The sequence below is a fragment of the Leucothrix arctica genome (assembly GCF_003172895.1).
Taxonomy (GTDB): Bacteria; Pseudomonadota; Gammaproteobacteria; order Thiotrichales; family Thiotrichaceae; genus Leucothrix; species Leucothrix arctica.
The window spans coordinates 1-56,913 of record NZ_QGKL01000033.1; the positions used below are offsets into that span (position 1 = coordinate 1).

The 56,913-nt window shown below is 44.4% G+C and carries 53 protein-coding genes and 1 riboswitch; of the genes, 30 read left to right on the forward strand and 23 right to left on the reverse strand.

Going from position 1 to position 56,913, the window contains the following annotated elements:
• Positions 1-608: 608 nt before the first annotated feature.
• A complete protein-coding gene (locus tag DKT75_RS12055; RefSeq protein WP_109823691.1) occupies positions 609-941 on the reverse strand; it encodes a DUF4144 family protein in 333 nt (110 codons plus the stop codon).
• Between the two features lie 89 nt (positions 942-1,030).
• Positions 1,031-1,225: a CPXCG motif-containing cysteine-rich protein gene (locus DKT75_RS12060; protein WP_109823692.1), complete on the reverse strand. Its 195-nt coding sequence runs from the start codon at positions 1,223-1,225 to the stop codon at positions 1,031-1,033.
• Positions 1,226-1,522: 297 nt separating this feature from the next.
• Here DKT75_RS12060 and DKT75_RS12065 point away from each other — a divergent pair, with 297 nt between their 5' ends.
• The 3 genes from DKT75_RS12065 (at position 1,523) to DKT75_RS12075 (ending at position 2,547) form a co-directional block, all read left to right on the forward strand.
• The gene (locus tag DKT75_RS12065; protein WP_109823693.1) at positions 1,523-1,930 is read left to right on the forward strand and encodes a hypothetical protein; all 408 of its coding nucleotides are present in this window, start codon (positions 1,523-1,525) and stop codon (positions 1,928-1,930) included.
• A gap of 100 nt (positions 1,931-2,030) precedes the next feature.
• Complete coding sequence (locus DKT75_RS12070) at positions 2,031-2,309, forward strand: hypothetical protein (protein WP_109823694.1); 279 nt, start codon at positions 2,031-2,033, stop codon at positions 2,307-2,309.
• Positions 2,310-2,316: 7 nt separating this feature from the next.
• On the forward strand, positions 2,317-2,547 hold the full coding sequence (locus DKT75_RS12075) for a hypothetical protein (RefSeq protein ID WP_109823695.1): 231 nt from the start codon (positions 2,317-2,319) through the stop codon (positions 2,545-2,547).
• Positions 2,548-2,559: 12 nt separating this feature from the next.
• Here the strand turns inward: DKT75_RS12075 and DKT75_RS12080 are convergent, their stop codons facing one another.
• From DKT75_RS12080 to DKT75_RS12120, 9 genes are all read right to left on the reverse strand, one after another.
• Complete coding sequence (locus DKT75_RS12080; RefSeq protein ID WP_109823696.1) at positions 2,560-3,741, reverse strand: MFS transporter; 1,182 nt, start codon at positions 3,739-3,741, stop codon at positions 2,560-2,562.
• Positions 3,742-3,826: 85 nt separating this feature from the next.
• Positions 3,827-4,996 (reverse strand): MFS transporter, encoded by a 1,170-nt coding sequence (locus DKT75_RS12085; RefSeq protein WP_109823697.1) that lies wholly within the window; start codon positions 4,994-4,996, stop codon positions 3,827-3,829.
• A gap of 2 nt (positions 4,997-4,998) precedes the next feature.
• Positions 4,999-5,484: a GNAT family N-acetyltransferase gene (locus tag DKT75_RS12090; protein ID WP_211665404.1), complete on the reverse strand. Its 486-nt coding sequence runs from the start codon at positions 5,482-5,484 to the stop codon at positions 4,999-5,001.
• 16 nt (positions 5,485-5,500) lie between these two features.
• Positions 5,501-6,907 carry an MFS transporter gene (locus DKT75_RS12095; protein ID WP_109823698.1) on the reverse strand — a complete coding sequence of 469 codons (1,407 nt, stop codon included), beginning with the start codon at positions 6,905-6,907 and terminating at the stop codon, positions 5,501-5,503.
• A complete protein-coding gene (locus tag DKT75_RS12100) occupies positions 6,900-7,553 on the reverse strand; it encodes an energy-coupling factor ABC transporter ATP-binding protein (protein WP_109823699.1) in 654 nt (217 codons plus the stop codon). The genes DKT75_RS12095 and DKT75_RS12100 overlap by 8 nt, the downstream gene beginning before the upstream one ends.
• Entirely contained in the window at positions 7,550-8,338 is a 789-nt protein-coding gene (cbiQ, locus tag DKT75_RS12105) for a cobalt ECF transporter T component CbiQ (RefSeq protein WP_109823700.1), read from the reverse strand. The genes DKT75_RS12100 and cbiQ overlap by 4 nt, the downstream gene beginning before the upstream one ends.
• A complete protein-coding gene (locus tag DKT75_RS12110; RefSeq protein ID WP_109823701.1) occupies positions 8,338-8,940 on the reverse strand; it encodes a cobalt ABC transporter permease in 603 nt (200 codons plus the stop codon). The genes cbiQ and DKT75_RS12110 overlap by 1 nt, the downstream gene beginning before the upstream one ends.
• Positions 8,940-9,551 (reverse strand): cobalt transporter CbiM, encoded by a 612-nt coding sequence (gene cbiM, locus DKT75_RS12115; RefSeq protein ID WP_109823702.1) that lies wholly within the window; start codon positions 9,549-9,551, stop codon positions 8,940-8,942. Before cbiM ends, DKT75_RS12110 begins: the two co-directional genes overlap by 1 nt.
• Before the next feature lie 3 nt (positions 9,552-9,554).
• On the reverse strand, positions 9,555-10,364 hold the full coding sequence (locus DKT75_RS12120) for a DUF4198 domain-containing protein (RefSeq protein ID WP_109823703.1): 810 nt from the start codon (positions 10,362-10,364) through the stop codon (positions 9,555-9,557).
• A gap of 111 nt (positions 10,365-10,475) precedes the next feature.
• Positions 10,476-10,650: riboswitch (cobalamin riboswitch) on the reverse strand.
• A 149-nt stretch (positions 10,651-10,799) separates the two neighbouring features.
• Here DKT75_RS12120 and DKT75_RS12125 point away from each other — a divergent pair.
• The 8 genes from DKT75_RS12125 to DKT75_RS12155 all read left to right on the forward strand — a co-directional run bounded on the left by DKT75_RS12125 (position 10,800) and on the right by DKT75_RS12155 (position 19,375).
• Positions 10,800-12,797 (forward strand): lipoprotein TP_1001-related protein, encoded by a 1,998-nt coding sequence (locus DKT75_RS12125; protein ID WP_109823704.1) that lies wholly within the window; start codon positions 10,800-10,802, stop codon positions 12,795-12,797.
• A gap of 88 nt (positions 12,798-12,885) precedes the next feature.
• Positions 12,886-14,691 carry an AAA family ATPase gene (locus tag DKT75_RS12130; protein WP_211665406.1) on the forward strand — a complete coding sequence of 602 codons (1,806 nt, stop codon included), beginning with the start codon at positions 12,886-12,888 and terminating at the stop codon, positions 14,689-14,691.
• Positions 14,692-14,693: 2 nt separating this feature from the next.
• Complete coding sequence (locus tag DKT75_RS22380) at positions 14,694-14,828, forward strand: hypothetical protein (RefSeq protein WP_281271423.1); 135 nt, start codon at positions 14,694-14,696, stop codon at positions 14,826-14,828.
• 58 nt (positions 14,829-14,886) lie between these two features.
• Complete coding sequence (gene cobO, locus DKT75_RS12135) at positions 14,887-15,492, forward strand: cob(I)yrinic acid a,c-diamide adenosyltransferase (RefSeq protein WP_109823706.1); 606 nt, start codon at positions 14,887-14,889, stop codon at positions 15,490-15,492.
• A gap of 1 nt (position 15,493) precedes the next feature.
• Positions 15,494-16,792, forward strand: coding sequence for a cobyrinic acid a,c-diamide synthase CobB (locus tag DKT75_RS12140; RefSeq protein WP_109823707.1), 1,299 nt, complete (start codon positions 15,494-15,496; stop codon positions 16,790-16,792).
• 80 nt (positions 16,793-16,872) lie between these two features.
• Positions 16,873-17,325: a YtoQ family protein gene (locus tag DKT75_RS12145; protein ID WP_245923194.1), complete on the forward strand. Its 453-nt coding sequence runs from the start codon at positions 16,873-16,875 to the stop codon at positions 17,323-17,325.
• A 110-nt stretch (positions 17,326-17,435) separates the two neighbouring features.
• Positions 17,436-18,629: a cobalt-precorrin-5B (C(1))-methyltransferase gene (locus tag DKT75_RS12150; RefSeq protein ID WP_109823708.1), complete on the forward strand. Its 1,194-nt coding sequence runs from the start codon at positions 17,436-17,438 to the stop codon at positions 18,627-18,629.
• Complete coding sequence (locus tag DKT75_RS12155; RefSeq protein ID WP_109823709.1) at positions 18,626-19,375, forward strand: precorrin-6A/cobalt-precorrin-6A reductase; 750 nt, start codon at positions 18,626-18,628, stop codon at positions 19,373-19,375. Before DKT75_RS12150 ends, DKT75_RS12155 begins: the two co-directional genes overlap by 4 nt.
• 178 nt (positions 19,376-19,553) lie before the next feature.
• On the opposite strand, the gene DKT75_RS12160 is transcribed toward DKT75_RS12155, so the two are convergent.
• Positions 19,554-22,139, reverse strand: coding sequence for an EAL domain-containing protein (locus DKT75_RS12160; RefSeq protein WP_109823710.1), 2,586 nt, complete (start codon positions 22,137-22,139; stop codon positions 19,554-19,556).
• Positions 22,140-22,710: 571 nt separating this feature from the next.
• On the opposite strand from DKT75_RS12160, the gene DKT75_RS12165 reads away from it, so the two are divergent.
• The 8 genes from DKT75_RS12165 to DKT75_RS12200 all read left to right on the forward strand — a co-directional run bounded on the left by DKT75_RS12165 (position 22,711) and on the right by DKT75_RS12200 (position 31,277).
• The gene (locus DKT75_RS12165) at positions 22,711-23,595 is read left to right on the forward strand and encodes a hypothetical protein (RefSeq protein WP_146201364.1); all 885 of its coding nucleotides are present in this window, start codon (positions 22,711-22,713) and stop codon (positions 23,593-23,595) included.
• Positions 23,596-23,624: 29 nt separating this feature from the next.
• Complete coding sequence (locus DKT75_RS12170) at positions 23,625-24,878, forward strand: thiolase family protein (protein WP_109823712.1); 1,254 nt, start codon at positions 23,625-23,627, stop codon at positions 24,876-24,878.
• Positions 24,875-26,851 (forward strand): 3-hydroxyacyl-CoA dehydrogenase NAD-binding domain-containing protein, encoded by a 1,977-nt coding sequence (locus DKT75_RS12175; RefSeq protein ID WP_109823713.1) that lies wholly within the window; start codon positions 24,875-24,877, stop codon positions 26,849-26,851. The genes DKT75_RS12170 and DKT75_RS12175 overlap by 4 nt, the downstream gene beginning before the upstream one ends.
• A 66-nt stretch (positions 26,852-26,917) precedes the next feature.
• Complete coding sequence (locus DKT75_RS12180; RefSeq protein WP_109823714.1) at positions 26,918-27,559, forward strand: precorrin-8X methylmutase; 642 nt, start codon at positions 26,918-26,920, stop codon at positions 27,557-27,559.
• 3 nt (positions 27,560-27,562) lie between these two features.
• Complete coding sequence (cbiE, locus tag DKT75_RS12185; protein WP_109823715.1) at positions 27,563-28,870, forward strand: precorrin-6y C5,15-methyltransferase (decarboxylating) subunit CbiE; 1,308 nt, start codon at positions 27,563-27,565, stop codon at positions 28,868-28,870.
• Between the two features lie 10 nt (positions 28,871-28,880).
• The gene (cobI, locus tag DKT75_RS12190) at positions 28,881-29,609 is read left to right on the forward strand and encodes a precorrin-2 C(20)-methyltransferase (protein WP_109823716.1); all 729 of its coding nucleotides are present in this window, start codon (positions 28,881-28,883) and stop codon (positions 29,607-29,609) included.
• A gap of 4 nt (positions 29,610-29,613) precedes the next feature.
• Positions 29,614-30,372, forward strand: coding sequence for a cobalamin biosynthesis protein (locus tag DKT75_RS12195; protein ID WP_109823717.1), 759 nt, complete (start codon positions 29,614-29,616; stop codon positions 30,370-30,372).
• 203 nt (positions 30,373-30,575) lie between these two features.
• A complete protein-coding gene (locus DKT75_RS12200; RefSeq protein WP_109823718.1) occupies positions 30,576-31,277 on the forward strand; it encodes a hypothetical protein in 702 nt (233 codons plus the stop codon).
• Positions 31,278-31,329: 52 nt separating this feature from the next.
• Here DKT75_RS12200 and DKT75_RS12205 read toward each other — a convergent pair whose 3' ends face one another.
• Positions 31,330-32,106 (reverse strand): AraC family transcriptional regulator, encoded by a 777-nt coding sequence (locus DKT75_RS12205; protein ID WP_109823719.1) that lies wholly within the window; start codon positions 32,104-32,106, stop codon positions 31,330-31,332.
• Between the two features lie 243 nt (positions 32,107-32,349).
• On the opposite strand from DKT75_RS12205, the gene DKT75_RS12210 reads away from it, so the two are divergent.
• The 3 genes from DKT75_RS12210 to DKT75_RS12220 all read left to right on the forward strand — a co-directional run bounded on the left by DKT75_RS12210 (position 32,350) and on the right by DKT75_RS12220 (position 36,775).
• The gene (locus DKT75_RS12210) at positions 32,350-34,443 is read left to right on the forward strand and encodes a hypothetical protein (RefSeq protein ID WP_109823720.1); all 2,094 of its coding nucleotides are present in this window, start codon (positions 32,350-32,352) and stop codon (positions 34,441-34,443) included.
• A gap of 73 nt (positions 34,444-34,516) precedes the next feature.
• Positions 34,517-35,581: a DUF5723 family protein gene (locus DKT75_RS12215; protein WP_146201366.1), complete on the forward strand. Its 1,065-nt coding sequence runs from the start codon at positions 34,517-34,519 to the stop codon at positions 35,579-35,581.
• Positions 35,582-35,698: 117 nt separating this feature from the next.
• Entirely contained in the window at positions 35,699-36,775 is a 1,077-nt protein-coding gene (locus DKT75_RS12220; protein WP_109823722.1) for a 3-deoxy-7-phosphoheptulonate synthase, read from the forward strand.
• Positions 36,776-36,950: 175 nt separating this feature from the next.
• On the opposite strand, the gene DKT75_RS12225 is transcribed toward DKT75_RS12220, so the two are convergent.
• Both DKT75_RS12225 and DKT75_RS12230 read right to left on the reverse strand, forming a co-directional pair.
• The gene (locus DKT75_RS12225; RefSeq protein WP_109823723.1) at positions 36,951-37,307 is read right to left on the reverse strand and encodes a DUF3316 domain-containing protein; all 357 of its coding nucleotides are present in this window, start codon (positions 37,305-37,307) and stop codon (positions 36,951-36,953) included.
• A 195-nt stretch (positions 37,308-37,502) separates the two neighbouring features.
• The gene (locus DKT75_RS12230) at positions 37,503-38,774 is read right to left on the reverse strand and encodes an O-acetylhomoserine aminocarboxypropyltransferase/cysteine synthase family protein (protein ID WP_109823724.1); all 1,272 of its coding nucleotides are present in this window, start codon (positions 38,772-38,774) and stop codon (positions 37,503-37,505) included.
• A 187-nt stretch (positions 38,775-38,961) separates the two neighbouring features.
• On the opposite strand from DKT75_RS12230, the gene cobJ reads away from it, so the two are divergent.
• From cobJ to cobW, 3 genes are all read left to right on the forward strand, one after another.
• Positions 38,962-39,738, forward strand: a complete 777-nt coding sequence (gene cobJ, locus DKT75_RS12235; RefSeq protein ID WP_109823725.1) for a precorrin-3B C(17)-methyltransferase — start codon at positions 38,962-38,964, stop codon at positions 39,736-39,738.
• 173 nt (positions 39,739-39,911) lie between these two features.
• Entirely contained in the window at positions 39,912-40,742 is an 831-nt protein-coding gene (gene cobM, locus DKT75_RS12240; protein ID WP_109823726.1) for a precorrin-4 C(11)-methyltransferase, read from the forward strand.
• A 79-nt stretch (positions 40,743-40,821) separates the two neighbouring features.
• Complete coding sequence (cobW, locus tag DKT75_RS12245) at positions 40,822-41,901, forward strand: cobalamin biosynthesis protein CobW (protein ID WP_109823727.1); 1,080 nt, start codon at positions 40,822-40,824, stop codon at positions 41,899-41,901.
• Positions 41,902-42,049: 148 nt separating this feature from the next.
• Here cobW and DKT75_RS12250 read toward each other — a convergent pair whose 3' ends face one another.
• A complete protein-coding gene (locus DKT75_RS12250; RefSeq protein ID WP_109823728.1) occupies positions 42,050-42,391 on the reverse strand; it encodes a Fis family transcriptional regulator in 342 nt (113 codons plus the stop codon).
• 27 nt (positions 42,392-42,418) lie between these two features.
• Positions 42,419-43,042: a hypothetical protein gene (locus tag DKT75_RS12255; RefSeq protein ID WP_109823729.1), complete on the reverse strand. Its 624-nt coding sequence runs from the start codon at positions 43,040-43,042 to the stop codon at positions 42,419-42,421.
• A 183-nt stretch (positions 43,043-43,225) separates the two neighbouring features.
• Here DKT75_RS12255 and DKT75_RS12260 point away from each other — a divergent pair, with 183 nt between their 5' ends.
• On the forward strand, positions 43,226-43,567 hold the full coding sequence (locus DKT75_RS12260) for a 4a-hydroxytetrahydrobiopterin dehydratase (RefSeq protein ID WP_109823730.1): 342 nt from the start codon (positions 43,226-43,228) through the stop codon (positions 43,565-43,567).
• Between the two features lie 178 nt (positions 43,568-43,745).
• Here the strand turns inward: DKT75_RS12260 and DKT75_RS12265 are convergent, their stop codons facing one another.
• The 5 genes from DKT75_RS12265 to DKT75_RS12285 all read right to left on the reverse strand — a co-directional run bounded on the left by DKT75_RS12265 (position 43,746) and on the right by DKT75_RS12285 (position 48,614).
• Positions 43,746-44,261, reverse strand: a complete 516-nt coding sequence (locus DKT75_RS12265; protein ID WP_158278857.1) for an SPOR domain-containing protein — start codon at positions 44,259-44,261, stop codon at positions 43,746-43,748.
• A gap of 215 nt (positions 44,262-44,476) precedes the next feature.
• Positions 44,477-44,914 carry a T6SS immunity protein Tdi1 domain-containing protein gene (locus DKT75_RS12270; RefSeq protein WP_109823732.1) on the reverse strand — a complete coding sequence of 146 codons (438 nt, stop codon included), beginning with the start codon at positions 44,912-44,914 and terminating at the stop codon, positions 44,477-44,479.
• Between the two features lie 50 nt (positions 44,915-44,964).
• A complete protein-coding gene (locus DKT75_RS12275; RefSeq protein WP_109823733.1) occupies positions 44,965-45,531 on the reverse strand; it encodes a gamma-glutamylcyclotransferase in 567 nt (188 codons plus the stop codon).
• Between the two features lie 8 nt (positions 45,532-45,539).
• Positions 45,540-46,553: a nucleoid-associated protein gene (locus DKT75_RS12280; protein WP_109823734.1), complete on the reverse strand. Its 1,014-nt coding sequence runs from the start codon at positions 46,551-46,553 to the stop codon at positions 45,540-45,542.
• A 243-nt stretch (positions 46,554-46,796) separates the two neighbouring features.
• The gene (locus DKT75_RS12285; RefSeq protein WP_109823735.1) at positions 46,797-48,614 is read right to left on the reverse strand and encodes an Ig-like domain-containing protein; all 1,818 of its coding nucleotides are present in this window, start codon (positions 48,612-48,614) and stop codon (positions 46,797-46,799) included.
• Between the two features lie 269 nt (positions 48,615-48,883).
• Between DKT75_RS12285 and cobN the strand changes: the two genes are divergently transcribed.
• From cobN to DKT75_RS12305, 4 genes are all read left to right on the forward strand, one after another.
• A complete protein-coding gene (cobN, locus tag DKT75_RS12290) occupies positions 48,884-52,768 on the forward strand; it encodes a cobaltochelatase subunit CobN (protein ID WP_109823736.1) in 3,885 nt (1,294 codons plus the stop codon).
• A 137-nt stretch (positions 52,769-52,905) separates the two neighbouring features.
• Positions 52,906-55,482 carry an HD domain-containing protein gene (locus tag DKT75_RS12295; RefSeq protein WP_109823737.1) on the forward strand — a complete coding sequence of 859 codons (2,577 nt, stop codon included), beginning with the start codon at positions 52,906-52,908 and terminating at the stop codon, positions 55,480-55,482.
• 1 nt (position 55,483) lies between these two features.
• Positions 55,484-55,987, forward strand: a complete 504-nt coding sequence (locus DKT75_RS12300; protein WP_109823738.1) for an SLATT domain-containing protein — start codon at positions 55,484-55,486, stop codon at positions 55,985-55,987.
• A 246-nt stretch (positions 55,988-56,233) separates the two neighbouring features.
• Positions 56,234-56,554 carry a cobaltochelatase subunit CobN gene (locus DKT75_RS12305; protein WP_109823739.1) on the forward strand — a complete coding sequence of 107 codons (321 nt, stop codon included), beginning with the start codon at positions 56,234-56,236 and terminating at the stop codon, positions 56,552-56,554.
• A gap of 79 nt (positions 56,555-56,633) precedes the next feature.
• Here DKT75_RS12305 and DKT75_RS12310 read toward each other — a convergent pair.
• Positions 56,634-56,913: IS30 family transposase (locus DKT75_RS12310; protein ID WP_109823740.1), on the reverse strand; the 280-nt coding region annotated here is incomplete at its 5' end.

The following is a 56,913-nucleotide window of genomic DNA, read 5'->3' on the forward strand; positions in this document are numbered from 1 at the left end:
ATGTAGCGCCTGCGATCTCTACCGCAGGAAGGAGGCGAATTATATATAAGCCTCAGATCTTGTCAACGTTTTTTTGAACTTTAATTCGATTAAACACTCAACCGAACCGAACAACAAAACACCGACCTAATACTCATGATCAATCGAGGAAAAACCAAGACCTTTCAACTACTTAAGATGCAGTTCAACTGAACAACTTCCGTCTCAAGAGCGGCGCATTATAGACAGATCTGAGCACCCGTCAACCCCTTTATGAACCTTTTGTTAATTTAATTCCGAGCCGTATATTTTAGAACTAAAACTAGACCTTAATTACCTAGCCACACCTAACTACAAACTTCCCTAATTTATCGAAAGGCTCTCAACTTAAGAAGGTTTCTCCAATTAAGTTTGATGATACCTATGCCGTTACTAGCCATAAGTTATTGCCACATACCCAAAGCGTCCAACTAAAGCCACCATCACTCAGAGATACCAAATCGTACTTAACAAACCATCAGCTTCAAGAAGACACAATCCATTGTTAATCAAAGCCAGCTATATATAAGTTAGACTAAGCACACTTCTACACATGACATAAAGGAACTACTAAAACTGATGCGTATATCTCAATGTTCATCCTTAATAAAAGCGACACCTCTAACAGCCTCAGCGATTGAGGGAAATATAAGTTTAGAGATGCAACAATTACCAAGCTCTGAGGCATGATGCCTAACAAGTTCGGTTACCTCATCCAAGCCCATCTCCTTTTCTGAAGATTTTTGACCAAGAGTGACAGTATTACTCAAATCAAATATCGCCCCCGAGGAGTCAATTAGCTGATCATCTGAATTGAAATGGTAACCATCTAGTTCTACACTTGCATCCCACTCCCCTGCGTCTGCAACATAGACCAACTCGTGATCACCTGCGTATTTGATAATTGCTGGCCATGTAACCATGACTACTCCTTACTATAAATTGCCATTGGCTTCTGCTGTTCACAGTTTAGCAACCTGTGGTTATTGCTACTGAGTACTAAGCAAGGTTATTACATCTCATTTTCACCATGAACTTGCACTGACAGCCCATTCTCTTCATCCCCTGACACCAAAAAGTTAATAGGGCGACAGCAAACCTGACAATCTTCAATATACTGCTGATCAATATCTTGAGGATCTAGCAATACATCCAAAGACTCACCGCAATATGGGCAACTGACTTCTGTTTCATGTAAAAAGCTCATACCGACTACTCCTAGCAACACTCTACCGTACTGTTCAATACAGAATTAATGACAATATTAGTCTATTAAAAAACAAGCATTTAACAAACTTCAACCTTATTAATAAGAACATTAACACAGGCAATACACCATCCACTTTCAATTATTTCTAGAATAACTAAGTCCGCAGAAATTACCAATAACCATAATTCACCTCTTGACCGCCGATTCAAGCAGCTAATCCAGCTCATGCTATAGCCTAATAAAGACAAAGCGCATGATACCTATCATGAACACTAACTTAATACGGATTTCATCATGAAAGGACTCAACCCTTCAGCTCTTTGCCTAGTTGCAAGCCTCGGAACATCCGTACAAGCTGCAGAACATACTGAAATTAAAGTTAAAATGACCCAGTTGACCGGCAAACACTGCTCTAATGCTTTGGAAAAGGCGAACACCATTATCTCTGGTGACTGCATTACTTACCGTATTGAGGTTGAAAATGTAGGTGAACGTGTCGCTCATGATGTGGAAGTTTCTGCACTAATTCCAGAATTCACAGAACTACATACAACGTTTCGTAAACTGTCGAACCAGCAGAACCTTGGCTCTATAATTGAAAAAAAATCAAACGGACAGCGCATTATTAAAACAACACTCGAGGCTTTACCCGCTTACGGCTTAGATAAAGTTGTGCTGGAATACTCCGTTAAGGTGATTTAGTACAGTATTTAAGCCCAATAGGATACTATCGAACTCACTTGGTTGCCCCTTACACCTTGGCTATGTAAGATACCTCACCAATCTATTGTCGAGCTAAATAATGTATATATTTTCCGTTACTGCTAAAACTAAAAAAGATATCGACGGCTTTGAGAAAGGCGCAACGGCACCATTCATTGTTTATATCGACTTCGCAGACTTAACGGGTGCAGAGTACTTGGCACGTTACTATGTTACTAAAGAAGGTTTCTTTGATATCTCAATTGATAAGCGCCGCCAACTTGAGCGTAGCAAGGTAAAACAGTTTAGTGAGAAGAACCCACAAGTAAAAGAAACACTTAAGACGGGTTACGCTATCCAACTGTTTGACCAAGACTAAGTAAACAATGTCAGCTGATCATCAAAAGAAACTTAAAACGAGCTACTGGTTAAAACTAGGCTTTCTCTTCAGTATTGGATTGTTCTGCTTTACTGTTGCACCAAAGATTGCCAAAGACCAGCTTACTACCAATCAAATTGCTATGTATGTATTAGCATACTTAGTAGCAGGTGCTGCTTATGGGCTCGTTTCAAAGAAGGTTTACTTACGTGCTCACGAACGTGATAATAATAAGTAAACCTCAATTCTCTTAAGCCTTTTCAACAGCCTCTCGGACGTATATCCACGATAGCACTCCTGCTACTGTGGACATTGCAGCACTGATGTAAAACGTATTTTCATTACCGAGATCATCCCAAGCATACCCACTCAATAAACCTCCTATTGCGCCACCTAAACCAGCATTTAAGCCAGCATATAAAGCTTGCCCTCGACCTTGCAGTCGACCAGTAAAGTGATGGTGTATTAACTGAATTGCTGTCACATGAAATAACCCGAAAGTTACGGCATGAAGCAGCTGACTTATAACCAGTGCAATCATCGAGTCAACCATTGCTCCTAGTAAGACCCAGCGTATGACCGTCAAAAACAGAGCAATAATAAATAACCTAGAGACCCCAAAGACTGGAATGATCCTGTGTAAGAATATAAATAGCACAACCTCTGCGGCAACACCTAGCGCCCACATCCACCCAGTGAATAAGCGAGAATACCCGTGATCATCTAAATAGATACTGAAAAAAGTGTAATAGGTCCCGTGACTCGCGGTTTGTAACATGCAAGCTAACAAGAAAACCCAAACCACTGGCTTCTTTACTACACTCCACAAGCTTCTTTCACTTTCTTCTTTAACCACCTGTGCTTTATCAGGAACCAACCATGCCACAAACCAAAGTAATACAAATGTAACCAGCATGGCATCGACCACACGGCTTTCATCACTTGCTTCAATCAGCATTGGTACTAATAGCGTTAGCACTACAAAACCGATAGACCCCCACAAACGTATTTGGCTGTAACGACTAGACTGTGCGCCTAAGTGGTTTAGCGTCAGCGCCTCAAACTGAGGCATACTGGCATTCCAGAAGAAACTAAACATGAAAATTGCCATAAACATGCTCCAGTAACCACTACTGAAGTAAACCGTCGCAAACAGTGGGATAGTTAACAAACAGGCAAGACGAATCATTCGTACCCGGCTACCATTTAGGTCTGTCAGCCACCCCCAAATAAAGGGCGAGATCATTTTGGTCAGCATGAACACGGCCATCAACTCCCCAATCTCAGCCGAGCTAAAGCCACCCTCTTCCTTTAGATAAACAGTCCAATAGGGTACAAACACACCCAATGCACCATAATAAAAGAAATAGAATAATGATAACCGTGAGTAAAGTGATCTCTGGCTAATTTGATTTGGAGCTATAGGTTCCATGGAATTCACTGACTTAAAATGAGCAGGAGATGTTACTCCTTTAACATTATTTTACACAAAAAATACCGCTAATAAGCACTCATCATTACTTATAGTTTCGTGCAGCTAAATATGCGACAACCAACAAGCTACTTAGTGCGAACACTGCCATTACCACACCGACTGACAGCCAACTAGTATCCGCTAAAAAACCAATACTGATAGGTATCACAAGAGAGAACACCCGCGACCCTGCTGTGACTGCACCTAGCGCAGCGCCTGCATTTTTAGGATCTTGCGCAGCAATATCGTAAAGCGTTGGAAATAATACTGATATGCCTATACCTGAAATAGTTAGTCCGATAAATACTAGCGGTACACTATCAATCAAGCAGGCAACACTAAGACCAATAAATGCAGTAATAACTGCATATTTAAGCTGCCTTCGTTTATTGATGCGAACTGCAACCCAATCTCCTGATAAACGTCCAATCACCATTCCTACAGTGAAAGCAACATAAGCAAGACCTGCTATGCCTGCGCTCATATTGAGATCATCGGTCATGCGAAAAGGAGACCAATCGCTTCCAATTAATTCCGGCACAAAAACAGCACCACCCAACATGGCAAATACCCATAAGCTTATCGGTACCCGTATCTTCCTTATTGCAGAAGCACCCGCTTCTGGATTATCTACAATAACCTCATCTGAATTTAGAAGCCCCTTTCCTATATATAACAGTGACAAAGACATAATGATGGAGGTAAGTAACAAGTGCCATTGCAACGAAATTGTGAGTGCCGCCATCACGGATGCAATTAGCCCACCCACCACAGAGCCGACACTCCACAAACCGTGCAAGCGATTCATAACAGGACTTGAGCGCCGAGCACTGATATTGGACCCTTGAATATTCATCGCCACATCGACAATGGGATCTAACATCATAATTAACGCGAGCACGGTGAACAGCATCCAAACAGAGGAAGCCTGTGCAACTAGTGGGAGAATACAAATAACGGAAATTGACCCAAAAATCATAGATTTTTTGGTGCCAACTCTGTTAATTACCTTAGCTGCAAGCCAACTTCCCAACAGCCCACCTAAACTTGCCACAGTTAGAACCTGCCCAATCGTTCCAAGATCGACATTGAGTAAATCACGAATTTCTGGCAAACGAGGAATATAAGATGACGCAATCATGCCGTTGATAAAAAACTGCACTGCTACGGCATATAATGCGCGCTTGTCTATAGATTGCTGTGAATGAGTCACGACTACAACTCTTGCAGATGACGCTCCATTGTGAAGTTGGTAATAATCTCCCCTTCCCTTTCCACTTTATTTTCTTCAACTAGGTTGAAACCTTTACCTTCAAAGAATGGCCTTGCGACAAAGGAAGCCTCAACATATAAACGCTTCATTCTCTTTTTCACAGCCTCTTCTAAAAGGTGTTCATACAAAGCGCTCCCAATACCTTGGCGTTGAAAATCAGGAAGCGTGTACATACAATCGATATGACCACCTGGGTCTAACTCGATAAAACCCACCATCTGCTCGCCCACCATCGCAACATAAGGCTGCTTAAACATTAGACGCATCACCCACGAGTCATATTGTCGCGGTAGCTGCGCCCAGGCATTCTTTTGAGCATCACTATAAATAGATGAATCAATACCATGAACTGACTCATAAAACACATCAGTGACTTGTCGCGCCATGTCACTGGTATAGTTTTTTATTTCCATATTTTCAAATGTCATAACACTCCTTTAAGACTTAATGTCTTGGCCACTGACTATGATGTTCGTCAATAACAAACCGGTGGCTGTGTTGAATTTCGGGGTGATAATGTGGATGGACGTGCGGCTCTTTGCCTTCCCAACCTTGATGATGGTGCTGATGATGCTCATCGTGATAATGCGGATGAAGATGATCCAATTCGGGGTGGTGGTGCTTTAGGTTTTCAACATCATCCGCAGGCCAACGCCACACAGCAAGCCCTAGCCCTAAAACGCCGACTACTGTAAATCCTAATGCTGCAGCACTCAAGCCATAAGTCCCCAACCAACCTGCAAGCGGGTAACACAACAGCCACATCAAATGTGACAACGCAAAATTAGCAGAGAAAAATGCGCTGCGATCTGCTTTGTGACACGAACGTGTGATCAAGCGGCCCGATGTCGTCAATATTATCGATGAAGCAAACCCGATAATCGCCCATAATATCGCCAAGATAATAACATCTGGCTTAGTAAAGCATAGCGGTATCAGAGGTAATATCATTAATACCGCCGCTAGCAATACCAAGGGGCGGTCGTTAATGTGGTTTTCTAATAACCACGGCGTTAATCGGGCAGATAACATTGCACCAACGCCTGATGCAGCCATCACCCAAACAGTGGCTTGCTCTGTTAAACCTAAGTCACCTTGAACATATGCCACTGTATTAATAATCACGAGTGCACCAGTTGCGGCAACGACTAACTGCAACGCAAGTAGACCTTGCAAACGAGGTGTACGCAAATAAGCATTTACCCCGTAACTTATGTTGTGCCATATACCCCCCAAGCGTTCACCAACCACAGTAATAGGAAACGGAGTCATGGCTAATATTATTGCAGACACAACAAAGCTCAATGCATTGAATAGAAACAGGTAGTTATAACTTAAAAGCAGTAAAGCGGCACCCGCCAATGCAGGGCTTAAAATACGCTCCAACTCATAAGCAATACGCGAATAGCCTAATGCTCGGGTGTACTGTGCTTCACCTTCAAACACATCGGGAAGTATCGCCTGAAAAACGGGGGTAAAACCTGCTGATAAAATATTAATGGAGAAGATTAGCGCGCATAGCAGCCAAACATCTGTCACCCAAAACAAACTGAAAACGACAATTGCTCGACTCAGGTCTAAACCTATCAACCATGCTTTACGAGGTAAACGATGAACTAAACCGCCAAAGATTGGAGCAAATATAACCGATGCGAGGACTCGCGACGACCAAACAAAACCCAAGATAACGGCTGCCTGCAGCCCCATGAGATCAAATGCCAGTAGCGCTAACGCAACTTGAGTAAACCCACTACCCACCAGTGACGTAATTTGCGCGGAAAATAAGCGCATGAACGTTGTATTTTCAAACGGTGATAACACCAGAGCATCATGAGAATGATGCTTAGACATCGAGTATCTTGCCACCCTGCAGACGGGTGCGTCGAGTCACTAAAGCATCAAGAAAACTTGGCTCGTGCGAGATAATGATCATCGCTTGTGGCAATGTACTTAGTACTTCAATTAAACGTAATCGGGCTTGTTTATCTAAAGCATTGGATGGTTCATCCAACAACAGAACATCAGGTTTCATCGCTAATACCGAAGCCAATGTCACCATGCGCTTTTCACCACCCGATAACTGATGGGTAACACGATTTTCAAAACCAGCCATACCCAAACAATCTAAAACACCTATGGAAATTGCTTTAGCTTCATCAAAGCTTTTGCCTTGATTTAGTGGGCCAAACGCCACGTCTTCTAACACGGTTGGACAAAACAATTGATCGTCAGGATCTTGAAACAGAAAGCCTGCTTTTGAACGCACTTCAATAAAGTCAGCTTCGATCTTTCGTTCTTTTCCAAAGGCAAACACTCTGCCTGATTTTGGTTTATTCAAACCAACCAGCAAGTTTAAAAAGGTAGTTTTGCCCGCACCATTACTCCCTTCAAGTGACACGCGTTCACCGGCATGCAAACTCATATCAACCGAGTCCAGCACAACGCCTCGAACAGGGTAGCTATAACTTAATTGCTCTGTACGAATTAACTCAGTCATACCGTATACGCTCCCGAAGCAATGGAAAAAATGGCGAATAACACAGCTAGGATAATCAATCCTGTATCTCGCTGTTGCCAAGCCATTGTATCGAACAAGTACAACTTGCCACAATAGCCACGGCATTTCATGGCGTCATAAATACGCTCCGAACGCTCCAAACTACGTACCAATAACATGCCCACAAGGTAACCTATGGAACGAAGTGTATGCACATTTGTTTTTGGAACAAACGCCCTCGCACGCATCGCTTTGCGCATACGTCGGTATTCTCGACTAATAACATCCAAGTAACGAACGGTGAATAACAGTAAATGAACCAGCTTTTCAGGGACTTTTAAACGCCCCAGCGCATGACCCAAAGTACTTGCTTCCATGGTTCCTACGAGTGCGAGCATGGTCAATACAACAGCATTGGCTTTGAGCGCAATCGCTATTGCAAGCATGAAACCTTCTTTGCTAGCACTAAGCCCAAACACGTTAAATAACTCATCACCTGTCACGGTAAATGGCAGCATGATAATCATCATTGCGACAAATAAATCCATCGCAATGACACGTCTGAAGGTACGTTTAAGGTGAAGTGACGCGAGACAAGCAAACACAAATGCGATAATCAAACCGATAAATGGAAGTAACAGATTTTTGCTAAACACAACTAGCAGGGCAAATATTACCGCCATCAGTATGCGTGCACGAGGGTCAAAACTATCGACCAAGCTCGGCTTATGTTCGATACGCTGACCTTTCCATGCGGTCATACTGTGCTCTAAAAACTGAGGCATTAGGGATTAGTCTCTTTACGACGCGAAGCCATCCAAGCAGCAACGCCAAACAAACCAAAGATAAACCCTAAACCACCCGTAATATCACGGAAAAACACTTTCTCTTTGTAAGCACGTATTTCTTTTTGCAGTGGACGTACTTGTTGAGCAACCGCGTTACGAATGAGGCGTTGGAATTGCTCAGTCGAAATACTACCAATGGTGTCATTCGACACAGTATTGCTTTGAGTGGCAGTTGGTAGCGAAGTACTTATAGACTCAACCGCTGTCACATTGGCTGCATCTGCTGATAACTCATTAGCATCTAACACCATTTCTGCAATATGCCCTGCGCCTAAATCCACCTTAAACACATGCTTTTGTGCACTACTCGCTTCAAATAAGAATATACCTTCAGCTTTTGTCTGTGTTTTACCTAAGGCACTACCTGATTCATCAAACACTTCAACGACCAAACCTGCTGGCGCCATATCGCCATTAGAAAAGCCTATTTCACCTTCGATCAATAAACCATCTGCATAGACCCCCGACACAACATTATGCGCCAAGGCAGAAGTCATAAAGCCGACTGACAATAAACAAAACAACATGATGTGTCTCATTATGACTGCCTCGTTGCGCTAAAAAAGTCTGGCTTCACACGCACTAATAAGTGAACAGCCGCGGCCGTTACCAAAGCTTCAACAACCATAACAGGCAAATGACTGATCAGCGATAACTTAGCAGCCACTATAAAACCATCGCCCGTCAGCGCCAACGACCCCGCCACCATAATAGCGGTTAACACAACAGAGCCCGCACCCACAATACCGCCTAATATAGCGGCTTGTTTCGGTTGACTCGTTTGTATCCAATGCCTAAAACTAAGCCCCATCACTACCGCAGGCAGTGCGATATTTAACGTATTAACACCCAACACAACTATCCCGCCATAACCAAAGAACACCGCTTGTAATAACAAAGCGATAAACAATGCTGGAAATGCGGTCCAACCTAACGCTAAACCAATCAAGCCATTCAAAATCAAATGCAAACTAGTTGGCCCGACAGGTACGTGAATGAGTGACGCGATAAAAAACGTGGCACTCAACATACCCATTTGTGGAATACGATCGAGATCCATACGTTTAATACCGTAGGCAATCCCCGCTAAGGCTGCGACAGCTCCACCAATAACAACGGAGTCAGACAATGCACCATCAACAATATGCATAACTTACCTCAGTTTTTTCAGTTGGTGAGCTTGTATCCAAAGCACTGCATCTTGCGATAACAACTTGCTCTTATGTACTTTTTCCTCCCCAACTCCTAAGGCTGCAAACCCCCAGTAGCCTGCATGAGGAAGTCCAAAGAAGAAACGACCGTTTTCATCTGTTTTCAAAGTCACTATGCTTAAATTTTCAAAAGGGTATTCAACAAACGCTTTTTCTTCAAACCCATCAGCAGCGGTATTAACTGCATGATTCAAATACTCTACTTCGACATCAACCCCAGCTTTAGGATGACCATTTGCCATCACAACACCCGTAAACAAACCACCCGCATAAACACCATAAGGTTGAGAGTCTGGAATAATCTCTGCAACAGCATTACTTGGCTTGTCCCAGTCAGTGGGTAAACCTCCGACATTGATAATCGTTTTAGTAAACTGCTGAATATAGCTATCTTCACTCGCTTCAAAGTAAGGCGCTGGTGTTAGGTTAAACACGTAATCGCCGATACCACGAAGTTTGGTCTCCGCTTTATAAGCCGTTGCCGTGCCCTTCGTGCCTTTCCAATTTAATGCAGTGAGCTCGGAGGTAAGGTCTTTAGTTTTACCTTTATGCGTCACAGTCAATAACTTAGGCGCAGCGATATCCATCACAGGGCCGCCATGAGACGGGTGAGTAAAAGGCATACTTAAGGTGATTGGGCCGCCTTTTGAACGGATATAGCCGTCAACTTGCAACATCTGAAAATGTGCGTGGGCAGTTTGAATACACAGCAGTGCGACTGCACTCGCTGCAAATATTGGTCGTAACGTCATACTTAGTCTCCTTGTCTTATCCGAATTAATCGAATAAATAAATCAAGAAGGTGAAATTAGAGGGGGTTGCGAATACTTGAGTAATCGCACGGTGTGGCCCTCCGCAACACCTGTCTGCTCGCTTGATTGGCTGGTATCGGACTCTTGGGCTTATCAATCTAAGCACGCAATTACCGTTGCGGGGGCAGTGTTGGCGTTGCTCATACGCAAGCGTATTGGCGCACCATCTTCCCATTTAACTGACACAAAGTTTCCCTCTGTCAGCACCGATCAAAGCAGGGACTATATGAGAGGTGTTTGCGGGGTGTCAATCTATTCCCATAAAGTATTGCACAGCTTATGAAGCAACACCCCGTCAGACGGTAGTCAGGTATTAATCAGTCAGAAAGCTCCCCCCATTTACGATTGCATAAACACCTAATATATAAAATAATAATGATAATACGGTTTTTCCTACTACTCATCACCACACTTGCTACTCAAATGGCAGGCGCGGCTGCGATTACGCCTTACCTAGAAATGGTGAAAGTATCGACCGTAGGCTCTAGCTGGAAAACAGTACCTTTAGATAATAGCTATTCCACGCCCATTATTGCCTGTACCTACAACCTCCCGTCGTCTAGTGACAGCGATGCTGTTGTTCGTGTTCAAGCAGCCGGCTCTGGGTTTCAAGTTAAAGTCCAAAAACCGATTATGTCTACTGCGGTTACCGCGAGTGATGTTTACTGCACGATCTCAGAAGAAGGCTCTTACACTTACCCTATAAAGTACGAAGCACATAAAGTCTCATCCGCTAACACTAACTATGGGAGTAACTGGAGCCTTGCCATAATGGAAAATGTCACAGCCAGTAAAGTGTTGACCTATGACCAACCTGTCGTTATTGGTCAGGTAATGACTTATAACAATGATCACTTTTCAGTATTTTGGTCCACTAACTGCTCAAGCAGATCAACACCTCCAACCGATGCGGCCGTTTGTGTGGGGAAGCACACTGGGCAAGTCGTACCTGCCACGCCATTTGCAGAAGACTTAGGCTATATCATTGCTGAAGAAGCTGAGTACTTTATGGAAAGTGCCAATGTCAAAATTGCTCTTGGCGCAGATACCATCTTCGGAGTAGGTAACTCCCCTGACACCTATATTTATGACTTAGGCAGAGAATACACTTTAGCAACCGCATCACAGACTGCAGAAGATGGCGGAAATGGTGGTTGGGCTGTTTTATATGGCAGTAATCCCGTTTCTCAAGACTTAAACTTGGCGGTTGAGGAAGATACAGTCACAGGTGATACCAGCCGTAGGCACACTAGCGAGCAAATGGCTTACTGGGCGATAAAGCCTATTAATCACACTAGTCCTCGTGCCAACTTAATCATCAATGAAGTACTTTATAGCGCAGGCACAGGCTTACAAGAATTCGTCGAGCTTTATGCAACAACCAGTGGCTCTATTGAGAACTATGTTGTTAGCGGTCAAGATGGGGTGTCACAAAACGTTTTATTACCCGAACTAACTGTCGCAGCGGGTGATTATGTCATTCTTCATTTTGGGACGGGTTCTGACAACACGATTGGCAATGTACATCACATTTACTCCAACGGTAGCACCGCAGTACTTGCCAACACGGCTGATGATGTCGTGCTATTTAAGCCCTCAATATTGGACGTAACCGACCTTCAGTCATTAAACTCTGGCATCATCAATGGTGTCCCTGTTGACTATGTCGCCTATGGTTCCGGTGGCAGTATTGACCCTGTTCCCACTAGTGAAGCTGGTGTAACCGTTAGCTGGAATGCTGTAGATGGTGCAAGACTTGATGGTACGGCAGCTGGCCAATCAATTAGTTTGACATTAAATGGTACTGACACTGACACGAGTGTTTGCTGGGAACATACAACAAGCGGTGATGCGAGTGCTTGCCCAGGTTACATCATTACCTTTGACCATGACGCTTCTGCTTTCATTAATAGCCAAGGTCAAGATAACAACTTTGCGCCGATACTCGCGCTAGAAAAATCCGTATTAACAATATACGACCCATTTAACGGCGCAAGTAACCCGAAGGCAATTCCAGGTAGCGTGCTTGAATATACGATTACTGCAAGCAACAGTGGCCCTGCGCCTGCGGACAGTAATACCATTCGTATTACAGACATGATTCCGACAGGAACTAAAATTTGTGTAGCAAACAGTGGTTATTGTATACCGCCCTACTTTGTCGACGGCTCGCCTTCCAGCGGTCTAAGCTTGGGTACAGTCGTTTACTCTACCAATAACGGTAGCACCTACAGCAGTTCAACAAGTGCTGGCGGCGACGGTGTAGACACTAGCGTCACTCATGTCAGTGCGCCAACAACTGGACAGTTCCAACCTTTAACGGCTGGCGCAGCAAGCTCATTTAGTTTCAAATTCAGAGTGGTGGTTCAGTAGTAAAATAGCACCTGCGAAAAACGATTGTTTTTGCAATTCCTCGGGAGTTTCCCTACATTAGCAAGCTTTACCTAGTAGTTGAATGCTGATGTCGGATACTCCCGCATTTCCCTTTGTTGCCGTCACTGGACAAGCCTTACTCAAACTTGCGTTAACACTAATAACAATTAATCCGTCCATTGGCGGGGTATTGATTAGTGGGCCTCGTGGTTCCGCAAAAACCACACTGGCTCGTGGCTTGGCACAACTGCTTCCTCAAAAAGGGAAACTAGTCACGCTACCTTTAGGTGCTAGTGAAGAAATGCTCATCGGCTCTCTTGATTTGCAACAAGCACTCAGCGACCAACAGGTGAGTTTTAATCCCGGTTTATTAGCTAAAGCACACGATGGCGTGTTGTATGTCGATGAAGTAAATCTACTGCCCGATGCTTTAGTGGACCAGCTGCTGGACGTTGCGGCCAGCCGCGTTAACATTATTGAACGCGATGGCATTAGCCACCAACACCCTGCTGACTTCTTACTCATTGGCACGATGAACCCTGATGAAGGTGAACTTCGTCCTCAATTACAAGACCGATTTGGCTTGGCGGTTGAGTTAGGTAATCAATACAGCATTGATGAGCGAATGGAAATCGTGCAACAGCGCGAAGCATTCGATCAGAACCCTGCTGCATTTATTGCGAAGTATGCTGACTCACAACGCTCGCTGATCAAACACATTCAATCAGCACAACTCGCTTTATCGAATGTAACTTGTAGTGACGCGTTACGACGCAATATTGCCGAGCGCTGTCATGAAGCAAATGTTGACGGGATGCGTGGCGATATTGTTTGGTATCGTGCGGCACTTGCTCATACGGCTTGGCAAGGTCGCAAGCAAGTCACTCTTGAAGATATCGATACCGTCGAACCTTTGGTATTGAGTCATCGTCGAAATGACAACGGTAACTCGACGCCCCCTCCACCATCGTCACCTTATTCTAGACCACCTGAAAAACCACCCGAGCCGCAAAAACAGCAGCCGAAAACACCACCTAAAGATACGCAGCAGAGTAGCTCTCAACAACAGCAATCACAGGGCAGTGATAACAGCAACAATGAGTCTGACAACTCCGATGATAATGCTGGAGATAATGACTGGGGCGGTTTGCCACCTCAGCAGCAACATTTAGAAACCGTTGAAGCTATACGCTTACCTAGACAGAAACAGACTTCAAAAATTCGTCCGACTAGCCCAACTTTGAAAGACAAAGTGATGGCTGGAAAACAGAAAGGACAAGCAAAAGGTGGTTCTCGAAATGGTCGAGCACCCTCACCGAGTGTAAGTTGGTTTAATACCTTAGTTGGTAATATAGCCAAACGTAACGCCCCAACTGACTGGCAATTACATTACAAAAAAGCACGGTCAGGAAAAGCTGTTTTACACCTCATACTTCTGGATACTTCCTCTTCAACGTTAGCAGGACAAGCCTTTGCTAAGTCTAAAGGTGCAGTGCTTCAAATCGCTGAGCAAGCGTATTTACTACGTGAGCAGTTAGCCGTAATGAGCTTTGGTCATGAGCAAGTAAAATGGTTACTGCCACAAGTTCGCGCCCCCAAACATTTACAATCTTTGTTAAATGAAACACCTGCGGGCGGTGGCACACCTATTCGTGATGTCATTATGCAAGCACAACAATATTTACAAGGTGCAGTGGTCAAAAGCCCTGACTTGGAGATTCAAACTTACGTGCTAACTGATGGCCGCACCACTCAAGACTTTGATGGTTTATCCCTACAAGGACATTGCACAGTGATAGATACTGAGCAGTCAGCCGTTAAACGTGGTCGTGGTAAAGCACTGGCCAACGCCATGGGTGCAGACTACTTTCACCTGAACGCTTTAGGAGTTTAATTATGGAAGAACCAAAACAGAACGATACTAAAAAAAGCCCAATGCAAATCATTGCGTACCTTGTTGGTATCGGCATTATATTATTCATCTTGTTTGGTATTGGTTTTAGCTTATGGGGCATTGTTAATACAATGTGATACCCAGTAAACGCACAATAAAACCCACTAATACCTTAGAAAATACTAGGAACACACCATGTTAAGCCCAGAACAAAATGCACGCTACGAAGCACGAATGAAGCGTAAAAAAGCCATCGTCGATGAGCGTATTGCTAAAGCAACAGAAGAGCGTGGCGTCTTGATTTTGCTGAAAGGAAACGGCAAAGGAAAGAGTAGTTCAGCATTAGGAACAATGGCTCGCAGTGTTGGCCATGGCAAAAAGTGTGGTGTGATTCAATTTATAAAAGGCCGTGATGCAACGGGTGAATTTCTGTTTTTTAAAGATCACCCAATGATTGATTGGCATGTGATGGGACACGGTTTCACATGGGAAACACAAGACCATAACGAAGACTCACTCGCTGCTGAAAAAGCATGGGCGATTGCCGCAGATATGTTGAATAACCCCGAGTACGGTTTGGTTGTATTTGATGAGATGAGCTACCCGCTAAAGTATAAAAATATTGCGGTAGAGCCTGTCGTTGAAGCGTTACTAGCACGCCCTGAGATGCAAAATGTGATCATCACTGGCCGCACAATGCCCGATGAGTTGATTGACATTGCTGATACGATCAGTGATGTGAAGGATGAGCGTCATGCCTTTAGACTAGGTGTGAAAGCTCAAGCTGGGATTGAATACTAAAATGACCGTCTTATGCCCTGCACTATTTCTCTCAGCCCCTGCGTCTGGCCAAGGTAAAACAACCATAACCGCTGGCTTGTCTCGCTACTTTAAAAACCAAGGTAAAACCGTTCGTGTTTTTAAAACAGGCCCGGACTACTTAGACCCACAAATACTCGCGCAAGCATCTGGCGAAGCCGTTGAGCCGCTCGACTTATGGATGGCTGGCGAAAACGACTGCAAACACAAACTTTATGAAGCGGCCAAAGTCGCTGATCTCATATTAATAGAAGGTGCGATGGGCATGTTTGATGGTGATCCATCAAGTGCTGACTTAGCAGCAACCTTTGGTATCCCAATTGCTATCGTCATGGATGTTAAAGGCATGGCACAAACAGCCGCTGCACTCGCCTCTGGCTTGGCGAACTTTCGTAACGACTACCAAGTTGCTGGTTTAATTGTGAATAACTGTGGATCAGAACGTCATTCACAGTTAATACGTGATGCGCTGCCTGAAAGTTTGCCACTCATTGCCGCGCTGCCTCGTAACCCAGAAGTTACCTTGCCTGAGCGTCACTTGGGTTTAGTGCAGGCTGCTGAAATACGTGATGAGCTTGAACAATGTATTGAGCGAGCAGCTGTTTGGATTAAGGATGCGGGGTTAACTGAGTTACCTGCACCTGTCGCTTTCGAACCGACTGAAATCCCTCAACCTAAAAAGTTACTTCAAGACAGACAAATTGGCATCGCAAAAGATGAAGCATTCTCTTTTATCTATGACGCAAACATAGAGCTACTTGAAGCGATGGGCGCTGAGTGTCATTACTTCTCACCTATTCATGACAGCTATTTACCTGAAGTTGATGCCCTGTGGTTTCCCGGCGGCTACCCTGAGTTACATGCGACAAAGCTTGCTGAAAATGACTCAATGGCGATCGCTATTCGTGAGTTTTTCGAAGCGGATAAAACCATTTTAGCTGAGTGTGGTGGCTTCCTTTACACCATGGAAACACTGACCGATTTGGAAGGAAACATTTACCCTATGTTAGGGCTGATGCAAGGTCATGGCGCAATGCGCGGACGCAGTGGTTGCCAAGGTATGCAAACAGCGGTGCTTCCTGAAGGTGACGTTCGAGCACATGCTCACCATCGCTCCAGAAGTGAAAGTACACCCGAGCCAATTGGCCACGGTAGGCGCCAACGACATCCCGCACCTGGCGAAGCTATTTATCGCGAACGTGGTTTAACCGCGACTTACTTACATTTATTTTTCCCGTCAAATGCAGAAGCTGTCGCGAGTATGTTTTCCGCTCAAGACTAAGTACGCTTAAAGACGGCTATTTACAAAAATCATCCACGGCGCCTCTGCAAGTCTTTTGCGCTTAAACAAAGGATCATAAAATGAACACACAAATTCATTGGACAGTTTACCTCTCAGGCGAGATTCACTCCGACTGGCGTGAGCAGCTTGAGGCAGGCGTAAAAGAGTTAAACCTACCTGTTAGTTTCACCTCTGCAGTCACCAATCACGAAGCGAGTGATGCGGCGGGTGATTTACTTATGGAAAATGAGAATGCTTTCTGGCGTGATCATCAGTCGTCTAAAGTGAATGCTATACGCACCAAAAGTTTGATCGAAATGTGCGATATTGCCGTGGTTCGCTTTGGTGACAAGTACAAACAGTGGAATGCAGCATTCGATGCCGGACAACTCGCTGCGCTAGGTAAACCCTACATTACGCTTCATGATGAGAAGATTATTCATCCACTGAAAGAAGTGGATGGTGCAGCAATGGCTTGGGCTAAAACACCTGCGCAAGTTGTTGAAATATTAAAGTATGTAACAACGGCCTAGTACTACTCAACGGCCAATGGAAATTAGAGTATGCATGCCGCTTAGCCGTAAACTTGCTATTCGCATCACGCTCGCGCCATACTCTAATTTCATTGATTTACAGCATACCTATGAAGCCAGAAACTGACGAACAAGCTCGCCCTCTCAGAACCGGACTAACCACCGGAAGCTGTGCCACTGCGTGCAGCGTCGCAGCAGCGCATTATCTGTTTGCAGATGTAAAATCTGAGTCAGTGGAAATTACGCTTCCTAAGGGAAAGCTAGTGAATATGCCCATTACGGCATTGAGTAAAGCAGGTAATAGCGCAACCGCTTCAACGATTAAAGATGGCGGCGATGACCCTGATGCAACACATGGTGCAACGCTATCTGTCTGTATAACGTTAGTAGACTTGAACGAGGCTAGTTCTCTTGCACAAGAAGACCTGCCAACAGGAAAAGTCGCTCACTCCAAATCAGCGATACAGGAACCAGAAGTACAACCCGATACAAGTAACCTCTCCCCTGTCATTTTCAAAGCAGGTGAAGGTGTGGGTACTGCCACTCGCGAAGGTTTAGTCATTCCCGTCGGACAACCTGCCATCAATCCCGTTCCTCGTAAAATGATCCGTGAACACTTACGTGAATTAGCGTCACAGTATGAGTACAACGGTGGTTTTGAAGTCACTGTCAGCGTTGCTGATGGCGTAAACATCGCGCTGAAAACGATGAATGGCCGACTCGGAATTTTGGGTGGCATCTCTATATTAGGGACAACTGGCATTGTTCGACCATTCTCTTGTGCCGCTTACATCGCCTCAATCCACCAAGGTATTGATGTCGCACGCGCAAATGGTGAAGATCATATTTCAGCATGTACTGGCAACAGCAGTGAAACGTTCATCCAATCACAATATGACTTACCTGATATGGCAATGATTGAAATGGGTGATTTTGTGGGCGCTGTACTCAAATATTTACGCCATAACTCGGTAACGAAACTCAGCATTTGTGGTGGCTTTGGTAAGTTAAGCAAACTAGCTAATGGCCACTTAGATTTACACAGTCGTGTTTCAACGATCAACTTTGACTACCTCGCTGACTGTGCTGTTTCTCTTGGCGCAAGCGACGCCTTGATCCAACAAATTAAGTCATCCAATACGAGTATTGAAGCACTAAAACACTGCCAAGCTAATAACATCGACTTGGCTGGCAAAGTTTGCGAAGACGCACTTACTGTTGCTAAAAAGACGATAAAACAGGATATAAGCGTGGAAGTCTGGGCCGTTAACCGTGCGGGTGAAAAGGTTGGATTTGCACAATGAAACTACAGATCCTTGGTGGTACAGGTGATGCAAAGCAACTCGCAATAACACTTCACAACAGTGGTATTGAAGTCATCTACAGCATCGCAGGCATTGTTAGGCAGCCTGACTTACCTTGTGAAGTATTGAGTGGCGGCTTCAGCAAACGCGGGGGGTTAACGCATTACATCAGAGAAAACAAAATAACCGCCCTAGTCAATGCCACACATCCTTTTGCTCAAAAAATGAGTCTTGCGGCTCAACGCTCAGCGGAGCAAACAGGTATTATGTTTTGGCGCTACCAACGCCCTGACTGGCAAGCTACCGAAGAAGATAGTTGGTCTTTTTATGAGGACTGGGGACAATTGCTACGACAGCTAAACACCTTCCATTCTGTTTTCCTAAGCCAAGGTCAGTTAACAGAGAGCATGCTTGCCGCATTACTTATGCACAGAAAGACACCTCAACACTTTCTGCACCGCACAGCCGTGATTCCCTCTCATGCAACACCTGACTGGATGTCATGGGAACATGGCATCGGGCCATTTAACTTGGATCGTGAGTTAGCGTTACTTCAGCATTACAAAATTGATGCGATTGTGAGTAAGCATAGTGGTGGTGCACTACCCAGTAAAATACTGGCGGCAAGGGCATTAAAGCTTCCGGTGTTTTTGTTAGAACGACCGTCATTATTAGCGTCGAAAAATGAAATATGCGATCTTGCTAAACTGACAAACGCCATCATTACTCACGCAAAGTCAGTCTAAATCCATTCAGCTTTTATTCACACTTATCCCCAGAGCCTGTGGACAAGTGTGTGCATACTCAAGCAACAACCGTTTTTTCTCTATATAAATCATACTGACAAAGCTAGTTGATTAAAAAACAACCAATACGGATAACTTACATCAGAATAATTTTTCTACACCGCTAAATGGCACAATACTACGCAACAGATGGCTCTGCTAATAAGCGTCTTTCGCCTTCCAAACTCTTAGTTAAAGCATTAAAGGTCATCGGACGTCCCTTCAAAAAGCCTTGCGCATATTCACAACCTTGCAGCGTCAAATAGTCAACTTGGTCGATAGTTTCGACGCCTTCCGCGACCACATCTAGCCCAAGTGAGTGTGCCATTGAAATAATGGCATCCACTAAAGCGCGATCTTCTTCATCCTCCATCAAGTCTGCGATAAAACTACGATCTATTTTTAACGTATCAAAAGAGTATTTACGTAAGTAACTCAGCGATGAAAAGCCCGTTCCAAAGTCATCCATCGCTAATTTAATCCCCATCTCGTTTAATGATTGAAGTGCATCAGTAATAAATCGATGACCACTCATCAATACCCCTTCTGTTATTTCTAACTCAATTAAAGTGGGATCTACTTTAAACGTTTGAATGGTATTCTTTATAAAAGGGATCAAGTTAAGATCATGGAATTGACGCGGGGAAAGGTTGATGGCCACGCTAATCTCAAATCCTGAGTCTGCCCATGCTTTCATGGATCGAAGCGCTTCAAAAATAACAAACTGTCCTAACTCAACGATCAAGCCAGAATGTTCTGCAACCGAAATAAACTCATCAGGCGACACCTTCCCAAGCTCTTCATTTTCCCAACGAACTAGCGCTTCAACACCTGTCACTCGATTATTACGTAGATCAATTTTGGGTTGGTAGTTTAAGCTAAACTCATCACGGCCTAAGCCTCCGCGCATCTGCTCTTCTAACAACAAACGGCGAGAAACACCTTCACCCATGTCAGGTGTAAATAGCGAGTAAGTATTGCGCCCCAACTTTTTCGAGTGATACATCGCGGCATCAGCATTTCTCAAGACTCCTGACGACGTAGTGGCATCCTCTGGATAAAATGAAAGACCGATGCTAGAAGTTAAAACAATCTTCCGGCCATCCACTGTGAAGGGGTCACGGAAGCATAAAACAAGCTCCTTTGCCAAAACCTTAGCTTTCTCAACAGACTCAAGCTCTCTTAATAGAACGATAAACTCATCACCACCCAGACGACCCACTGTACCGATGTGATCAATCATACCTCGTAGTCGCTTAGCGGCTTCTACTAACAACAGGTCCCCTGCTTCATGGCCCATTGAGTCATTAATTTTCTTAAAGTCATCCAAATCAAGAAACATGACGCCAACCATCGCACCCTTCTGTTTCGCCACGCTCATATACTCAGTCAGACGATTCAACGAGAGCAAACGATTTGGTAGACCAGTAAGCGAATCATAATGCGCTTGATGACGTATTTCTTGCTCCGACTTAACACGGTCAGTCACATCCGTAATCGACATGGTCATGAGCATATTATCGCCGGCTTTGGTTTTACCTAGTCGCATTTCAACTGGAAAAACTTCGCCATTTTTACGGATGGCGTTACGGATTACTTCTTCTTCAAAGAGGCTATAGCCCCCTTTCGTTTTGGAAAATACTTTAAGTTTACGTTTGTAATTAACTCGGTCAGCTTTTGGTATTAACATAGCGACTGATTGACCGATCATTTCATTACATTTAAAACCATAAATCTTTTCAGCTGCCAAATTAAATAGGACAACATCAAGGTTTTGATCAACTGTAATAATCGCCGTCGCACTGATATTCAGTAAGTTAAAATAGCGATCTTGGCTAAGCGTTAATTCTGTTACTGCCGACGCTAACTCTTGTTGCTGCTCATCTTTTTTTATCAAAACACCCTGAAAGGTCGTCAAGGCTCCGACTATTTGCGTTAAATCTTGGCTTTTTACATCAGGTAGTTCGATGTCTGTATCGCCCTTAGCGAGCGAGATAATAGACTTGTTAATCATTTCGATGGCTTTAGATAAGTGCCTTGAAAAGAACAGCGCCGATAACAACATAAGCGACATCAGTAATAATGAAATTAGCGTTGTCATCGTCTGGTTTGACTTAGCCGCAGTAAAAGTACGTGAGCGTTGCTTTAACTTAAGCGTATGGAGTTTTGATAACGTCAGGAAAATATCATTCAAGTCCCGCATTATTGTATCAGCGCGCTGAAGGTACTGATTTTCCTCTTCTGCATCATGCTTATGATTGTGATTAGAGAATGAAACAGAGAAATCAATCGCTGCAATCACTTCCCTTTTGTACAAGCCGAGTAGATTTTTGATCTTCCCAAGCAAGTAATCAATATCACTTTTTGGAGCGTACTCACTAATATAGTAGCTACTATCATGAGTCCATAAGCTGAAGTACAGCTCTAGCTCTTCATATTCTAATAGAAACCTTTGCCCTTCTTTAAACAATTCTTGTGGATTTTCATCGACCTCTGAATGAATCAGCAAGTCATGCAAATGACTATTGTGCTGAGACAGTAAAACCATCGCGCGAGTAGCTTCCGCAAGCTTGGGTAACTCTGTGTTATGAAGGTCTGTCAGCAATTCTGAATGGTCATTTATTAAGACGTAGCTCTTAAAAAAGATAACGAGTGTCAATATAAGGCCTATAGCGGGCGCTATAAGAAAGCGAGAACGTAATGATAGTGAGTTAAGTTTAAACATAGCCACCAACCGGATTAGACAGCACTAATTGCGCCTTGAACTTGAGATACATCAAAACAAGGTTGGATAAGCATAATTTTTCGCTAGTCTTCACTGCTCTCGCTCCATTTCCTTGTTACTGTTAGAAATAAAATCGTCGTTATTTTTATTATTTACACATACTACCTTGACTCAATTGAGCTTCAGAAGCTTATATTATCGACAACCGGCTATCATTTTATACTCATCGTAGTAATTCCTAGCTGAATGCCTCACTACATTCCGTCTCATAGCCCAGGAAAAATTCACACATGACGCTCTAAAACCGTTATAAAGTACTTTGGTAATTAGTAGCGAAAAAAGTAACCATTATTTAAATTAATCATCCGACAACAATGAACACTAAATATACATTTCTCACCTTAAAATAACTATTTTTCATTGACTAACGCCTCATCAAATTTGATAATTGCATCAGAAATAAACTTCTTTGAACTCAACACGGACTAGTCCGAACATAAATGTGCCCCGAGCAGTAAAAGCTGTGATTTTATGTCTCTAACTAACGTGCACTTAACCGAAATCGGTATTCATGCGTGTAATGGGAATGTTGGTGATGTTAGTCATCGCCATGTTTATAATATTGTTAGGATTTATGTCATTTTCAGGCCAACAGGTCGAACTGCCATTAACTAACGCTTCTGAGAGTAATCAGCTACAACCTCCTACCGAGGTGGCTAGCGAGTCCCTTGCTATCCCAGATAAACAAGCCCTACAGTTCCAGTACCTCCAAGAACAACTCAATAACGAACGCACTGAAACCACCCTCAATTACCAAAAACAAATAGAAATGCAGCGGTTGGAGTATGGCAACCTCACCGAACAACAACGCCTACTGCATGAAAAGTCACTCCAAGAAAGCGCCCAACAAAATACATTACAACTTAAACAACAAGAACTTCAGAAAGATTACATGCAAGGCCAACAAGCGCTAAGCAAGCTAGAGTCAGAAAAACAACATGAAGCAGAGGTAACCCATACTCTTCTTTCATTTGAAAAAGAAAAACAACAAATGACTCAAGCCCATGAAGCGGCATTAGCTATCCAAAAGGCGGATGCAGAACAACGCTCAATGCTCAACATTGCCTTGATATTTTCTACTATTATTATTAGCTCCAGCGTTGCTTACTTCTTTGTTTCTAGCCTTAAGGTGAAGCGAGAAAAAGAACTGGCTAAAATAGAATACGATAAGCTCTTCGCGCTTAAACAACAGGAATCAATGCAAGCAACTCGCATAAAAGTCCTCGACTCTATTGCTGATTTACCTGGCCCAGATAAGAAAGAAATTATAGAGGGCTTAGTCGGCCTAAATAGAAGCTACGATGTATTGGAAAATAACACTCAACAGAATCCCCCAATTGAGATCGAGCTCACCGACTTAACACCGCCTCAAATGCAGCCTGTTAGTAAAATATAACCCTAAAAAATCCACTGGAATAAACAATCGTGCCCTTGCCCCCCCAGCAACCGGTTTACTTAGTAGATGGAACACGCACACCCTTTGATCGCCGACTGCGCCGCGACTCTTCTGGTGGCAATGCCTATACTGCTCAAGACCTCCTACATATTGCTGCACGTGACTTACTCAGCCGCCAACCTTTTGACTCAACAAAAATTGATAATGTAATCATGGCAAGCAGTCAGACGCTTGATTGTTCAAGTCTGGCAGAGGACGCAGCACGACGTTTACGCTGTACTAATGCGCTGACGCCACAAACCTTTTCAGGTAATGAGGGGGTCGGCATACAAGCATTATCGTACGCTTACCAAGCCATTACTTCTCAAGGGAAATCGTTAGTATTGTTAGGCGGTGTTGAAGTCGTCAACGCGCCGTTAATCTCAGCTAGCGACGAATTATCTGAGTGGTTTCAAGTATGGAAAAATGCTTCCAGTATTTCTGCAAAAACCAAGGTATTTAACACGCTACACACTAGCTACTTTCGTCAACGCGCCATGCCTAGCGATACACCTAACGAACGCTATACTCGCCACCAAAGCCAAGCAGAAGCCGCAGCGAACCAATCCCAAATAAGTTTAGACGCTCAAGCAGAGTACGTTAACTTGAGTCAACGTCGTTTAAAGTACGCCCAACGAAATAACACACTATGCAATATCGTCCCCGTTTATTACCTTGATGGCAGTAGTCGCAGCTCAGACGAAAACGTTATTACCCTTGACCCTGAGTCGCTCAAACAAGCCTTGCAAACCAATCCTGAAGCTACCGGTTTAGTGACACAAAACAGCGTGGCACAAGCAACAGAAGGCGCTTGTTGTTTGCTACTTGCTAGCCAAGCATTTATCGATGAATACAACATAACACCACTGGCTCAGCTATTTTCGCCAAACACGAGCGCGTGTACTGATGCCATTGAAGCCTCTCTAAATAAGCATGATTTAACCAGTGAAGAGATTGATTATTGGGAGTGGGATGAGGCATCAGCCGCCGAAATATTGGCGCTTAAACAAAAACCGCTATTTAAGTCATTAAGCAGCTTTGACCGAATTAACTTAGACGGCGGCTGCTTGGCTACGGGCAACCCATTTGCCGCCGGACAATTACGGAATATTTTGCAGTTATCTCACACTTTGCAGCGTAATAAGGGGGAATACGGTGTTTGCCACTTTGGCTTTAATAGTCAGAACATCAGTACCATTTTATTACGCAATGCCATAGGTGACACAGCAGGTAGAGACACATGAGCCAGTTTCAGCACCTGACGCTCAGCCAAGGCGCTCACGAGATTGTGCTATTGCGTATTGATGTGAAAGACAGCCCAACAAATATCCTTAGCCTTGCAGTGCTGAAGGAGATAAATGAGGCGGTTGGGGGAATTCGTGATCAAGGATTTAAAGGACTGGTTATTAGCTCAGCCAAGCCTAATCACTTTATTCAGGGCGCTGATACGGCAACACTTTTAAGCTTAAAAACACCTCAAGCGGTAGATGCTTATATTAACTTAGGCAGTCAAGTTTGCCGCCGTATAGCAGAGCTACCTTTTCCAACGGTAGCGTTGATTGAAGGTAGTTGCTTAAATTCGGGTTGGGATATCGCACTGAGTTGTCAGCGACGTGTCGCTAGTTATGAGGCCACAGTCAACTATGACTATTTTCAGCAAGGTTACTATTCCGGCTTTGGTGGTATCACTCGTCTGATTACACGTATTGGGTTACGCGATACTTTGAGATTTTTATCCAAAGGTGAGCAAACTGCTGAACAACTGAAAGCACTCTCACTGGTAGACCACCGCACACCAAGCTACCAAACACAGGCTGTCATTGACCAGTTCTTTCAACACTTACGAGAGTCTGAAAACACCACGCCTTATGTTGCCAAGACTCACCGTTCAAATTCTTTAATTCCTAGACATCTACTGCTGCTAGCTCTAAAAAAACAGGATGCGTGTTTAGCTAAATCGCCAAGCGAACAGCAAGCCTGTGCGAGTATCATCGACACGTGGAGTGAATACAACATCAGTGAGGACGCTTATTTAGCCGAAACAAAGTCGGCGATTAAGCTACTGCAAAGCCCTCTGACACAGTATCACTTGAAGCTTACTCAGCTAAAGCAGCGACTTAATGCAGGCACAAAGAGGCTTGATGGTGGGATCAACCGAGTACACATTATCGGCTGTGGCAGCATGGGTCGCTATATTGCGCGACTGTGCGCTCAAAACGGCTTTATTGTGACTTTGTATGACACGCGAAATAGCGCATTAGAAAAGCTATTACCTGAGCTAAACCAGTATTTTACTCAGCAAAACATTGCTCAAACTGAAAGACAGCGCATTACTGACAATATCAACCTCAGCCCAGAAAACTATTCGCTGCCACATGCTGATATCGTCATTGAAGCCACCCCAGAAGTTTGCCTTGCCAAAGCGTCACTGCTCAAAGATATCGAATCTAGCGCTAAAGACACTGCACTTCTGCTAACTAGTACTTCGTGCTTCCCTCTGGAAGAACTATCAAAAAATATGCAAACACCGAGTCGCTTAGCGTTATTTAACCCCTATAACCCTTGTTTTAAGAGTGACTTAGTTGAGGTTAGTACAACGGGGGGCAATCAACACTTAGCCACTATTCAGTCCTTTGCTAAGTCGTTATCTCTAACGCCAGCTAAGGTAAAAAGTGCAACGGGCTACCTCGGTACTCGCTTGATGATGGTATTCCTCACGGAATCAATGCTGATTCATCAGGCACGTAACAGCATCATATCCATCGATAAACAGGCCTTAAAAATGGGGATGTGTCATGCGCCCTTTGAGCTAATTGATGAGATAGGTATCACCGAGTGTTTACGTATTGCAGAAGCATTGGCAGATAGGCGTGGTATTGATGTACCTAATATTTTGATTCAAAAGCACGAACAAGGCTTGGTGGGTAAACGTTCAGGCTCAGGTTTTTATCGCTATAAAAATGGTGTTAAGCAAGACGGCTTACTAAACAATAAGCTAACGACGTCGACTAACAAAATCAAAGTATCTGTCACAGAACAGCGACTTATCGAAAAGATCATCAATGAAGCACGGGCTTGTTTAAAAGAAGGTATTGTTGAAGATGAAGACATTTTAGATTTAGTAGCAACAATGACGACTGGCTTTCCAATGCAACATGGTGGCCCACTTAACTACTTAAAAGCACTTAAAGCTGCAAACAAAACCCTCACAAAATAATTGCGGGGTCGCTCAAACAGGTAAGTGATATTATACTCGCCTGCTACTTCATATTTTGAGCGCACCATGCCATTTCATTACATCGTTTCTCCACAAACTATTGAGCAAGAAAGCTTTCGTCAGATTCGTGAATTAACGAATTTAGACGGCTTGAGTCGTGAGCAACAACAAGTTGTGATGCGCATTGTGCATAGCGTCGGTATTCCAGAAGTAGCGCAACAAATACAGTTTAGTGCTAATGCCTGTGAAAGTGGTTTAGCGGCGCTTGCTGAAAACGCACCTATCTTATGTGACGTAGAGATGGTTAAACAAGGCATCACTAAGCGCATGATCACTCGCGAACCGCTATGTTTTCTCAATGACCCACGCACGGTTGAGCGCGCTAAAGGTAGCGGTGAAACCCGTTCGATGGCTGCGCTGTATTATTGGCAGGAGTCGCTAGACGGCAGTATTGTGGTTATTGGTAACGCGCCGACCGCTCTATTTCGCTTGCTAGAAATGATAGAACAAGGCGCACCAAAACCGGCTCTCATTATTGGCATGCCCGTTGGTTTTGTCGGTGCTGCTGAGTCTAAACAAGCGTTGTGGGACGCTCATGAAGCACTAGGCATTGAGTGCATTACAGTACTCGGGCGAATGGGTGGAAGCGCAGTGTCATCGGCGACTTGTAACGCGTTACTGCGCTGCTTAAAAGGCGAATGGTACTAATAGATGCAGCCATTTATTCACATCATTGGTTTAGGCGTTACCGAAACAGAGCAGCTATCAACGGATGCTTTAGACGCACTTGCACAAGCAGCGTTAGTTGTTGGCTCTAAACGACAACTTGAGATTGTGAAACCCAAACTCGTAAAACAAACCACATCAGTGCTACCAAAGCTAAACCAACTCAAATCATTGATTGAACACTCAAATGCTCAACACGTCGTGATACTCGCCTCAGGTGACCCACTTTATTATGGTATTGGCCGATGGTTTTCAAAGCAGTTTACGCCTGAACAATTACGTTATTACCCTGCCGTTTCTAGCATTCAAGCAGCGTGTCACAGTATTGGGTTGTCGTTGCAAGCTACCAAGGTCATAAGCCTACACGGCCGCCCTGTTTTGACACTGCGTAGACACCTTGCTCAACAACGTTACTTAGTTATTTTAACCGATCAACACAGTTCACCTCAGGCGTTAGCGGCCCTCTGTCATGATGCAGGTTTTAGCCAATCACGCTTATGGGTGTGTGAGCAACTTGGTTATGAGAACCAGAAAGTAAGAGAGTTTTCGGTTGATGAGTTAGTTAATGACTCGACTGAGCTTCAGTTTGATCCACTTCACGTCACTATAATTAAAGTAACTGGTGAAACAAAGTACCTACCCAGCTTCCCTGGCATACCTGACCACCACTTCATTACTGACAGTGACGCTGGACGAGGTTTGATTACTAAGCGCGAAGTACGTTTAGCGATTCTCTCACTCTTGCAGCCAGCACCTGACGATATTGGCTGGGATATCGGTGCAGGCTGTGGTGGTGTCGCCGTCGAATGGGCGTTGTGGAATCAATTGGGCAATGTCCATGCTATTGAACATCACCCTCAGCGCTTCGAGTGTCTTGAGCAAAACCAGCAACGCTTTGGCGTAGTCGACAACCTAAAAACGGTACAAGGTCGTGCTCCAGAAGTACTAAGTCACTTACCCGCAGCGAATAAGATTTTCATTGGCGGTAGTGATGGTGAGCTACCCGTTTTACTAGGCTCACTTTGGCGAACACTACCAGACGGTGGGGTTATTGTTGCCAGTGCGGTAATGGAAACCAGCCGTACGCAACTGATTCACTTTGCCGAAAAAATTGAGCGTGACGTATCTGATAGCGAAAGTTACAACTCTGATCACGGACAAACATTGCCTCAAGGCGAAGTAGAAACCTTACAAGTAGCCATTAGTCGTGGCGGTAAATTAGCAGGCCAGTTACTTTACAGACCCAGCCTGCCAGTCACATTATTCAAATTCATCAAGCCCCATAAAAACTAGGAAACGAGCAATGACACAGACAATACGTGGTACTTTTTATGGCGTGGGTGTTGGCCCAGGTGACCCTGAGTTAATGACGTTGAAAGCGCATCGTTTAATCCATGAGGCGGATGTCATTAGCTATATCGGAATTGATGGTGGACGATCTCAAGCTAGGCAGATTGCTGCAAACAGTATTGAAAGCGCGCCAACGATTGTGCCAGAAATAGCCGTGCCGATGCCGATGTCAAAGGACCGGACGCTGGCCAATAAAGCGTATGACACGGCTGCTGAAGAAATCCGTATTGCCCTAAATGAAGGCAAGAACGTGGTGTTTTTATGTGAAGGCGACCCATTATTTTTTGGCTCGTTCGCTTACCTACTTGACCGTCTTGAAGATGACTACACCTGCCAAGTCGTACCCGGAATCTCTTCTGTGCACTCCTCATCAGCGGCCTTACTTAAACCTCTCACATTATTAAAAGAGTCGTTTGCCGTTATTAGCGGTCGCCATAGTGACGAGCATATTCGTGACACACTGCTTAACCATGACACCGTCGTGATCATGAAAGCGGGAAGCTCACGCCCTCGCCTATTAGATATTTTGCAAGCAACAGGCCGAACAGCCGATGCGAATTACTTGGAATACATCAGTCGTGAACAGGAAAAAATCGTCCGCGATGTGACGACGCTTGAGCATACCGTTGGCCCTTATTTTTCCGTGTTTGTAGTGATTCGTGAGAAGCGAGATAGAACTTAATCATATGATACGAATTATCTCGCTAACCGATGCTGGGGAAAGGCTTGGAAAAAGATTAGCTAATGAAATTGAAGGCAGTGAACTGTGGCATAAACCCAAGCCTTTTACTGAAAAAGTGCAGTCTGCATTTACTGACGGTGACCGCTTAATATTGATCTGTGCGACGGGCATTGCCGTGCGTACGCTTGCGTCTGTCTTAAAAGATAAATACACCGACCCTGCTGTATTAGTGCTAGATGAACAGGGTCAGTTTGTTATTCCATTGATTTCTGGGCATGAAGGCGGCGCTAATGACTGGGGAAAAGACATAGCAAACTTACTCAGTGGCCAGCTAGTTTCAACAACGGCTAAAGCTTATTTAAAACCCGTTTATACCGTCGGCATGGGCTGTGAACGTGGCTGCCCTTCTGATCATTTAGCGGATCTATTGGATGATTGTTTAATTAAAGTAGGATTGAGTCTAGATGACATTCACAGCATAAGCAGTATCGACATTAAGTCGGATGAAGTGGGTTTGATTGGACTGGCTAAGCAAATTGGTAAACCCTTTCAAACGTTTGATGTACCTCAACTTGAAACCGTTGAGGAGCAACTTAGTATGCGGTCTGAGTATGTGTTTGGTGTTGTTGGTGTTTATGGCGTGGCGGAGTCAGCTGCTTTGTATGCATCAGAGCAAGTGACAGGCGAAAAGGCAGAACTAATGTTGGTCAAACAAAAAACAGCAAAGGCAACTTGTTCAATCTCTAGAAGCTATAGGGTGTAATTGAAGCCACCTCCGTATTTATAAATATAACAATAATCAGCCTTACTTAACGCTCTACGAGCAAGATGGCGGGCTAGTGTAAATGTCGCTTAAAGTTTGGCGCTTTTTTATATGTACATTTTATTCTGTATAAATTTTAATACTCCTACTGGTTATTTAATAAACTGAATAAACCATTTAACGACTCAAAGGGGATTAAAGGCATGCATTACACTTACTCAACATTCAAGAAGACACTTTTCGTTTCAGTACTAGCGACTGCTAGCTTACTATCAGTTGCCAACACTGCATCTGCAGAAGGCACTGTTGCGCTAAAGGCCGGCACACTAGGTGGCGGTATCGAGTATGTTCACTCACTATCGCCTAAATTCGCTATCGGCATTGGGTTCAACGGCTTTAGTATTGATGACACTATCGAAGAAAGCGACATCACTTACGATGCTGACTTAGATATGCAAAACTTCTCGCTAGTAGGTGACTATCACCCTTTTTCAAATGGCTTCCGTTTAAGTGCGGGTGTTTACAACAATGGTAATGAGTTCGCCCTGTCTGCTAAGCCAACAGAGAATAATGAGTTTGAAATCAACGGTAACTCATATTCAACAGATGACACGGTTGAGTCACTAGACGGTTTAATCAGCTTTAAGAGCCTTGCCCCTTATGTTGGTATTGGTTGGGGACACAAGCCAATGTCAGGTAAAGGCTGGGGATTTGACGCTGATTTAGGTGTGTTATTCCAAGGCTCACCAGAAGCTTCTCTAACAGTCGTATGCGTAGACCCTGAGTCAACTATTTGTTCAGAACTACAAGACGATGTTGACGCTGAAGAAGTCAGCCTTAAAGAAGACTCAGAAGAGTTTGACGTTTACCCAGTGATTTCTCTAGGCGTGTCATACACATTCTAAGAGAACCGACAGTAGCAAGTGCATAGCCGACACAAGCGCTATGCACTTTTAACTAGGCTAATGCCCGATATTTACTCGGCACTATTCCAAACTCATCTTTAAAGGCTCGCGACAAGTGTGCGGGACTTGAGAAAGATAAGAGGTCTGCCACCTGAGTAACGTTGTAGCCTTCAGCAAGCAGCCCTTGAGCTGACTCCAGACGCACTATCAACTGTAACTGCTTAAAAGAATAACCCGTCTCAGCTTTGATCTCTCTTTGAAAAGTACGATGTGATCGGCCTAAATGCTCAGCCACAAATTTAGAACTACACGCTTTCACCAGGCGTTGCTCTAACGATAACTGATAAAAGTCTTCAATCAGTGTTCTCACTTCTGTTTCCAGCGCACAAAAAATTTCATCCGTAATCTCCGTCCTATTTGCATCATCGCGTTGCTCAAGCTGGGTATGACTCAACGTGCTGTAAATATTACTTACTAATAACTTAAGCTCTTCATCCGAGACACTTTTATCAATATAGTTATCAGCACGAACTAGCAGTCCTTCCATTCGGGATTCTTGATCATTATCAGCAGCCAACAAGATGAAAAATGTTTGTGGATCTTCATTTTTAATTGTAAAGCAAACGTCTAGGCCGCTCATATCGGGCAGGTCTACATCACAAATAATCAGAGTTTTACGGTCAGAGAGTTGTCTAGAAAGTGCTAAACCTGCTTTAGCAGTGCTCGCGGTATAGCATTGGAAATCATCCGAAAACAAAGCCAACAGTCTATTAGTAGACATTAAGTCACTATCAACAATAATAAAACAACCCTGAGCATCGAACACCATCAACTATAATACCTTTTAAGAAATAATAAACCTATAAAGCGGCCAAAACGCACCAAAAAAAAATAGTTACAATACCAATAACAAGACAAATTACTTGCCGACTAAACATTATGGCGCTTAGATATAAAAAAAATAAATAATTGGCATTTTATTATATGTACTTTCAAACATAAATAATAGTTAATGTGAATCATAGCTTAACAAATAAGCGATAAGATACATAAAAAACTAAAAGGCGGAAATATGACACCTACACAAAAAACATCAAAAAACAGCCCTTCTTTTCGCAAGAGTCTATTAACAATAGCTATCGCAACAGTGCTTGTCGCTGGTTGTGGTGGTAGCAACGACGACAAAACCATAGCACCAACACCCACAAGTATTGGCGGTACAGCTGCTAAAGGGATTATCACTGACGGTATCGTGACTGCTTACTTGCTAGGTAGCGATGGTATTAAAGGTGCTGTTGTTGGTACAGCGATGACTGATAGTGTTGGTAGCTACTCTCTAGAGACCGTCTCAAGCTATGACGGCACCTCACCGCTGCTATTAGAGCTAACCGCTGGTGATGACACAACCATGGTTTGTGATTCTTACAACGACTGCGGCAGCGTTGAGCACGGTGACACCATCCCACTAGTAGGCACTGACTTCATGATGACATCAGTCATCCCAGGTACTGGTAGTGATACAACAGTGAATGCAGCCATTACCGCATTTACTAGCATGGCAGCAAACAGCGTCGTGATCAGTGGTTCGGTTTCTGACACTAGCATTTTAGAAACAACGTCAAAAATCAACCAAGTCGTTGGTGTAAATATTTTAGAAACAACACCAGTCAACGTAGCAAGCGAGTCAGTACTTGGCGAGTCATCTACTGACTCTCAACGCTACTCAATCATGTTAGCGGCATTAGCGGCTCAAGCATTTAGCGGCACTGGCTCTGTTGAAGACATGATGACGAACTTAGATGCTTACAGTACTGACTTTGTTGAAGATGGCGATATTGGTGATGAAGGTGGTCTATCACTAGAAACGCTATATGCAGATGCTAATGAAGCAGCAGAGGCAGCAGAAGATTCTTTGTCTGACGAAGCTGTTGATCAAATATCAACACTAGGTAGCTCAGTAGTCGGCCAACTTGTTGATGGTGTATTTGAACCAGAAGCGACAAGTGCTGAAAACCCAAGTGATGTTGCACAAGCAAAAGCCTTTGTTACTGAAGTTAGAACTTGGGTAAACGCTATTCAAGACCTTGAAGATCCTGCAAATACATTCTTAGATGAAGCTGACACGCTGAGCAATACACTTAGTTCTCACAGCGAAGATGTACTTGAAGTGTATGCAATTGCCCTCGGCGCAGCTATCAACGCGATCGAAGATGCACATGGTGCTGATGAAGACGTTCCTACAACGGTTGATGTGATCGACGACGAAGACATGCTGCTAGGTACGCTTAGCATTGTTGATAATTCAACGTCTGACACAACAGAGTACGTACTAACTGCAAGTGACTTAAGTGATAGCAATGTTGCACTTGAAACAACGATCAGTCTAAATGAGTCACTAGATACTGAGATAGTCTCAGCTGGTGACACTACTGCTGGTATTAATGGCACAGTGAGTGATGACCTTGTTGCAATCACTCTGTCAAATGCTGCGTTAACTATGGGCTTATCAGAAGACTTACCACTGGGTGAAGATGGTCCTGATGCAGAGTTTACAATGATGTCATTAGCGGGTGAATTAACCGTTGAAGCCTTAGAAGCTGGTGTTGCTACAGGTGAGATGATTGCAGCAAGTGCTGAAGTTTCACTAATAGCAGAAGAAGGTAGTGATGGCGATATGGGTCTTGAGAAAATTGCCCTAAACAACCTAAGCATCACTAACGAGTCTGGTGAAGTTGCTGGTTTGACTGCCTCTTTAGTGGTTAACAACGCTTCAACATTCAACGTTTTTGGCTTGGATGACGGCGAAGAAGAGACAGAAGAAAACTTTGCAGATGCAACAATAAGTCTTTCTGGAAAGCTTAATCTTGCTGACTACGGTGAAGCGGTTCTTTCGATCACTGCAAACCGTACCGATCTTGACCTAAGCAACCTAACTGCAACACTTGGTTATGATGGTAAGAGCTTACAGTTAACTGCTGGTGCTAATACTGAAGACGAAACTGTCGACTTAGCGCTAACCTTCAGCAATGCTGACGGTGTCGCAATGGTGCTCGAAAAAATGGATGGCGAAACTGATGGAACAGTTACCGTTGGTGACTCTGTTGTCGGTACAGTCGATGAAGATGCAATCATCCGCTACAACGACGGTACTTTCGAGTCACTATAATCTCGTTATTGCTAGACTAAACTGATGTAAAATAAGGCGGTTCTTCGGAATCGCCTTTTTCATGGAAATCATTATGACGACTCTCTTCCTATTACTTATTCTAAGCACGGCTATTGCCTCACCACTAGCAGCTGCACCCTACGTTGAAATGGATACTTTTATTTCCAGCGAACCAATCGCTTTAGAGGCTATTAGTGATGACTGGAAAGGTCGCTATTCACCCAATGGCGAAAAGCAAACCGCTTCTGTTTGGCTAGAGTCTGGTTACAAGAAAAACAATTGGTCAATCGGTGCCCTTTACAGAGAAGAACAGCAGTTCACCTTTTCGTCAGACACTGCCGACCTCTTTTACACCATTAGTAATGACCAAGACCTTGATCAAAACAGAGCGTATAAAATTGACTTAGACGCCTACCGCTTTCGAGGCTTTGGCGCACGTATTGCCAAACACTTTAAACCGACTAGCACACTAGAGCTGTCATTAGGTACTAGTCTATTCTCTGCTTCAAACTTACTCGACGGTCAAGTATCAGGCGTCGCAACGGCTGAAGATGGAGACAACTATAACTTTCAGCTTGATGGCGACTACGTCTATGATGAAGATGTACTGTTTAACCGCCCGAATACCAACGCTCCTAGTGGTATAGGTGTGGCGGTTGACCTCAGTGTAAAGTGGAAACCAAATCAAAACACAAAAGTAGACCTCCGCGTTAAAGACCTCGCAGGTGCTATACGTTGGCGTGACGTCCCTTATACCGAGGCACAAGCCAACTCAGAAACAAACACCACCACCGAAGATGGCTTCTCATCAATTAACCCTATCCTCAGTGGGATTGAGGGGTACAAGCCTGACTACACTCAGAAACTAAAGCCCTCAGCAGACCTTCATGCCCAATACCAATTTAAAAACACTGCTTATACGGCTGGTGCAAAGGCAAAATACATCAACGAGAGTCGTTTATTTGCAGTCGGTGCTGCCAAGCAAACCAACAAAGGCAAGCTCGCACTCTATTACTGGCCTGACATAAGTACGCTAGAAGCTGCTTTTCAAGGAAAGAAGCTCGGCCTTTCATTTGCCATAGACAGCCTCGACAGTTCAGAAGTAAAAACACTCTGGTTATCATTACAGTACCAATAATTTTCTGTGAATTTTTACGGCTAACCCTGTTAACAGAGTCATTAACCCCCTAAACTTACCTTCTGAAAATCTGCAAGGCGACACTTGCAGGCAGCTTATTCAAAGGTAACAACAAAAATGACAATCAACACCCCATTAGAAGATCTAAATATATTAAAGGCCGAGCCATTGATTACTCCAGCTCAGCTGAAAGCGAAGGTACCTGTTACCGATAAAGCAATGAAAACGGTTGCCGAAGGCCGCCAAGTCATCAGAAACATTTTAGACCGAACAGACCCACGACTATTTGTCGTCGTTGGCCCTTGTTCAATACACGACACAGAAGCAGCAATCGACTATGCACAGCGCCTAAAAGCACTGGCTGAAGAAGTCTCTGACACACTCTATCTCGTTATGCGTGTTTACTTTGAAAAGCCACGGACAACGGTGGGTTGGAAAGGTTTAATCAATGATCCGCACCTAAACAACACATTCGAAATCGAAGAAGGCTTGGAAGTGGGTCGTAAACTACTGACGCAACTTGCTGAGATGGATATTCCTACGTCAACAGAAGCACTAGACCCTATTTCACCACAGTACCTTCAAGACCTAATCAGCTGGAGCGCTATTGGCGCAAGAACGACTGAGTCACAAACTCATCGTGAAATGGCTTCTGGTTTGTCATCAGCGGTTGGCTTTAAAAATGGTACAGATGGTGGCCTGACAGTAGCTATGAATGCGATTAGCTCTGCGTCTCAACCGCACCGTTTTCTTGGTATTAACCACGAAGGCGAAGTCGCTGTTATTCACGCGCAAGGTAATAAATACGGTCACGTAGTACTACGTGGTGGTAGCAAAGGTGCTAACTACGATGCAGCAAGCGTTGCAGAATGTGAAGCAGCGTTGGCCAAAGGCGGACACGCCGCTAACATCATGATTGATTGCAGTCATGCTAACTCTGAGAAAGATCACGAGCGTCAGCGTTTGGTCACTCAAAGCGTTGCTCAACAGATCGTTGACGGTAACAAGTCAATCGTATCGTTAATGATCGAAAGTAATATTGGCCCAGGAAACCAGAAAGTGCCTGCTGATTTAGCTGACCTTAAATACGGCGTATCAATTACCGATGCGTGTGTTGACTGGGAAACAACTGAAGTGATGTTGCGTGAGCTTCGTGATTCGATTAAGCCACTAATCAACGACAGAAAGTCTTAAACCAAAACGACACACAAACAAAAGACCCCGTCAGGCTTAACAGTCTGAAGGGGTCTTTTTTGTCTATGGCTATTCGTTTAAAGCTAGCAATAGAAAAAGGCCAACAAAGTCGGCCTTTTAATAAAATGGTAGGAGATGAAGCCCGCCACTTCAGGAGTGAATCGTCTATCGCAGATTAGTTACCGAGCTTGTTAACTTCGTAGCTAACTCCAGCGTTTACCACGCCGATGTAACCGAGCTCACCGTTGGCTCTTACTTGCGACTCTACGGTGATGTAAGCACCGTCATCAATGTTAATCGTGCTTTCATTGATTTCTGGGTGCACAAGACCTAGCTCACTAGATAATGTGTAAGGTGACGCCGACTCTAAAGATGACAGTTTGTCCCAACCTGCTTTATAAGCTTCCGAGCGTGACTCTGTAACACCTGTTTGAATTTTCTCACTTGTGATTGCTTCATAGTAGTCAGCGTTGGCAGCTGTAGCACCCATAACAAGAAGAGAAGTCGCGATTAATTTTGGTAAAGTTTTCATGACATGTTTCCTTTCGTCGTTTGGTTAAGATGAGTTCATTATGCCGATGCCGTCTGACATAACTCTTTCATGAACATGACATTAATGTAATCAGATAACCATAAGATAAATAAGGAAATATAGAGTAACTATTATATTGAAAGCCTACTTTCCTCAGCCTTAAAAATACAATTAAGGCTGAGGAAACACTCGTTATTAAGCCGCTGAGAACGCCTGCTCTAAGTCTTCAATAATGTCATCGATATGCTCGATACCAATACATAGACGTAATGCTTCAGGCGTCACACCCGCACTTAACTGCTCCTCTTCCGACATTTGACGGTGAGTCGTTGATGCAGGATGACAAGCTAATGACTTAGCATCACCGATATTCACCAAACGCTTGATCAGCTTTAGTTCGTCATAAAACTTCACGCCAGCTTCAAAGCCACCCTTGATACCAAACGTCATCAGCGAACTAGGTTTACCGTCGAAATACTTCTTCGCTAAGCCATAATAAGCGTCAGACTCTAGTCCCGCATAACGAACCCACTCTACTTTGTCATGCGCTTCCAAGTATTTCGCGACCACAATCGCGTTTTCACAATGACGCTCCATGCGCAAAGATAAGGTCTCAAGACCTTGCAAGATCTGCCAAGCATTCATTGGCGACAGTGCAGAACCAGTGTTTCTAAGTGGCACTGTTCGAGCGCGACCGATGTATGCCGCCGGTCCTAGCGCTTCGGTATAAACGACACCATGATAAGCCGCTTCAGGCTCATTTAGACAGGCATAACGCTCTGCATTGTCAGCCCAAGGGAATTTACCCGAGTCAACGATAATGCCGCCAATGGTTGTGCCATGACCACCAATGTACTTAGTCAAGGAGTGAACAACGATGTCTGCGCCATGCTCAATCGGTGTGCAAAGTGATGGAGACGCTACCGTGTTATCAATAATAACCGCTACGCCGTGCTTATGAGCCGCTGCCGCAATTGTTTCGATATCAGCGATATTACCCGCTGGGTTACCAATCGTTTCGCAGAATACCGCTTTAGTGTTTTCGTCAATTAGCTTTTCAATATCTTCCGCGCTATCTGAGTCAGCAAAACGTACTTCAATACCCAGTCGTGGTAACTCGTGACGGAATAGCGTGTAAGTTCCCCCGTAAAGCTGCGACATTGAAACAATATTATCGCCAGCGCTCGCGATATTCAAAATGGAATAATTGATTGCTGCCATACCCGAGCTAACAGCCAATGCTGCAACACCACCTTCTAATGCCGCAACGCGTTCTTCGAGTACCGCATTGGTTGGATTCATAATGCGGGTATAGATATTGCCTGGGACAGCTAAGTTGAATAAGTCCGCACCATGTTGAGCATTATCAAATTCATAAGCCGCTGTTTGATAAATAGGTACTGCACAAGAGTGCGTCGTTGGGTCGCCGTCATAGCCAGCATGAAGCGCAATGGTTTCTTTTCTCATATTTCTAAACTCCTTAAAACTAATCGGTCATACAACAACTTAGATTAGTCCATAATACGGGTAAATGTATATATCCATGAATAGGCCAACTCCCTTAAAATAGCTCGACAATCCTAACTCAACATGGGATAACCCGACCACGGGCTAACACCCACTATTTAACCATACAGCCATACAGACACACCTTATGAGTAAACTATTTGTAGTGGGCACCGGCCCCGGTGACCTTCAACTACTAGCACCAAAAGCAGCTAGTGCGATTCAAGCGAGTTCAGACCTTGTCGCATACGGCTTATACCTTGATCTACTGGGTCAAATTTGCAAAGGAAAAACACACCATGATCTTCCTTTGGGCGAAGAAATTGGACGCGCACGCTTAGCGTTAGACCTTGCCGCAAGCGGTAAAGCGACTGCCCTGATTTCTAGTGGTGACATTGGCATCTACGCCATGGCAACGCTAGTATTTGAACTGTTAGAACTTCAGCTTCAAGGCAAAGAGAACCACCCTGAATGGCTAGATGTAGACATCGAAGTGATTCCTGGTATTAGCGCCATGCAGGCAGGTGCGGCTAGCGTTGGCGCAATGCTGGGTCATGACTTCTGTACTATCTCACTGTCTAACTTACTGACGCCTTGGGAAACCATTGAGAAGCGTATTAAGAGTGCGGGTGAAGGTGACTTTGTTGTGTCGTTTTACAACCCTGTTTCTCGTAAGCGTGACTGGCAGTTGAATACGGCTCGTGACATTTTGCTGGAGCATCGCCCTGCTAGTACGCCGGTGATGATTGGTCGCCAGCTGACGCGTGAAGATGAGAATATCAATATCATTACGCTTGGTGAGTTGGATGCTAAAGACGTGGATATGTTTACGATGGTGTCGGTTGGTAATAGTGAGTCGCGCCACCTTGTAAATGGCTCGAAAGAGTGGATTTACACGCCGCGCGGCTATAGTAAGAAGCTGTAACTATTTGGTTCGGAGTCTCAGTTATTCACTGCACTTCGCCCCTCGCTTTGCTCGGAAGGTCTACGTGCAGCAAATAACTGAGACTCCTAGCATTAGATAGTGAGTAGCGGTTTTATAAAATTAGATGTGTTCGCGCTTGATTGGATAAAGCGCAGCATGAAAAGGATGACAAAATGAAAGTTTACTTTATTGGCGCTGGCCCTGGTGATCCAGAGCTGATTACCGTTAAAGCGCAGCGCATTATGAAAGATTGCCCTGTTGTATTGTATGCAGGCTCGTTAGTGCCACGTGAGATTTTGGCGGACGTCGAAGATTCTGCTGCATTGATCAAAGATACCGCTCACATGGACTTAGATGAGATCATGGTGGACATCGAAGCGGCTCATGCTGCAGGACAAAATGTGGCGCGTGTTCACTCTGGCGATCCGATGTTATACGGCGCAATTGGTGAGCAGATTCGTCGATTAGAGAAGCAAGGTATTGAGTTTGAAATCATTCCAGGTGTGACGGCTGTTTCTGCGTCTGCGGCTTGGTTGGGTAAAGAGTTGACGCTTTCTGGTGTTTCTCAGACGATTATTTTGACGCGTTTTAGTATTAAGACGCCGTTCCCTGAGCGTGAGCAGCTACCTGCATTGGCTAAGAGTCGTGCGACGTTGGCGATTCACTTGGGTGTGACGCACATTCATAAGATCGTTGAAGAGTTGATTCCTCACTACGGTGAGGATTGCCCTGTGGCTGTTTGCTACCGTACTTCTTGGCCTGAGCAGGACAAAGTTACGGGGACGCTGAGCGACATTACGGCTAAGGTTCGTGCTAAGAAATTTACGCGTACTTGCTTGATTTTGGTCGGCCATGTATTGGAGACAGAAGACTTTAATGACTCTTATCTTTACGACACAGACCAAGCCCACGTCTATCGTCCGAAGAATAAAGAGAAGCAACCTAAAGCCATTGTCCGAGGTGTTGTCGATACACTTCCTCGCGCAGATGATTTTAATACGTAATAATTGTCGCTAACATTCGACATTATTCACCAATAGTTAACACCGTGCCTAATGGCGCGGTGATAGAAAGGACAAGCTCATGCAGTTAAATAAGATTCCCGCGACGATCGTTACTGGCTTTCTAGGTAGCGGTAAAACGACGCTACTTTCAAACGTACTCAAGCAGGCAAACGGCAAGCGCATCGCGGTTATCGTGAATGAGTTTGGTGAGTTGGATATTGACGCTGACTTACTTCGTAGCTGCCCGCTAGATTGTGAAGAAGGCGAAGAGCAGGTTTCACAAGGCGACAACGGTATTTATGAGCTAGCGAATGGCTGTATTTGTTGCACGGTTGAGGAAGAGTTTTTACCTGTCATGCAGCAGTTAGTTGCACGTCGTGACGAGATCGATCATATCCTTATCGAGACTAGCGGCTTGGCACTACCGAAGCCTTTGGTTCAGGCGTTTAACTGGCCTGAGATCAAACAGCATTGTACGGTTGATGCGGTGATTACTGTCATTGATGGCCCTGCGGTTGCAGCAGGTCGTTTTGCAAACAATGAAGATCAGGTACAGGCACAGCGTTTGGCTGATGAGAGTTTGGATCATGACCCTAGCTTGCAAGAGCTTCTTGATGACCAACTGAGTGCGGCTGACTTAGTTATCGTGAGCAAGAATGATTTGTTGAGCGATGAAGAGCGTACACGTGTTGAAACTGTAGTGAGTGCTAAAGTGCCTGAGTCAGTTAAAGTGACGTATACCCGTGATGGTGAAGTGGCAAGCAACATGTTGATGGGGATTGATGCGGCTGCGGAAGATCGCATTCATGACGTACATAATCACCACGATCATCACCATGATCACGGCCACCACCATGAGCATGCACATGACCACTTTGATTCGTTTGTAATTAAGCTGGGTGAAGTGGATAGTGACAAGCTGCAAGCGATATTGAAAGACTTGTTAGCTGAGTACAACATTTTCCGAGCTAAAGGTTTTGCAGCGCTACCGGGCAAGCCGATGCGTCAGGTATTACAGGCTGTTGGTGAGCGTTTGGATACGCACTTTGATCGTTTGTGGACGGCTGATGAGGTACGGGGGACTAACCTTGTGTTTATTGGTAAGGGCATTGAGAAAGAGACGATTGAGAAGGCTTTGTCTGCTGCGGTTGTAGCATAATCTCTGTAACTATATAGAAGATTAAAAGGCCTAGCTCGGTTACATGAGCTAGGCCTTTTTTATGGAATAAGTCACTCTTTGATATCTTGCTTCGTAAACATTACTAAAGCTTTCTGCATTGCCCAACTAGCTTGTTAAAACATCAGTTTCAACCCTGCCGACTAGCCCAACTCCCACCATGCTCTTCATCACACGCCTCTTCAGAGTCATATGAAACATGCTTATCGATGTTTTTAAACCTGATATTGAGTCCTTCAAGTTTGGACTGAATCAACGTGTTTAGCGCTTGGCCTTTGCTCGATTGCATGAAGGTTTGTACATTAGCCTTTGTATCAAACACACAGATCACTTTTAGGCTTTTAGGAAAGTTATCGTAGTTAACGGTATGCGTTAACCACTGAAAGCCCTCTATTTCTTTTAAGGCTATCTCGCAAACATCTGTGAGCAAGACTCTGAGTTGGTTATCCGTTGTCTTATCGGTCTTACGCATCGTGTAACCCTAACGATAATACCAACATCACCCAGTAACCCGCTCATTAGAACGACTACCTACGCGGTTCAAAAAAGGTACAACTGAAAGCGATGACAGTAGAATGAAAACATACCCTAGCAATTCAAACATCTCTTCATAAAAGACATGAAAAGCCATCTCGGTTTGTTTTTCAAAAAACTCCCCAACAAACAAAAATACAGCAGCAACCAATAACAACGCACCCGACTTTACTTTAAAGAACGCGACCGCCGTTTTTACATGACGAGTAAAACCGCTAAAGCCCATATAGATTAATATCGCTGCAAATGCTGCACCGACGGATGCATTTCGACCAACACCAGACCCCATGAATTTTATTGCCGACGGGACGTTAAGCTTCTCAACATCTAACTCCCTCAACACGAAGCCATAACAAAGCAGAGAACAGAATAAAAGAATCAGTGTTTTTGCTTGCTTATCTAACACAGCAACGGCGAGATAAACGAGACATGCGATCGCTAAAAAAGACGCCTGAATATTCTCGATCAACCCATCTTCCGCATAAATCTGGCTATGATTATTGGAAACGTAATAAAAGGAACCAAGAAAAAAAACACACCAAGCCATAACGCTAGCAATACTGACCGCACCAAACAAACTTTTAAACATAACGTCCCCGATAACTTTCTTATTGATTATTGTTTACTGATAAAAATCAAAGATATGATCAAATTAATCTCATAACTATACAGAACGCTGTCAAACCGAACAACAAGCCTTACGCAAGCACGCCCCTACCGTGACTAAAGTCATTTATAATCAAATACTTCAAAATGACTGATGGACACCGACATGGCTAAATTTTCTGACCTTACCCAGCAAAAGTGCCTCCCCTGCAAAGGTGACATGCCAACGCTCACGCCAGAACAATCGAAAGAACTCAACAAACAACTTCATCTCGACTGGCAAATATCTGACGATAATACGTCTATTACCCGCGCCATCACATTTAAAGGCTTCACCAAGGTCGTGTTATTTGTAAACGCACTCTCCTGGTTAGCTGAAAAAGAACAACACCACCCCGATGTGAACTTTGGTTACGGCTACTGCACGATTACATTCACTACCCATGCCATTAACGGCCTATCAGTGAATGACTTCATCTGTGCTGCTAAAGTAGATGGGTTGCTTTAAAAGTGGTTAGCTTGCTTTATTACTAGGGCTTCGCTCTGCCGTAAGCTTCAGCGTGTAAAAATACAAACTTGCCATTTTTAAACTCATAAAATTCGACCATATCTCTACCTGAGCTGTTTTCGCTTTCTAAGTTACCGGCAAAGACCATTAGGCGACTATTGAGTGCATAAATGTGCGCTTAGCCATCCTCATCCGCAAACGCTGGTAATCGACGACTAAATTCGCCCATAACCAGAGGGTGATTTTCTCCGGTATAAATTGCTGGCGCTTTATAGTTAGCGAGACGTTGAGTCGTATTTTTTAGATATGCCGTGTATTTTGGAGCAGGCAACGGAGCTGCCTTTTCACAGGCAGATATGATGTGCCTGATAATACTAGCCTGTGCTACTGCATTATCAGGAAGCAATGCCTTCATTTTCTGATGTGACTCAGTAGCCTTTGAGAGTACTTTGTAAGGCCCTATTCTAAGTCGATATAAGGTTCGGTCATTACTATTAAAAGCAGTCACAGCAGCGTCAAAACCGACGTCACTATAAGTGCTTTGCATACCTGTCGCTTTATCGGAGGAGGCAGTGACGAAGAGTTGAATGTAGTACGTTTTGCACTGTTGCCCAGCGGCAAATGCGGTGCTTGTGAGTAAACTTAACAGGATACCTAAGATTAACTTCTGGCTCGCAACGTAAAATAGTTTCACAGCAACTCTACTCCCTTCGATTCACAAGAAAGTAATAAGAATAGTCTGGAATGTGGTCAATTTCTAACTAAATATAGGTATTAATCATTTAAATCTGTGGCTAGGACAATGATGTAATTCTATTACACCAAAGCCCTATAAAGCCAAGCTGACACTAAACTCGCAATCAGTACAGAGCCAGCCTATGTAACTTGTCCGTTCTTAAGCGCGAAGTCTCAACGAATATCGTTAATCTGTACTTCCGCGCCATCTTCCAAGTCTTTAACCTGCTTACCCAAATCACCTGAGAAACGAATGGTTTTTGCCAAGGTCGTGATTTTCAGGTTCTTCCCTTCATACTCACCACCCAATATGCCCGGTGTGATCATGTAGTACTTTCTATTAGCGTCCAAACTACCCAGTTTCTTTTCTGCTTCAGCAGACAACACAGGCATAAACCAATCGTCCAAGAATTCATCATCTTCGATCAGCGCGTTGTATTCTTCGATTGATTTAGCAACCACGTCGCAATAAACATCTTCTGGGCATAATCTCCAAAAGTGATCATTTTTATCTTTTAGTATTAGGTTGCCGAAGTCGTTCTCAGTAACGATCTCAACTGGCTCAACACCAGACCAACCCCATGCTTCTTTAACTTCTTTCAGTAAATCCATTTTCTATTCTTACCAATATAATATATTTATTTTTCAACGATTAACGAGACTTAAGGCTTGCTCAGTAAAGACTGAATAGCAGCCTCGACCACCGCTATCGCATCGCCTTCTGCGGCAACATACCTAGGGTAAATCGGACTGTCTCTATCATCCAATATATCCGTCCAAGCCGTCGTTGTGTCTATAAACGCCTGCACACCCTCAGCACCAAACCACTGATAATAGCCGTACAACACGGTCTCCAAATAAGACCAGAGTATCGGCTTCGCTGGCTGTGCAGGCTCGCCATTGACCAGCACATACATTTGCACATCACTCGGCTTGCTTTGAAGCGTATGAGTGGATGAGCGTTCTACTAACCACTCATCCATCGCCAATTCACGCCTGATATAACCGACTTCTCGTGTATCTAGTTCAGCCCAATCGTTATTAGGCACCTTCGCTAGCAAACCTTGTATCTGCGAGTCTGTGTCAGGAACAACGCTTAAAAAAGCGTGTTCATAACACTCATCATTCACCCAAATACGCTTCCAGCCTTTTACCGACGCAGGTGTGTCTGGCACATAACGATGCGTGCCTGTGTTAACTAGTGAACCAAATCCAAAAAAACTAGGCATAATTTCTGTTACTCGCCACCCAACTGAATATTAATAACCGCTTTCAAACCACCCTCAGTTTCTTCAACATCTACCGAAGCAACCTGAGTATTCGTGCCAGACAACGTCAAATTAACACCATCCGCAATCTTCGTTTTACGAATGACATTACGTGTGTAACGCTTCAATTCTTTCGTCTCAATCGGCTTATCATCGGTCATATCCATGCCCGTTGCCGCGGCAACTTCTTCGATAATACCTGCCGCTTCATCGTCTTTAATGTAAGACTTCGACATCTCTTTCAAATCAGCCATCGACAAGTTTTCAGACTTAGCTAAGCTTTCTTCAATCTTGTGACCGAACTCCACCGCATCCGCAGGCGTTGCCGCTTTACTTGATACAGCTTTCAAAAACTCACCCGCCGCTTTAGCACTGGCACGAGGTGTGCCTGCTGGTACAGCGTGTAGGAATGTATCTAACCAATATTTTGTCTTCTTACTTAACGCGTCGATAACATGAACCGTCTCGCCACCTGAGAAAATCAGTGCGCCCTTCTGGACTTTATCCAGTGAGATACCGATACGCTCGACTAACTTCAGTGATCCGTCGTCTGACTCAATATCTAGGTAGTCGCTGCGACCTTCGATTTTGAATAAACCAACAGCCTGCTCAGAACCACCTGTAGACAGTACTCCGTCAAACAAGATCGTAATGAATTCACCACCGACAATATTTGGGTGTGTAGACGCTGTGTAGAGGTGCTTAGCAATGCTTTCGCTAGACTCTTTGAAGGTTTCTTTGTCTTTAAAAATCGCGTCGCTGTAGTGGTAAACCGTGTTTAGAAACAAGTCCGACTCGTGGTGTAACTGGTACACCTGAGCGTCATCTACCATTGGCTCTAGGTAGCTTTTGATCAGCAACGTGTCCAGTGTCGGCGTGCGCGAAGCTTCCTTTGGTGAAAAGGTGTAGCCTTCTTCACGTGCTTTGTTACCGATACGGTGAACGATGACTTTGCTGACACTCGCAGTACTGATGTCGATCATGGGGGTGTTCCTGAAAATTTAGATTAGGGGCGTTTAATATCACAAATTGAAAAGACCATATAGCTTTGACTGAAAAGAAGTTTCCCTAAACACTAAAAACTGGTCAATCAACTCTACTGCATGCCCGAGATAAAAATTCACATAGAAGTAATAAATAATACATTTCCCCCAAATGATGACGATAAAGTTATCATTTAAAAAAACCTGACAATAAAAGTATTGTCAGGCCTTGGGGACTTACTATTAGTTAAACAAGCTATCAGTTCCAGTGCAGGTTGCTAATTCAACAGCACTGTCATTGCTATTATCAATCGCGTACAACTTTCCATTTACCCAAGATACGCTCCCATCTCGGGTATCATGGCGACCATTTGTGATGACAAAGAAACGGTCATTACTTTCGATCAACCTGCTAACCAGACCTTCAATAGTGACAGGTGTGTTATCAAGATATTGCTGAGTCAGCTCAAATGTTGATGTTGTAACTACCTCCCCATCAGAAGCCGTCACACTGTAAGAGGCGTAATCTAAACCATTAAAATAAAACTTATCTCTTACTACCCGATTAACATAGTCAGGACTGAAAATGTCAGTATATGCACTAGTTTTAGAACCAATATATGAAAGCTCAAGGTCAAGCCCATCACTAATACGCCAGTAACTATTTTTAGCTACTTGCGGGCCAGATGTACCAGAGATAGTTCTTATATAAAGTGCACCACCGTAAGCTTCACCGATAATCGAATAACTAGATGCCTCATCAGATAAACCAGCAACATCTTCAATAAAGTGAGTTAACTCAGTCGTAACAGCCCCATCATGAGCATATAAATTATCCCCAATGGAATAGTAAAAGTGCTTATTAAAGGCACCGACAGGATATATCGACACATTTTCACTTACTTCAGCTATTTTAGTTTTAACACCATCAATATCCATCCATATTTTGTCACTGTAACCGCCGGACTCAATGGCTAATACCTCACGATAATAACGTCGCCCATCCACAATAGCACCACCATTAGTGAAGTCAGTCCGAGATAGCGCTAAATACTTCGGGCCAACTGGAGCTGCTGGTAAAGATGTTGAAACTGTATTCTCTAAGGTACCATCTGTTTGATAGTTCACCCCACAAAAGCGTACTACTGACAACTCAGTATTTTGAGTAACTTCTACCTCAACTTTCGCGCTATTCGTTCTACCCTGGCTGTCTTCAAATACATACCAAAACGCGTCTGTACCTGTGAAATCTGCTGGCGGCATATAACGAATAAAACCTTTCTCTATAAGTGTTTTACCGCCATTTTGCGTCCATTCATTCGTGCTTTTTAGAGTTAAATCATTTCCAGTATCATTATCTAACACTGGAATCATCACTCTCAGACCATTTTTCGACACCGCTTTATCTTCTCTTGCGACGGGCCAGCCCCCTCTATTCTCCTCAGACAAGTGAATGGTTACTTTGGCTGCATTTTTTCTTCCCCACTTATCTTCGAAGACGTACCAAAATTCATCTGTTTGGTCTCCGCGTGGTTCTCCAACTTGCTGATAAGTGACCAAGCCATTCTCACCAAGTACGACCTGCCCTTGATTAATAGAACCCTCATTAACGTTGACGACTTTAAGCTCAACACCAGTATCATTTGCTAACACAGGAATATTGACCGATTCACCGTAGGTTGCACGAATCACATCGCCATTTGCCTCTGGCCATTCGTTATCAACAACATGAACAATAACCTTTGCAGCTGTCGTACCACCAAAGCTATTCTCAAGCACGTACCAAAACTCATCATGACCCGTGTATGAAGGATGAGGCGTGTAAGTCAGAGACTTTTCATCTTCACTAATAGAGACCTTGCCCCAACCAACTGACGACTCATTAACACTTTTGATTATTAGACCAACACCAGTATCGTTGCTCAATACGTCGATCGAAACAGGCTCCCCGATAGTGGTAGCTGCTAAGTCCATACTACCCATAGTGACGGCCGCTGCAGGAGAGCTTGCAAGTGCTGTTATACATAGCGCAGGCAGTAAGTATTTACCAAGTGAGTGCATCAGATATCCTTTCTCATTATTTAAGTCATAAACACCAGTAACAAGACAATAAGGGAAAGATAACGTGAGGGATATTGGCTAAAAACTATAGGTACACATGCACTGATAAGTGGCAAAAGAAAAACTTATTATTACACTGTAATTCACCTTAGAAGTACAACAAACTAGAAATACAGTTAATCCGAAAAAACAATTCATCTCACTCTAACAAGCGGCAACGCGCGTTGTCAGGTAAAATACCCTCCTTTACTCTATATCCGATACAGCCCATGCACCTGCTAAAAGCCCAACCCGGCGGATTCGTCGATGAAGAAGGCATCATCGACCTAGAACAAACCCCAGCGCCCATCGTGGTTCTCTCTGCCGCTGACAGCAGCCTAGCAGCGCTTGCACAAGCCGTTGAAGCACTTCCCGCTGACTTCCCCGACGTGCGTTTAGCCAACTGGATGCAGCTACTCAAACCCGCCGCATTCGACCTTTACCGCAGTGCCGTACTCGACAAAGCACAAGTCGTCGTCGTGTCATTATTAGGCGGCAGCAGCTACTGGCAATACGGTGTGGAGATGCTGGAAGAATGGCTCAAGGCCGCTCGACCAAGCCGACCTAGACACCTCATCGTGGTCTCAGGTGATGACAGCGTTGACCCAGAGCTTGAAGCTCTCAGCTCACTCGACGCAGAGTCAACCCACCGCATCTGGCGCTACTTCCGCGAAGGCGGCTTTGCCAATAGCCAACAATTATTTCATTACCTTGCCGACACTTGTTTAGACCACAACGCCGAATGGCAAGAGCCGCAGCCATTACCCCGCTGCATGCTTTACCTACCCAACTCGCCCTACCCGCAAGCAAGCTTTAGTGAATGGCAACAACGCTGGCAAGCACACGATAACGTCTGCGCTGTATTGTTCTACCGCAGCCACCTACAAAGTGGCAATACGGGCATGTTTGACCAACTCATTACCCAGCTAGAAGCACACGGTTTACAGCCACTGCCCATCGCCGTGGCCTCGCTCAAAGACCCAGAGTCAATCGCACTGGTCAACGCCCTTATTGAACAGTCAGACGCCAAGATCATTTTGAATACCACAGGCTTTGCCAGCAACACCGTGGCCAGCCCAGACTTGAGTGCCGAGCCGACCACTTTCCAATCCCCCTTCGCACGCAAAATACCTGTGCTGCAACTGATCTTATCCAGCAGCACACGAGACGATTGGGAAAGTTACACGCAAGGCCTACGAAGCCGCGACATCGCCATGCAAGTGGTGTTGCCAGAAATGGATGGCCGTATCATTACCCGCGCCATCAGCTTTAAAGCCGAAAGCCGTTTTAGCGAACGCGCACAAATCTCCGTGATCAGCTATCAGCTACACCAAGAACGTGCCGACTTCATTGCACAACTCGCGCGCAACTACATACGACTAACGCTCAAAACAAACAGACAAAAACGCATCGCGCTGATCCTTGCCAACTACCCAACCAAAGACGGGCGTATCGGTAATGGCGTGGGCTTGGACACACCTGCCTCCACTATCAACCTGCTCAACGCGATGGCTGCGGCTGACTACCCTGTCAGCAACATTCCCGAAGATGGCACGGCGCTGATCAACGAACTACTCGGCGCAGTCACCAACAATCCCAACACATTGCACACCCTGCCTTGCTGGCAAAGTCTGGCGATTGACGAATACATGCGATACTTCCAGCAGCTCCCCGAAGCGAATCAAAAAGCCGTTTGGGAACGCTGGGGGCCACCTGAAAATGACCCGAAACACCGCCAAGGCCGCATCATGCTCGCGGGCATGCGCCTCGGTGAAACCTTTATCGGCATCCAGCCTGCACGTGGCTTTAACATGGACTTGCAGGCCAACTACCACGACCCCGACCTCGTGCCACCGCACAGCTACCTCGCCTACTATTTTTGGCTGCGACACACCTACCAAGTCGACGCGATTATTCACGTAGGCAAACACGGCAACTTGGAATGGCTACCGGGTAAAGGCGTGGCCATGTCTGAGCAATGCTGGCCTGACGTTGCGCTTGGCCCGATGCCGCACTTCTACCCATTTATCGTGAATGACCCCGGCGAAGGCTCACAGGCCAAACGCCGTACCCAAGCCGTTATTATCGACCACCTGATGCCACCAATGACCCGCGCTGAAACTTACGGCGACCTAGCCCAGCTTGAAGGGCTTGTTGACGAATATTACCAAGCGATGGGTATGGACGTGCGTCGTGAGACTTGGCTGCGTGAGCAAATATTAGAACAAGTTAAATCCACCAATGTACTGCAAGAGTTAGCGGTAGTTGATAGCGATGAAGAAGCGGTATTCGATGCGCTAGACACTTACCTCTGTGATATTAAAGAAGCACAGATTCGTCATGGCTTACACATACTCGGGGCGTTACCCAACACCGCTAAACTGGCCGATACCATTGTCGCATTACTACGTTTACCGCGCGGAACTCAGCCACATAGCCGCGGGATTTTACACGCCATTGCGCACGACCTTGAACTCGACTATGACGCATCTGACTTGAACGCTAAAGCATGGCACGGCAATCGTCCTAAACTGCTGCAACAACTCACCGATGACGCATGGCGCACGCACGCTGACACCCGCGAACGCTTGGAGTTATTGGCTCAGCAATGGGTCACGCACTACGTATTGCAATACACACAGAACCATACCGACGCGTCAGTAAGCACTCGCGCCAATGACGAATATGAGTCATGGAGCGACTTCCACACCAGTTACCCGCAAACCGCTGCGATACTCAATTACGCACGCCAAACCTTATTAGTCGCGCTCCACACCAGCGTCAAACAAGAAACCCAAGCACTGATTGATGGGCTTAGTGGGCAATTTATCGAACCCGGCCCTAGCGGCGCACCAACCCGCGGACGGCTCGACACGCTCCCCACTGGGCGCAACTTTTTCTCGGTCGATAACCGCTCTATACCCTCACCTGCTGCTTGGGCGCTTGGCCAAAAGTCAGCGCAAGCACTGATCGAACGACACTTACAAGACCACGGCGACTATCCTCGGCAACTGGGGCTGTCAGTCTGGGGAACCGCCACCATGCGCACAGGCGGCGATGACATCGCACAAGCCTTTGCACTGATGGGCATCAAACCTGTTTGGGCAGAAGGCTCACACCGCGTCATCGACTTTGAAATACTCTCAAACCAACTGTTAGGCCGACCCCGCGTTGATGTGACCTTGCGGGTATCAGGCTTTTTCCGTGACGCCTTCCCCAATGTGATAAAACTGTATGACGCAGCGATTCAAGCGTTGGCGGCTTATGACGAAGCTCCTGAAATAAACAGCATACGTGCGCATATCGAACAGCAAACAAAAACATTAATTAGCGACGGCATGAGCGTAGAGGATGCCAAGCAACAAGCCAGCTACCGTGTGTTTGGCAGCAAACCCGGAGCCTATGGCGCGGGACTGCAAGGCTTGATCGACGAACGCTGCTGGGAAACCCGCGACGACTTGGCCGACGCCTACCTCAACTGGGGCGGCTACGCTTACGGCAATACGGCAGGCGATGGCGTAGAAGCGCGCGATGCCTTTGCCAACCGCCTCGGACAGCTCGAAGCCGTAGTGCAAAACCAAGACAACCGCGAACATGACTTGCTGGACTCGGACGACTATTACCAGTTTCAGGGTGGCATGACTAATGCGGTGACTAGCCTCAGTGGACAAGCGCCAGCGGTGTATCACAACGACCACTCTGACCCTGAACGACCGAAAGTGCGCACGTTAAAAGAAGAGCTGAATCGGGTGATTCGTTCGCGACTGCTTAACCCTAAGTGGATAGAGGGGATGCGTGAGCATGGGTATAAGGGTGCGTTTGAAATGGCGGCTAGTGTGGATTATCTGTTTGCTTATGATGCTACGACGAATTTGATTGCGGATTATCAGTATGAGGCGGTTAGTGATGCGCTGGTGTTTGATGAGGAGAACCGGGCGTTTTTGGAGGAGCATAATCCGGCGGCGTTGGAGGAGATGGCGGAGAGGTTGCTGGAGGCTGCGCAGCGGGGGTTGTGGGGGGAGTCTGATGAATATAAGGAGAGGTTGCGAGGGGTATTATTGGAGATTGATGAGGGAGCGGAAAGTCAAAAGCAACCTGATTCGATAAAAATTTAACAAGATACCTTCGAGTATTTTTTTTCAATTATGAGTTATTATCAAACAACTAATGTAGCTTTATGATGATTCAGGTAATTAATAACCCATAAAAACTATTGGTTATAGCTTCAGCTCATAAATAATAAGGAATAATTGTGTCTTTAGATAGAATCAAAAATACCAGCCTTTGGAAAACCTCTCTCTGCGAGAGCATTGATGACCAATATAACGGGCAGAGAGAGGAAATAAGATCTTCCTTGTTAAAATTTCGAGAAAACACATCACACTTGGTCTCTCAGATTTCTAAAGCACTTCCAGGACTAACACAGCATGAACTTTCTCACCTAGATGCGTTATGGGAAACAGCATCAATTATATGTGGGGACGACTACCCTTTAAACCCTTTGGAAGCATTTGTCCTTGGCGGAGCGATACTCCTTCATGACTCAGCTCTTTGTTTTGAGGCTTATAAGGGAGGAATAAGTGGCGTAAGAGATACCGTAACTTGGAGAGATCATTACGCTCAACTAACGGATCATCATAAAAATGAAAGTGATATATCACACATTAACGAAATGGCAGACTTTTCCACACTTAGGAGCTTGCATGCAAAACAGGCTGAGAGCCTAGCTAACTACAACTGGAAAGTTAAAGATGAGGACCAAGGTGTATATCTTATAGAAAACATTACGCTAAGGAACCACTTAGGAAAGTTGATAGGCCAAATAGCGGGAAGCCACCATTGGAGTATTGATGAAATACTTTCAAAGTTACCTAACCAGATCAATTCTCTAAGTACATACCCTAGAGAATGGCGCATTGACCCCGTAAAGCTTGCCTGTATTCTAAGGTGTGCAGATGCATCTCAAATAGACAACGAAAGAGCACCAGACTTTCTTCATGCCCTAATAAAACGAAGAGGTATTTCCCTCACACACTGGATTGCACAAAACAAGCTGGCAAATGCCGATATTGATACCTCTGACCTATCTGGATCAACTCTATTATTTACTTCTACATCTGGTTTTGCAGAAGAAGAATCAGAGGCTTGGTGGGTCGCTTATGATGCTACATGCATGATTGATAAAGAAATAAGGGCCTCTAATGCATTAATGGAATCTCGGAAAACCCCTTGCCCTCAATTTATAGTAAAGCGAGTCAAGGGGGTTGAAACACCGGAGTTAATGTCTAACTACATCCAAACAGAGGGTTGGCATCCTTGCGTTGCAGAAATTCATGTGGGTAACATTGAGGGTTTGATTAACACTCTTGGGGGTGACAAGTTATATGGGACAGGCAGCGATAAGTTAGAAGTCATTCTAAGAGAATTAATCCAGAACTCTCGTGACTCAGTTCATGCTAGGCGAGAGTGTGACAGTAACTACACAGGAAAAATCACAGTTAGAATAAAAACTATTGATGAGCAGAAATGGATCTGTATTGAAGATGATGGTGTAGGAATGTCAAAAAGGGTTTTAACTGGACCTCTGCTAGATTTTGGAACCAGTTTTTGGACATCATCCCTAGTCCAAAGTGAGTTCCCTGGATTGCGCTCCTCTAAATTTAAGTCTGTAGGTAAGTTTGGAATTGGATTCTATTCGGTCTTTATGTGTTCAGACGAAGTAAGAGTTGCAAGCCGCCCATGGAAAAATGGTACTCAAGATGTATGGCAGGTACACTTTAAAAACGGCCTTTCTCTGAGGCCAATGCTAAAAAAGTCTGTACCTTTAGATTTTCCATCTAATATTTCAACTCAAGTTTCCATCTGTTTAAATAAAACCGAAAACAATTTAACACTAAGAGAAATTAAACGGGGCAGAGTAGGAGCAGAAAATATCAAGGTTGATATGCCTACCTATATCTCCGCAATTTGTGCAGGCCTTGATGTATCTATTATTTTGTCTGAAGAAGGTAAAAAGGAGCAAGAAGTACACCATGAGAAAATTGATCAAGGGAACTCTACCGAATGGCTGAAGAGAATATCGTTTTCAGACTACCAAGATCCGAAAATATCATCTTACATAGAATCTAACGCTCATAGATTAAGGCCGGTAATTGAAAATAATCAACTTCATGGTATTGCAGCACTTTCTACATGTGTAGGAAATGGAGCTAACTTCCTCAGTCTTACTACTGTTGGCGGATTAGCTACGAGTATTCATGGAAGAGGTGGTGATAGTTTTATCGGCTATTTAGATTACCTCCCTCAATCAGCTAGAAGAGATGGTCAGCTTTACTCCGCTTCAGAAGAAGCAATGGCAGAGTGGGCGGAAAAGCAAAACAGCCTTATCGATTATTCATCATTAAGTGAGATGGAGAAATACTCTGTAGCATCAAACCTTTGTAACTTTGGAGTTGATCCTTTTGATGTAGCAATGATTTTAGTGGCCTATGATAAAGAACGTTTTTTTGTGAATTTTTCCCAACTGGCTAAACTCGCATTTAAGCAACCAATCGCTATTTTAAAATCAACACTCTTTGATGGTTTCGAAACCCACCATAATCAGGATTTTATTGATGGCTGTATTCTAATTACCCCTATCAGCAACGGAAAGTTCTTTTCTTTAAAAATGCAGGATGAAGAACCTAAGGACAATAGAAGTATACTTGGCTGCTTGTGCAGAGCCATTCAGAACAATGGTTGCATCCCTATAATAGAGGAAAATGAAACCACAATCAGATCGATAATGGGGCCCATTAAAATGTTAACTATAAAGTCAGAGTCACTTTGATATGGGTACTCATCAGAGCATTGAAAATCACCTTACTCACCTTCGCTTAAGAACTCATCGAAAAGCAAGAGCACATTACCTTGCTTCAAAATCACTGTCTCGAAAGAATATTTGGTTTGGTGCTTGTGTAATCTTAATAAGCGCATTTGTTGGAAGCAGTGTGGTAACAGATCTATCTAAGTCAGTAACTTATCTTACTCCTCAGGTATTTGGTATTTTATCGCTAATAGCTGCAATTCTTTCATCATTCCAAACATTTTTTGGTTTTTCAAAGCTGTCTGAAAAGCACCAAGGAGCAGCTAGTCAATATTCATCACTCTACAGAAGCCTAAGCCTTCTCAATACAAAGTATTTTTCTGGCGAGTATGAAAATAAAACAATTCTTACTCAACTTGATGAGATTCAAAAAACTTGGAATACCGTGGAACACGAAGCACCTGACGTTCCTGACAGTTTTTATGATAAAGCAAAAAATGAACAACTTTCGGACGATGAGGGCGTTTAGACATGTGGTTTGTAAGTCGTATCACGAACTACAATAGCAGTTAAGATATAGCTCCCTTGCAAGAGTTTTCTTCCTAACTTGTCGGTTATTTTCGGAGAGCTACACCTTTTGTTCGGGCAGATGGCTCACACGGAATCATCGACTTTGAAATACTGTCTAACCAGCTATTTGGGCGGCCCCGTGTTGACCCGATCTTGCGCGTATAGGGCTTTTTCCGTGACGCCCTCCCCAATGTGATGAAACTTTATGACGCAGCGACTCAAGGAACGACCGAAAGTACGTACGCTAAAAGAAGAGCTGAATCAGGTGATTCGCTCTCGACTGCTCAACCCTAAGTGGGTCGTGAGCATGGGTATACGGGCGCGTTTGAAATGGCGGCTAGTGTTGAACTATCTGTTTGCTTATGATTCGACGACAAACTTAATTGCGGATTATCAGTATGCGGCAGAGAGTGATGCGCTGATGTTTGATGAGGAGAATCGGGCGTTTTTGGAGGCGGCGCAATGGTTGGTGGGAAAGTTCCGAGGCATACGAAGAAAAACTACGAGGAATATTGCTGGATATTGATATGAAAATGGGAAACTAACAGCTACTCCCTTCTTGTAATAAGCCTAACAGGACTGTCAGTTCTTACTTACTGCTGGTATCAAGTAATAAGTGCAACACGCTTTCCTGTAAAGGCCTCGAATGGTGTTAAACCATCTAATACTTTTCGAGGTGTAAAATTTAATTGGATAAGGCGCTCGTTAATTTCTTTATCCGTTAGTGTGCCAAGATCAAATTTCTTCGGCCAAAAGCGACGTATTCTGCCGTTCGTATTTTCATTCGTACCACGCTGCCAGCTGGCATAAGGCTTTGCAAAATAAATAGCGACTTTAGCTTGTTTGCTTACACGAACCTGATCAGCAAACTCACCGCCATTATCC

What these genes read in the sequence shown, in the direction of transcription:
- DKT75_RS12060 (WP_109823692.1), bottom strand. Translation starts at nt 1,225, where the DNA reads ATGAGCTTTTTACATGAAACAGAAGTCAGTTGCCCATATTGCGGTGAG.
- DKT75_RS12210 (WP_109823720.1), top strand. Translation starts at nt 32,350, where the DNA reads ATGACACCTACACAAAAAACATCAAAAAACAGCCCTTCTTTTCGCAAG.
- DKT75_RS12145 (WP_245923194.1), top strand. Translation starts at nt 16,873, where the DNA reads ATGAACACACAAATTCATTGGACAGTTTACCTCTCAGGCGAGATTCAC.
- cobJ (WP_109823725.1), top strand. Translation starts at nt 38,962, where the DNA reads ATGAGTAAACTATTTGTAGTGGGCACCGGCCCCGGTGACCTTCAACTA.
- DKT75_RS12270 (WP_109823732.1), bottom strand. Translation starts at nt 44,914, where the DNA reads ATGGATTTACTGAAAGAAGTTAAAGAAGCATGGGGTTGGTCTGGTGTT.
- DKT75_RS12205 (WP_109823719.1), bottom strand. Translation starts at nt 32,106, where the DNA reads ATGGTGTTCGATGCTCAGGGTTGTTTTATTATTGTTGATAGTGACTTA.
- DKT75_RS12280 (WP_109823734.1), bottom strand. Translation starts at nt 46,553, where the DNA reads ATGATCGACATCAGTACTGCGAGTGTCAGCAAAGTCATCGTTCACCGT.
- DKT75_RS12255 (WP_109823729.1), bottom strand. Translation starts at nt 43,042, where the DNA reads ATGTTTAAAAGTTTGTTTGGTGCGGTCAGTATTGCTAGCGTTATGGCT.
- DKT75_RS12250 (WP_109823728.1), bottom strand. Translation starts at nt 42,391, where the DNA reads ATGCGTAAGACCGATAAGACAACGGATAACCAACTCAGAGTCTTGCTC.
- DKT75_RS12215 (WP_146201366.1), top strand. Translation starts at nt 34,517, where the DNA reads ATGACGACTCTCTTCCTATTACTTATTCTAAGCACGGCTATTGCCTCA.
- DKT75_RS12075 (WP_109823695.1), top strand. Translation starts at nt 2,317, where the DNA reads ATGTCAGCTGATCATCAAAAGAAACTTAAAACGAGCTACTGGTTAAAA.
- DKT75_RS12180 (WP_109823714.1), top strand. Translation starts at nt 26,918, where the DNA reads ATGCCATTTCATTACATCGTTTCTCCACAAACTATTGAGCAAGAAAGC.
- DKT75_RS12090 (WP_211665404.1), bottom strand. Translation starts at nt 5,484, where the DNA reads ATGACATTTGAAAATATGGAAATAAAAAACTATACCAGTGACATGGCG.
- cobW (WP_109823727.1), top strand. Translation starts at nt 40,822, where the DNA reads ATGCAGTTAAATAAGATTCCCGCGACGATCGTTACTGGCTTTCTAGGT.
- DKT75_RS12200 (WP_109823718.1), top strand. Translation starts at nt 30,576, where the DNA reads ATGCATTACACTTACTCAACATTCAAGAAGACACTTTTCGTTTCAGTA.
- DKT75_RS12230 (WP_109823724.1), bottom strand. Translation starts at nt 38,774, where the DNA reads ATGAGAAAAGAAACCATTGCGCTTCATGCTGGCTATGACGGCGACCCA.
- DKT75_RS12095 (WP_109823698.1), bottom strand. Translation starts at nt 6,907, where the DNA reads ATGTCTAAGCATCATTCTCATGATGCTCTGGTGTTATCACCGTTTGAA.
- cbiM (WP_109823702.1), bottom strand. Translation starts at nt 9,551, where the DNA reads ATGCATATTGTTGATGGTGCATTGTCTGACTCCGTTGTTATTGGTGGA.
- cbiQ (WP_109823700.1), bottom strand. Translation starts at nt 8,338, where the DNA reads ATGCCTCAGTTTTTAGAGCACAGTATGACCGCATGGAAAGGTCAGCGT.
- DKT75_RS12160 (WP_109823710.1), bottom strand. Translation starts at nt 22,139, where the DNA reads ATGTTTAAACTTAACTCACTATCATTACGTTCTCGCTTTCTTATAGCG.
- DKT75_RS12100 (WP_109823699.1), bottom strand. Translation starts at nt 7,553, where the DNA reads ATGACTGAGTTAATTCGTACAGAGCAATTAAGTTATAGCTACCCTGTT.
- DKT75_RS12285 (WP_109823735.1), bottom strand. Translation starts at nt 48,614, where the DNA reads ATGCACTCACTTGGTAAATACTTACTGCCTGCGCTATGTATAACAGCA.
- DKT75_RS22380 (WP_281271423.1), top strand. Translation starts at nt 14,694, where the DNA reads ATGGAAGAACCAAAACAGAACGATACTAAAAAAAGCCCAATGCAAATC.
- DKT75_RS12120 (WP_109823703.1), bottom strand. Translation starts at nt 10,364, where the DNA reads ATGACGTTACGACCAATATTTGCAGCGAGTGCAGTCGCACTGCTGTGT.
- DKT75_RS12300 (WP_109823738.1), top strand. Translation starts at nt 55,484, where the DNA reads ATGGGTACTCATCAGAGCATTGAAAATCACCTTACTCACCTTCGCTTA.
- DKT75_RS12175 (WP_109823713.1), top strand. Translation starts at nt 24,875, where the DNA reads ATGAGCCAGTTTCAGCACCTGACGCTCAGCCAAGGCGCTCACGAGATT.
- DKT75_RS12065 (WP_109823693.1), top strand. Translation starts at nt 1,523, where the DNA reads ATGAAAGGACTCAACCCTTCAGCTCTTTGCCTAGTTGCAAGCCTCGGA.
- DKT75_RS12195 (WP_109823717.1), top strand. Translation starts at nt 29,614, where the DNA reads ATGATACGAATTATCTCGCTAACCGATGCTGGGGAAAGGCTTGGAAAA.
- DKT75_RS12305 (WP_109823739.1), top strand. Translation starts at nt 56,234, where the DNA reads ATGACGCAGCGACTCAAGGAACGACCGAAAGTACGTACGCTAAAAGAA.
- cobI (WP_109823716.1), top strand. Translation starts at nt 28,881, where the DNA reads ATGACACAGACAATACGTGGTACTTTTTATGGCGTGGGTGTTGGCCCA.
- DKT75_RS12225 (WP_109823723.1), bottom strand. Translation starts at nt 37,307, where the DNA reads ATGAAAACTTTACCAAAATTAATCGCGACTTCTCTTCTTGTTATGGGT.
- cobO (WP_109823706.1), top strand. Translation starts at nt 14,887, where the DNA reads ATGTTAAGCCCAGAACAAAATGCACGCTACGAAGCACGAATGAAGCGT.
- DKT75_RS12260 (WP_109823730.1), top strand. Translation starts at nt 43,226, where the DNA reads ATGGCTAAATTTTCTGACCTTACCCAGCAAAAGTGCCTCCCCTGCAAA.
- cobM (WP_109823726.1), top strand. Translation starts at nt 39,912, where the DNA reads ATGAAAGTTTACTTTATTGGCGCTGGCCCTGGTGATCCAGAGCTGATT.
- DKT75_RS12140 (WP_109823707.1), top strand. Translation starts at nt 15,494, where the DNA reads ATGACCGTCTTATGCCCTGCACTATTTCTCTCAGCCCCTGCGTCTGGC.
- DKT75_RS12055 (WP_109823691.1), bottom strand. Translation starts at nt 941, where the DNA reads ATGGTTACATGGCCAGCAATTATCAAATACGCAGGTGATCACGAGTTG.
- DKT75_RS12220 (WP_109823722.1), top strand. Translation starts at nt 35,699, where the DNA reads ATGACAATCAACACCCCATTAGAAGATCTAAATATATTAAAGGCCGAG.
- DKT75_RS12165 (WP_146201364.1), top strand. Translation starts at nt 22,711, where the DNA reads ATGCGTGTAATGGGAATGTTGGTGATGTTAGTCATCGCCATGTTTATA.
- DKT75_RS12110 (WP_109823701.1), bottom strand. Translation starts at nt 8,940, where the DNA reads ATGAGACACATCATGTTGTTTTGTTTATTGTCAGTCGGCTTTATGACT.
- DKT75_RS12125 (WP_109823704.1), top strand. Translation starts at nt 10,800, where the DNA reads ATGATAATACGGTTTTTCCTACTACTCATCACCACACTTGCTACTCAA.
- DKT75_RS12070 (WP_109823694.1), top strand. Translation starts at nt 2,031, where the DNA reads ATGTATATATTTTCCGTTACTGCTAAAACTAAAAAAGATATCGACGGC.
- DKT75_RS12275 (WP_109823733.1), bottom strand. Translation starts at nt 45,531, where the DNA reads ATGCCTAGTTTTTTTGGATTTGGTTCACTAGTTAACACAGGCACGCAT.
- cbiE (WP_109823715.1), top strand. Translation starts at nt 27,563, where the DNA reads ATGCAGCCATTTATTCACATCATTGGTTTAGGCGTTACCGAAACAGAG.
- cobN (WP_109823736.1), top strand. Translation starts at nt 48,884, where the DNA reads ATGCACCTGCTAAAAGCCCAACCCGGCGGATTCGTCGATGAAGAAGGC.
- DKT75_RS12080 (WP_109823696.1), bottom strand. Translation starts at nt 3,741, where the DNA reads ATGGAACCTATAGCTCCAAATCAAATTAGCCAGAGATCACTTTACTCA.
- DKT75_RS12130 (WP_211665406.1), top strand. Translation starts at nt 12,886, where the DNA reads ATGTCGGATACTCCCGCATTTCCCTTTGTTGCCGTCACTGGACAAGCC.
- DKT75_RS12150 (WP_109823708.1), top strand. Translation starts at nt 17,436, where the DNA reads ATGAAGCCAGAAACTGACGAACAAGCTCGCCCTCTCAGAACCGGACTA.
- DKT75_RS12155 (WP_109823709.1), top strand. Translation starts at nt 18,626, where the DNA reads ATGAAACTACAGATCCTTGGTGGTACAGGTGATGCAAAGCAACTCGCA.